General features: G+C 54.5%; 55 protein-coding genes, 1 pseudogene and 1 riboswitch (1 of these 57 running past the window's edge). Of the genes and pseudogenes, 22 read left to right on the top strand and 34 right to left on the bottom strand.

All coding sequences use genetic code 11. The annotated features are described in order from the left end of the window. Positions 1-108 (top strand): IS3-like element ISSen1 family transposase gene (locus NA197_RS17060; protein ID WP_139379252.1) (it extends 1,148 nt beyond the left edge of the window). Within the gene, positions 1-108 belong to an annotated coding region that runs on past the window's edge; the region does not span the whole gene. Here the strand turns inward: NA197_RS17060 and ybiB are convergent. The 3 genes from ybiB to rhlE form a co-directional block, all read right to left on the bottom strand. Then, positions 109-1,080 (bottom strand): DNA-binding protein YbiB, encoded by a 972-nt coding sequence (ybiB, locus tag NA197_RS17055; protein ID WP_001523009.1) that lies wholly within the window; start codon positions 1,078-1,080, stop codon positions 109-111. It abuts the gene before it with no gap. A 29-nt stretch (positions 1,081-1,109) separates the two neighbouring features. After that, positions 1,110-3,254 carry an ATP-dependent DNA helicase DinG gene (dinG, locus tag NA197_RS17050; protein WP_001218630.1) on the bottom strand — a complete coding sequence of 715 codons (2,145 nt, stop codon included), beginning with the start codon at positions 3,252-3,254 and terminating at the stop codon, positions 1,110-1,112. A gap of 207 nt (positions 3,255-3,461) precedes the next feature. Then, complete coding sequence (gene rhlE / locus NA197_RS17045) at positions 3,462-4,823, bottom strand: ATP-dependent RNA helicase RhlE (RefSeq protein ID WP_000007065.1); 1,362 nt, start codon at positions 4,821-4,823, stop codon at positions 3,462-3,464. A 229-nt stretch (positions 4,824-5,052) separates the two neighbouring features. Here rhlE and cecR point away from each other — a divergent pair, with 229 nt between their 5' ends. The 5 genes from cecR (at position 5,053) to NA197_RS17020 (ending at position 10,796) form a co-directional block, all read left to right on the top strand. Next, positions 5,053-5,727, top strand: a complete 675-nt coding sequence (gene cecR / locus NA197_RS17040) for a transcriptional regulator CecR (RefSeq protein ID WP_001025254.1) — start codon at positions 5,053-5,055, stop codon at positions 5,725-5,727. Continuing rightward, positions 5,727-6,722, top strand: a complete 996-nt coding sequence (hlyD, locus tag NA197_RS17035; RefSeq protein WP_000743436.1) for a secretion protein HlyD — start codon at positions 5,727-5,729, stop codon at positions 6,720-6,722. Before cecR ends, hlyD begins: the two co-directional genes overlap by 1 nt. After that, positions 6,715-8,451, top strand: a complete 1,737-nt coding sequence (locus tag NA197_RS17030) for an ATP-binding cassette domain-containing protein (protein WP_001287623.1) — start codon at positions 6,715-6,717, stop codon at positions 8,449-8,451. The genes hlyD and NA197_RS17030 overlap by 8 nt, the downstream gene beginning before the upstream one ends. After that, positions 8,444-9,574 (top strand): ABC transporter permease, encoded by a 1,131-nt coding sequence (locus NA197_RS17025; protein ID WP_000045765.1) that lies wholly within the window; start codon positions 8,444-8,446, stop codon positions 9,572-9,574. The genes NA197_RS17030 and NA197_RS17025 overlap by 8 nt, the downstream gene beginning before the upstream one ends. A 115-nt stretch (positions 9,575-9,689) precedes the next feature. Beyond that, on the top strand, positions 9,690-10,796 hold the full coding sequence (locus tag NA197_RS17020) for an ABC transporter permease (protein ID WP_000469048.1): 1,107 nt from the start codon (positions 9,690-9,692) through the stop codon (positions 10,794-10,796). Here NA197_RS17020 and NA197_RS17015 read toward each other — a convergent pair. Beyond that, positions 10,758-11,168, bottom strand: a complete 411-nt coding sequence (locus NA197_RS17015; protein WP_000871970.1) for a YbhQ family protein — start codon at positions 11,166-11,168, stop codon at positions 10,758-10,760. The genes NA197_RS17020 and NA197_RS17015 overlap by 39 nt on opposite strands. 132 nt (positions 11,169-11,300) lie before the next feature. Here NA197_RS17015 and NA197_RS17010 point away from each other — a divergent pair, with 132 nt between their 5' ends. Genes NA197_RS17010 through NA197_RS17000 form a run of 3 tightly spaced genes read left to right on the top strand, consistent with a single transcriptional unit; the run spans position 11,301 to position 14,259 of the window. Next, on the top strand, positions 11,301-12,059 hold the full coding sequence (locus tag NA197_RS17010) for an endonuclease/exonuclease/phosphatase family protein (protein WP_000192039.1): 759 nt from the start codon (positions 11,301-11,303) through the stop codon (positions 12,057-12,059). Beyond that, the gene (gene clsB / locus NA197_RS17005) at positions 12,056-13,297 is read left to right on the top strand and encodes a cardiolipin synthase ClsB (protein WP_064043099.1); all 1,242 of its coding nucleotides are present in this window, start codon (positions 12,056-12,058) and stop codon (positions 13,295-13,297) included. Before NA197_RS17010 ends, clsB begins: the two co-directional genes overlap by 4 nt. Next, positions 13,297-14,259 carry a lysylphosphatidylglycerol synthase transmembrane domain-containing protein gene (locus NA197_RS17000; protein ID WP_001129824.1) on the top strand — a complete coding sequence of 321 codons (963 nt, stop codon included), beginning with the start codon at positions 13,297-13,299 and terminating at the stop codon, positions 14,257-14,259. The genes clsB and NA197_RS17000 overlap by 1 nt, the downstream gene beginning before the upstream one ends. A 2-nt stretch (positions 14,260-14,261) precedes the next feature. Here the strand turns inward: NA197_RS17000 and NA197_RS16995 are convergent, their stop codons facing one another. The 9 genes from NA197_RS16995 to moaA all read right to left on the bottom strand — a co-directional run bounded on the left by NA197_RS16995 (position 14,262) and on the right by moaA (position 19,771). Then, positions 14,262-14,822, bottom strand: coding sequence for a hypothetical protein (locus NA197_RS16995; protein WP_001052196.1), 561 nt, complete (start codon positions 14,820-14,822; stop codon positions 14,262-14,264). A gap of 7 nt (positions 14,823-14,829) precedes the next feature. Further along, positions 14,830-15,438: a hypothetical protein gene (locus tag NA197_RS16990; protein ID WP_077950662.1), complete on the bottom strand. Its 609-nt coding sequence runs from the start codon at positions 15,436-15,438 to the stop codon at positions 14,830-14,832. 23 nt (positions 15,439-15,461) lie between these two features. Next, positions 15,462-16,169: a Bax inhibitor-1 family protein gene (locus NA197_RS16985; protein ID WP_064043097.1), complete on the bottom strand. Its 708-nt coding sequence runs from the start codon at positions 16,167-16,169 to the stop codon at positions 15,462-15,464. Positions 16,170-16,315: 146 nt separating this feature from the next. Next, positions 16,316-17,020 carry a Bax inhibitor-1/YccA family protein gene (locus tag NA197_RS16980; protein ID WP_000373611.1) on the bottom strand — a complete coding sequence of 235 codons (705 nt, stop codon included), beginning with the start codon at positions 17,018-17,020 and terminating at the stop codon, positions 16,316-16,318. 47 nt (positions 17,021-17,067) lie between these two features. Next, a complete protein-coding gene (gene moaE / locus NA197_RS16975) occupies positions 17,068-17,520 on the bottom strand; it encodes a molybdopterin synthase catalytic subunit MoaE (protein ID WP_023195573.1) in 453 nt (150 codons plus the stop codon). A gap of 1 nt (position 17,521) precedes the next feature. Beyond that, positions 17,522-17,767 carry a molybdopterin synthase sulfur carrier subunit gene (gene moaD, locus NA197_RS16970; RefSeq protein WP_000598596.1) on the bottom strand — a complete coding sequence of 82 codons (246 nt, stop codon included), beginning with the start codon at positions 17,765-17,767 and terminating at the stop codon, positions 17,522-17,524. Further along, entirely contained in the window at positions 17,760-18,245 is a 486-nt protein-coding gene (moaC, locus tag NA197_RS16965; protein ID WP_000080894.1) for a cyclic pyranopterin monophosphate synthase MoaC, read from the bottom strand. Before moaC ends, moaD begins: the two co-directional genes overlap by 8 nt. Positions 18,246-18,247: 2 nt before the next feature. After that, positions 18,248-18,760 carry a molybdenum cofactor biosynthesis protein B gene (gene moaB / locus NA197_RS16960; RefSeq protein WP_000084604.1) on the bottom strand — a complete coding sequence of 171 codons (513 nt, stop codon included), beginning with the start codon at positions 18,758-18,760 and terminating at the stop codon, positions 18,248-18,250. Positions 18,761-18,781: 21 nt separating this feature from the next. Beyond that, on the bottom strand, positions 18,782-19,771 hold the full coding sequence (moaA, locus tag NA197_RS16955) for a GTP 3',8-cyclase MoaA (protein WP_000168181.1): 990 nt from the start codon (positions 19,769-19,771) through the stop codon (positions 18,782-18,784). Continuing rightward, positions 19,759-19,903, bottom strand: a riboswitch (molybdenum cofactor riboswitch). Its footprint overlaps the gene before it by 13 nt. Positions 19,904-20,167: 264 nt before the next feature. Here moaA and yvcK point away from each other — a divergent pair. Beyond that, on the top strand, positions 20,168-21,076 hold the full coding sequence (yvcK, locus tag NA197_RS16950; RefSeq protein ID WP_001246037.1) for a uridine diphosphate-N-acetylglucosamine-binding protein YvcK: 909 nt from the start codon (positions 20,168-20,170) through the stop codon (positions 21,074-21,076). A 92-nt stretch (positions 21,077-21,168) separates the two neighbouring features. On the opposite strand, the gene slrP is transcribed toward yvcK, so the two are convergent. The 7 genes and pseudogenes from slrP to bioB all read right to left on the bottom strand — a co-directional run bounded on the left by slrP (position 21,169) and on the right by bioB (position 30,241). Beyond that, on the bottom strand, positions 21,169-23,466 hold the full coding sequence (slrP, locus tag NA197_RS16945; RefSeq protein WP_064043096.1) for an SPI-1 type III secretion system effector E3 ubiquitin transferase SlrP: 2,298 nt from the start codon (positions 23,464-23,466) through the stop codon (positions 21,169-21,171). 7 nt (positions 23,467-23,473) lie between these two features. Then, positions 23,474-23,648: pseudogene (locus tag NA197_RS16940) on the bottom strand (hypothetical protein). A 308-nt stretch (positions 23,649-23,956) separates the two neighbouring features. Then, entirely contained in the window at positions 23,957-25,978 is a 2,022-nt protein-coding gene (gene uvrB / locus NA197_RS16935) for an excinuclease ABC subunit UvrB (RefSeq protein ID WP_000042502.1), read from the bottom strand. A 650-nt stretch (positions 25,979-26,628) separates the two neighbouring features. Further along, on the bottom strand, positions 26,629-27,315 hold the full coding sequence (gene bioD / locus NA197_RS16930; protein WP_000167223.1) for a dethiobiotin synthase: 687 nt from the start codon (positions 27,313-27,315) through the stop codon (positions 26,629-26,631). Then, positions 27,308-28,063 carry a malonyl-ACP O-methyltransferase BioC gene (gene bioC / locus NA197_RS16925; RefSeq protein WP_064043095.1) on the bottom strand — a complete coding sequence of 252 codons (756 nt, stop codon included), beginning with the start codon at positions 28,061-28,063 and terminating at the stop codon, positions 27,308-27,310. Before bioC ends, bioD begins: the two co-directional genes overlap by 8 nt. Continuing rightward, the gene (gene bioF / locus NA197_RS16920; protein ID WP_064043094.1) at positions 28,047-29,204 is read right to left on the bottom strand and encodes an 8-amino-7-oxononanoate synthase; all 1,158 of its coding nucleotides are present in this window, start codon (positions 29,202-29,204) and stop codon (positions 28,047-28,049) included. Before bioF ends, bioC begins: the two co-directional genes overlap by 17 nt. Next, positions 29,201-30,241, bottom strand: coding sequence for a biotin synthase BioB (gene bioB / locus NA197_RS16915; protein WP_000090724.1), 1,041 nt, complete (start codon positions 30,239-30,241; stop codon positions 29,201-29,203). Before bioB ends, bioF begins: the two co-directional genes overlap by 4 nt. An 86-nt stretch (positions 30,242-30,327) precedes the next feature. Here bioB and bioA point away from each other — a divergent pair, with 86 nt between their 5' ends. Both bioA and NA197_RS16905 read left to right on the top strand, forming a co-directional pair. Next, positions 30,328-31,617 carry an adenosylmethionine--8-amino-7-oxononanoate transaminase gene (bioA, locus tag NA197_RS16910; protein ID WP_064043093.1) on the top strand — a complete coding sequence of 430 codons (1,290 nt, stop codon included), beginning with the start codon at positions 30,328-30,330 and terminating at the stop codon, positions 31,615-31,617. Positions 31,618-31,674: 57 nt separating this feature from the next. Further along, a complete protein-coding gene (locus NA197_RS16905; RefSeq protein ID WP_000767403.1) occupies positions 31,675-32,151 on the top strand; it encodes a kinase inhibitor in 477 nt (158 codons plus the stop codon). An 84-nt stretch (positions 32,152-32,235) separates the two neighbouring features. Here the strand turns inward: NA197_RS16905 and hutH are convergent, their stop codons facing one another. From hutH to hutI, 5 genes are all read right to left on the bottom strand, one after another. Next, positions 32,236-33,756 (bottom strand): histidine ammonia-lyase, encoded by a 1,521-nt coding sequence (gene hutH / locus NA197_RS16900; RefSeq protein ID WP_064043092.1) that lies wholly within the window; start codon positions 33,754-33,756, stop codon positions 32,236-32,238. A 1-nt stretch (position 33,757) separates the two neighbouring features. Further along, positions 33,758-35,443: a urocanate hydratase gene (hutU, locus tag NA197_RS16895; protein ID WP_001115209.1), complete on the bottom strand. Its 1,686-nt coding sequence runs from the start codon at positions 35,441-35,443 to the stop codon at positions 33,758-33,760. A gap of 195 nt (positions 35,444-35,638) precedes the next feature. Then, positions 35,639-36,364 (bottom strand): histidine utilization repressor, encoded by a 726-nt coding sequence (locus NA197_RS16890; protein WP_064043091.1) that lies wholly within the window; start codon positions 36,362-36,364, stop codon positions 35,639-35,641. A 44-nt stretch (positions 36,365-36,408) separates the two neighbouring features. Further along, positions 36,409-37,350 carry a formimidoylglutamase gene (hutG, locus tag NA197_RS16885; RefSeq protein WP_000195683.1) on the bottom strand — a complete coding sequence of 314 codons (942 nt, stop codon included), beginning with the start codon at positions 37,348-37,350 and terminating at the stop codon, positions 36,409-36,411. Further along, a complete protein-coding gene (gene hutI / locus NA197_RS16880) occupies positions 37,347-38,570 on the bottom strand; it encodes an imidazolonepropionase (RefSeq protein ID WP_001616912.1) in 1,224 nt (407 codons plus the stop codon). Before hutI ends, hutG begins: the two co-directional genes overlap by 4 nt. A 237-nt stretch (positions 38,571-38,807) precedes the next feature. On the opposite strand from hutI, the gene NA197_RS16875 reads away from it, so the two are divergent. Continuing rightward, the gene (locus NA197_RS16875; RefSeq protein ID WP_064043090.1) at positions 38,808-40,091 is read left to right on the top strand and encodes a putative acyl-CoA thioester hydrolase; all 1,284 of its coding nucleotides are present in this window, start codon (positions 38,808-38,810) and stop codon (positions 40,089-40,091) included. Between the two features lie 144 nt (positions 40,092-40,235). Here the strand turns inward: NA197_RS16875 and pgl are convergent, their stop codons facing one another. After that, positions 40,236-41,231, bottom strand: coding sequence for a 6-phosphogluconolactonase (gene pgl, locus NA197_RS16870; protein ID WP_020839469.1), 996 nt, complete (start codon positions 41,229-41,231; stop codon positions 40,236-40,238). Between the two features lie 163 nt (positions 41,232-41,394). Between pgl and NA197_RS16865 the strand changes: the two genes are divergently transcribed. Beyond that, a complete protein-coding gene (locus tag NA197_RS16865; protein WP_023203951.1) occupies positions 41,395-42,213 on the top strand; it encodes a pyridoxal phosphatase in 819 nt (272 codons plus the stop codon). Here NA197_RS16865 and modC read toward each other — a convergent pair whose 3' ends face one another. From modC to NA197_RS16845, 4 genes are all read right to left on the bottom strand, one after another. After that, the gene (modC, locus tag NA197_RS16860; protein ID WP_023243517.1) at positions 42,214-43,272 is read right to left on the bottom strand and encodes a molybdenum ABC transporter ATP-binding protein ModC; all 1,059 of its coding nucleotides are present in this window, start codon (positions 43,270-43,272) and stop codon (positions 42,214-42,216) included. A 2-nt stretch (positions 43,273-43,274) separates the two neighbouring features. Then, a complete protein-coding gene (modB, locus tag NA197_RS16855) occupies positions 43,275-43,964 on the bottom strand; it encodes a molybdate ABC transporter permease subunit (protein WP_000604026.1) in 690 nt (229 codons plus the stop codon). Beyond that, positions 43,964-44,737 carry a molybdate ABC transporter substrate-binding protein gene (gene modA, locus NA197_RS16850; protein ID WP_000951416.1) on the bottom strand — a complete coding sequence of 258 codons (774 nt, stop codon included), beginning with the start codon at positions 44,735-44,737 and terminating at the stop codon, positions 43,964-43,966. The genes modB and modA overlap by 1 nt, the downstream gene beginning before the upstream one ends. Before the next feature lie 166 nt (positions 44,738-44,903). Beyond that, positions 44,904-45,053 carry an AcrZ family multidrug efflux pump-associated protein gene (locus tag NA197_RS16845; RefSeq protein WP_000891513.1) on the bottom strand — a complete coding sequence of 50 codons (150 nt, stop codon included), beginning with the start codon at positions 45,051-45,053 and terminating at the stop codon, positions 44,904-44,906. A gap of 128 nt (positions 45,054-45,181) precedes the next feature. Between NA197_RS16845 and modE the strand changes: the two genes are divergently transcribed. The 8 genes from modE (at position 45,182) to gpmA (ending at position 54,049) form a co-directional block, all read left to right on the top strand. Next, positions 45,182-45,970, top strand: coding sequence for a molybdenum-dependent transcriptional regulator (gene modE, locus NA197_RS16840; protein WP_001147416.1), 789 nt, complete (start codon positions 45,182-45,184; stop codon positions 45,968-45,970). A 67-nt stretch (positions 45,971-46,037) separates the two neighbouring features. Further along, a complete protein-coding gene (gene modF / locus NA197_RS16835; protein WP_064043089.1) occupies positions 46,038-47,513 on the top strand; it encodes a molybdate ABC transporter ATP-binding protein ModF in 1,476 nt (491 codons plus the stop codon). A 170-nt stretch (positions 47,514-47,683) separates the two neighbouring features. Next, positions 47,684-48,592 carry a DUF2167 domain-containing protein gene (locus NA197_RS16830; protein WP_061372152.1) on the top strand — a complete coding sequence of 303 codons (909 nt, stop codon included), beginning with the start codon at positions 47,684-47,686 and terminating at the stop codon, positions 48,590-48,592. A gap of 222 nt (positions 48,593-48,814) precedes the next feature. Next, entirely contained in the window at positions 48,815-49,831 is a 1,017-nt protein-coding gene (galE, locus tag NA197_RS16825) for a UDP-glucose 4-epimerase GalE (RefSeq protein WP_001265465.1), read from the top strand. Positions 49,832-49,841: 10 nt separating this feature from the next. Further along, positions 49,842-50,888, top strand: a complete 1,047-nt coding sequence (gene galT / locus NA197_RS16820; protein ID WP_000187473.1) for a galactose-1-phosphate uridylyltransferase — start codon at positions 49,842-49,844, stop codon at positions 50,886-50,888. A gap of 2 nt (positions 50,889-50,890) precedes the next feature. Continuing rightward, positions 50,891-52,039 carry a galactokinase gene (gene galK / locus NA197_RS16815; RefSeq protein WP_001049364.1) on the top strand — a complete coding sequence of 383 codons (1,149 nt, stop codon included), beginning with the start codon at positions 50,891-50,893 and terminating at the stop codon, positions 52,037-52,039. Continuing rightward, entirely contained in the window at positions 52,033-53,073 is a 1,041-nt protein-coding gene (gene galM, locus NA197_RS16810; RefSeq protein ID WP_000931428.1) for a galactose-1-epimerase, read from the top strand. Before galK ends, galM begins: the two co-directional genes overlap by 7 nt. Before the next feature lie 223 nt (positions 53,074-53,296). After that, positions 53,297-54,049 (top strand): 2,3-diphosphoglycerate-dependent phosphoglycerate mutase, encoded by a 753-nt coding sequence (gene gpmA / locus NA197_RS16805; protein WP_000301554.1) that lies wholly within the window; start codon positions 53,297-53,299, stop codon positions 54,047-54,049. Between the two features lie 90 nt (positions 54,050-54,139). Here gpmA and NA197_RS16800 read toward each other — a convergent pair whose 3' ends face one another. From NA197_RS16800 to NA197_RS16785, 4 genes are all read right to left on the bottom strand, one after another. Then, the gene (locus NA197_RS16800) at positions 54,140-54,916 is read right to left on the bottom strand and encodes an ABC transporter ATP-binding protein (protein WP_001214710.1); all 777 of its coding nucleotides are present in this window, start codon (positions 54,914-54,916) and stop codon (positions 54,140-54,142) included. Next, complete coding sequence (locus NA197_RS16795) at positions 54,916-55,995, bottom strand: FecCD family ABC transporter permease (protein WP_023181153.1); 1,080 nt, start codon at positions 55,993-55,995, stop codon at positions 54,916-54,918. Before NA197_RS16795 ends, NA197_RS16800 begins: the two co-directional genes overlap by 1 nt. 379 nt (positions 55,996-56,374) lie before the next feature. Then, positions 56,375-57,073 carry a triphosphoribosyl-dephospho-CoA synthase gene (locus NA197_RS16790; protein WP_001005991.1) on the bottom strand — a complete coding sequence of 233 codons (699 nt, stop codon included), beginning with the start codon at positions 57,071-57,073 and terminating at the stop codon, positions 56,375-56,377. A gap of 118 nt (positions 57,074-57,191) precedes the next feature. Next, positions 57,192-57,671 (bottom strand): sodium ion-translocating decarboxylase subunit beta (locus NA197_RS16785; RefSeq protein WP_139375035.1); only part of this gene is annotated, 480 nt, incomplete at its 5' end.

Raw genomic sequence — 57,671 nt, 5'->3', positions numbered from 1 at the left:
GCAATTTATAACCATGAACGGCCACACCTGGCCCTGAAATACAAAACGCCCGATGATGTTCATCAGGCGTTTTACAGACAAAAAACTGTCAACCTATATCAGGACTAGTCAGCTAAAAGCCTGTTCGACGCGCGCAAGCCCGTCTTCTAACGTCGCCGCCTCTCCCGTCGCAACCAGACAACAGGCCATTTGCGTTTTTAATGATTGCGGCACCGGCTCGTGGCCGGCAAGGCAGCGCTCAATCCAGCGCGCGGTGATTTCAGGATCTTTAGTCGCAGGCAGTGAAAGCGGCTCGTCGTGCGTGTCGCTCTGACGCTCATGCAGTACCTGCACGCCACGGCTATCAATCAGGCTGATTTGCGGACAGCGTTGCGGGTTGGCATAGACTTCGCCTTCGGTACCATGCATCAGCAAAGCCCGCCCGCCAATGCGGCTAAAAAAGGTCGCCACACGCGGAACATATTCAGGATGAGAAACGCTTGATAAACGCAGCGCGGCATCCTCAGCAAATGGCGTCGCCAGCTTGGCCAGTGAATGCGCGCTGTTACGCACGCCCATCCGCCAGCGCATCGCCAGCTGTTTTTCCAGCGGCGGGCAGAGCGCGCTCACCGGGATAAACACCGGCTGGCGCCCGTCCAGTTTGGCCTGCGCTTGTCCACCGTGTAGGGTGGGGATAATCCCCATCAGCTCAAATATAGTTTCCGTCAGTACGCGGGTCGGATCTTCACTGACGCCGTGTACTACGACTGGGAAGCCCAATTTATGCAGCAGGATAGCCAGCAGCGGCGTTAAATTCGCCTGTTTACGCGCGCCGTTATAGCTAGGAATAACGACCGGCAACGGCCTATCTGCGGGCGGTGTCAGTTTGATGGTATGATTCTGCATGGCTTCATAAAAGCCCAGCATTTCGGCTTCGCCTTCGCCTTTAATACGCAGCGCCATCAATATACTGCCCATTTCCAGGTCGGGGATGTCGCCATTCAGCATTCGGGTATACAAACCGCGCGCGGTATCCAGATCCAGATCGCGGGCGTGATTTTTACCTCGCCCGATCTCTTTGATGATCTTGCGATAATCCATTGAAAGCTCCTTGAAGTGTGCTCACAGCATTAACGCCGTCGGCGGCGTGCAGGTTTTGCTTTTGGTTTTACTATAACGTCTGGCACGGCAGGCTGCTCTATCGGAAAAACAGGTAAGGCATTCAGTAAACGCTGTCCGTAGTTTTTGGTCAACAACCGCTTATCATAAATGACCACTTCTCCCCGACAGGCATGGCTACGGATCAATCGCCCTACCTGCTGAATTAAATTAAAAGACGCGCTTGGTAAACTTTGTACCTCAAACGGATAACGATTCAGGCTTTTTAGCCATTCGCCTTCGGTGATCACGACCGGGCTGTCGATCGGCGGAAAGGCAATTTTATGGATATGGACTTGCGTCAGCAGCTCGCCTTTAAGATCCAGCCCTTCGGCAAAAGACTGAAGCCCAACCAGCACGCTACGTTCGCCGCTCTCCACCCGTTTACGGTGCAGCTCTACCAGCCGGTAACGCGGCTGGTCGCCCTGGACCAGGAGGAGTAAGCGCACATCAGCGACATGCTCCAGAAAACGCTGCATCGCCCGCCCGCTGGCGAACAGTACCAGCATACCATGATGTTTTTTGCTCTCCAGTTGCTCACGAAAATAGGCCGCCATTTCGGCAATATGCTGCTCTTCGTTATCAATGGTGGGTTCGTAGCGCATCTGAGGAATCACCAGTTTCCCCTGTTCCACATGATTAAACGGCGAATCCAGCGCCACAAAGCGGTCGCCGGCTTTTTCTTTTAAGCCGCTCATTTCCTGCAGACGCGAAAAGCTATTGAGCGAGCGCAGTGTCGCCGAGGTGACAATAATGTGCGGTACGCTGCGCCATAACAATCTTTCCAGCTGATCGCTGACGCGGATACCGACACAATGGAACCAGACGTGGAGTTGCCCTTCGCGTATTTCACGCGTCGCCCATTTGGACACCGGCGCGCCTGAAGACTGCGCCATCGAAGCCAGCCGCCATAATTTACTTTGCGCCTCGAACATTCCCAGCGCCCGGTTCATCTGTAAAATCACCCGATGCAAACGCACAATATCGTGCGACCCGGTTTTTTCGCTGAGATCGTTGAGAAAGGATTCCGCCAGCCCACGCAGCGTCTCGGTCAGCTTCGCCAGTCGCTGGCAGATTTCCATGACCTCATCAGGCAACTCACCCATTGCAAAACGGTGCTCCGCCTCCTGCGCTGCGGGCATATACAGATTAAGAATGGCATTGAGCGAGGCGATCAGTTCGTACACCTCCTCGCAATGGGCGTTAAGTCGCTCAGGATTCGCTAACGGCGGCGTGGTTTTAGGGCGAAATTGCTCCATGCAGGTCGCCACCAGTTTGCTGAACAGGTCCAGTTGCAAGCGATACCAGGAGGCGGTAATTTCCGCGCTCATCTCCAGCGCATCGCGCGCGACATCGGGCAGATGATGACCTTCATCCAGTACCAACAGCAGATGCTTTGGTTCCGGCAGTACGGCTTCACTTTCCATCGCCGCCATTACCAGCGCGTGATTCGCCACCACGACTTCCGCTTCCTGTATTTCACGTCGAGCGACAAAGAATGGACATTCGCGGTAATAGTGACAGTTGCGGTTCAGACAACTGGCTTTATCGGTACTTAATCGCCGCCACAGATCGTCGTCAATAGCAATGTCGGTATGATCCCGCAGACCATCCCATTTGTAACCGTCAAGATCCCCTTTCAGCCTGGCGCAACGCTTTTGCTCTTCCTGGTTGTTAGGCGTCAGTTCGTCATCAAGAAAGGCGAGCAGATCCTGCTGCGTAGGCTCGCTACTGGCGAGCGCCGCCAGGTTTCGCGGACACACGTAACGCCCGCGGCCAAAGGCGGCGGTAAAGCGCAGATCGGGGATGATTTTTCGTAGCAGCGGCAAATCTTTGCTAAAGATCTGATCCTGTAACGCCACGTTAGCGGTACTGACCACCAGTGTTTTTTGCTCTTCCCGGGCAATGGCGATACCGGGAATAAGATAGGAGAGGGTTTTCCCGACGCCGGTCGGCGCTTCAATAGCCAGATGTCTCCCTTCTTCCCCGGCCAGCGTTCTGGCGACGTCGGCAATCATCTGCCGCTGCGGCGCACGGGGAATAAAGTCGGGAATCTGGTCCTGAAGCGCCTTATACCAGGCGGCGATTTGCGCTTTCAGCGCAGCGGTCAATGCCATGAGAAAACCTGAAGTACTGTATAAACAGCCACTATTGTGGCACATTTCAGGGGCGGGAAGTACCTTTTTTGCCGGTTCTGGAAGGCGGCTCGCAACGCGATGTGTATTTTGCCGGATGACGGTGCAAGCACCTTACCCGGCCTACGTATTTGCATAGTTCGTAGGCCCGGTAAGCGTCGCACTACCGGGCATGTTGCCGGATAAAATTTACTGGGCAGGCGTGATTCTGCGCGGGCGACGCGGCGGACGTGCTTTGTCGCCAGCGGGTTTCCCCTCGCCTGTGCGCGGTTTTGGTTTCGCCTTCGCCGCCCCGCTATCCTGACGTCGCGGCTGCTGACTGCGCCCCGCTCCCCCCTGATTTTGTCCGCGTCCACGACCGCCGCCGCCGCGCTGCTGACGACCGTTCTGAATCGGCTCCGCTTTAATCGACGGGTCCGGCTCATAGCCCGGCGTCGTAATGCGTGGGATCTCTTTTTTCAGCAATTTTTCGATATCACGCAACAGTTTATGCTCGTCAACACAGACCAGCGACAGCGCCTCGCCAGTTGCCGCCGCGCGACCGGTACGGCCAATACGGTGTACATAATCTTCCGGCACGTTCGGCAGTTCATAGTTGACCACGTGCGGCAGCTCTTCAATATCCAGACCACGCGCCGCAATATCCGTCGCCACCAGCACGCGAATATCGCCGGATTTAAAATCGGCCAGCGCGCGGGTACGTGCGCCCTGCGATTTATTACCGTGGATCGCCGCGCTGCGAATACCGTCTTTATTAAGCTGTTCCGCCAGATGGTTCGCGCCATGCTTGGTGCGGGTGAAGACCAACACCTGCTGCCAGTTGCCCTGGCCAATCATCTGCGACAACAGTTCACGTTTGCGTTTTTTATCGACAAAGTGCACGTGCTGCGTCACCTGCTCTGAGGCCGTGTTGCGGCGCGCCACTTCGATTTCCAGCGGGTTGCGTAACAGCTTTTCGGCAAGCGCTTTGATGTCGTCGGAGAACGTGGCGGAGAACAGCAGATTCTGACGCTTCGCCGGCAGTTTCGCCAGCACGCGACGAATGTCGTGAATGAAGCCCATATCCAGCATACGGTCGGCTTCATCCAGTACCAGAATCTCAATCTGATCCAGCTTCACGGCATTTTGATGTTCCAGGTCGAGCAGACGTCCCGGCGTCGCCACCAGCACATCCACGCCGCCGCGCAGTTTCATCATCTGCGGATTGATGCTTACGCCGCCAAATACCACCAGCGAGCGAATATTGAGATATTTACTGTAATCTCTGACGTTTTCGCCAATTTGCGCCGCCAGCTCGCGGGTTGGCGTGAGGATCAACGCACGCACCGGGCGACGACCTTTAGCGTGCGGCTGATGGGTAATCAGGTGCTGCAACAATGGCAGGGTAAAACCCGCCGTTTTACCGGTTCCGGTCTGGGCGCTGGCCATCAGATCGCGGCCTTCCAGCACGGCGGGAATCGCCTGTTGCTGAATAGGGGTAGGTTCACGGTAACCCTGCTCGGCAATGGCGCGCAGGATATCAGGGTTTAATCCCAGGGAATCAAAAGACATAACTACTCCGGACCGCCCCGACCGTTGCCGGTGTAGTTTTCAGGGAGATGCTCAAATTTGGAATGACAAAAACCACAATGTCATGAAGGGGCGGAGTGTAGCAGTTTTTGTGATGCGGCGCATAAATTATCCTGGAAGGTAGCAAAGACAAATTAATCGACCACACTGGACAAGTGCCATTATGAGTCATAGTCTTAATCAATCGATTGATTAAAAATTAGGGCGTGTGATGAATATTCCCACCACGACCACCAAGGGCGAGCAGGCGAAAAGTCAGCTCATTGCCGCCGCACTGGCGCAGTTTGGCGAGTATGGCCTCCATGCCACCACGCGCGATATCGCTGCGCTGGCGGGGCAAAATATTGCCGCCATTACTTACTATTTCGGCTCAAAAGAGGATTTATACCTCGCCTGCGCCCAGTGGATTGCCGATTTTCTTGGCGAAAAATTTCGCCCCCATGCTGAAAAAGCGGAACGTCTGTTTAGCCAGCCTGCCCCTGACCGGGACGCCATACGCGAGCTCATTCTGCTCGCCTGCAAGAACATGATTATGCTGCTGACGCAGGAAGACACCGTTAACCTGAGCAAATTTATTTCACGCGAGCAGCTCTCTCCCACGTCGGCCTATCAATTGGTCCATGAACAGGTTATCGATCCGTTGCACACCCATCTGACAAGATTGGTTGCCGCTTATACCGGCTGCGACGCCAATGATACGCGCATGATTTTGCATACCCATGCCTTACTGGGAGAAGTACTGGCGTTTCGTCTCGGCAAAGAAACTATCCTGTTACGTACCGGCTGGCCGCAGTTTGATGAAGAAAAAGCGGAGCTGATTTACCAGACGGTAACCTGCCACATCGATCTTATTCTGCACGGTTTAACGCAAAGGAGTCTGGACTGATGAAAAAACCTGTCGTTATCGGACTGGCAATCGCAGCGATCGTCGCTGTGATTGCCGGTGGAACCTGGTGGTATCAAAGTCGGCAGGACGATGGGCTGACGCTATACGGTAATGTCGATATCCGTACCGTCAATATCAGCTTTCGTGTCGGCGGCAGGCTGGCGTCGCTGAATGTTGATGAAGGCGATACTATCAAAGCCGGACAGGTGCTCGGCGAACTGGATCACGCGCCATACGAAAACGCGCTAATGCAGGCGAAAGCTGGCGTGTCGGTCGCGCAGGCGCAATATGATTTGATGCTGGCAGGCTATCGCGATGAAGAGATAGCCCAGGCCGCCGCCGCCGTCAGACAGGCGCAAGCCGCCTATGACTACGCGCAAAACTTTTATAACCGTCAGCAAGGATTGTGGAAAAGCCGCACCATTTCCGCTAACGATCTGGAAAATGCCCGCTCATCGCGCGATCAGGCGCAGGCGACGCTGAAGTCCGCGCAGGATAAACTGAGCCAGTACCGTACCGGTAATCGTGAACAGGATATCGCCCAGGCGAAAGCCAGTCTGGAACAGGCAAAGGCCCAACTGGCGCAGGCGCAGCTTGATTTGCAGGACACCACACTTATCGCGCCTGCCAACGGAACCTTGCTCACCCGCGCGGTCGAGCCTGGCAGTATGCTGAACGCCGGCAGCACGGTATTAACACTCTCGCTGACCCGCCCCGTCTGGGTGCGCGCCTATGTCGATGAACGCAACCTCAGTCAGACGCAACCGGGGCGCGACATTCTGTTGTATACCGATGGACGTCCTGACAAACCTTACCACGGCAAGATTGGTTTCGTTTCCCCCACCGCGGAATTTACGCCGAAAACCGTCGAAACGCCGGATCTGCGTACCGATCTCGTCTATCGCCTGCGCATTATCGTCACCGATGCAGACGATGCGTTACGCCAGGGGATGCCAGTCACGGTGAAATTTAATGACGAGGCACGGCATGAGTGAGGCCGTTATTACGCTGAACGGTCTGACGAAGCGCTTTGCGGGAATGGATAAACCCGCCGTCGCGCCGCTCGACTGTACCATTCATTCCGGTTATGTCACCGGGCTGGTAGGGCCGGACGGCGCAGGAAAAACCACGCTGATGCGTATGCTGGCGGGCCTGCTCAAAGCCGATGGCGGCAGCGCGTCCGTATTGGGCTTCGACCCGATACAAAACGACAGCGAGCTGCACGCGGTTCTGGGCTATATGCCGCAGAAATTCGGTCTGTATGAAGATCTTACCGTCATGGAGAACCTTAATCTCTATGCCGATTTACGCAGCGTTACCGGCGAGATACGGGAAAAGACCTTTGCCCGTTTGTTGGAGTTTACCGCCCTCGGCCCTTTCACTGGCCGCCTGGCAGGAAAATTGTCCGGCGGGATGAAGCAAAAACTGGGGCTGGCCTGTACGCTGGTCGGCGAACCGAAAGTGCTGCTGTTGGATGAACCGGGCGTTGGCGTTGACCCGATTTCACGGCGCGAGTTGTGGCAGATGGTCCACGAGCTGGCGGGCGACGGGATGCTAATCCTCTGGAGCACCTCCTACCTCGACGAAGCCGAACAGTGCCGCGATGTGCTGCTGATGAATGAAGGCGAGCTGCTCTATCAGGGCGAACCTAAAGCGCTGACGCAAACGATGGCCGGTCGTAGCTTTCTGATGAGCAGTCCACAGGAAAACAACCGTAAGTTGCTACAGAGAGCGCTCAGACTGCCGCAGGTGAGCGACGGCATGATTCAGGGACGTTCGGTACGCCTGATCCTGAAAAAAGAGGCGACCGCAGCAGATATTCGTCAGGCCGAAGGAATGCCGGAAATCACCCTCAATGAGACCGCGCCGCGCTTCGAAGATGCGTTTATCGATCTGCTTGGCGGGGCGGGAACCTCGGAGTCTCCGCTGGGTTCAATCCTGCATACGGTTGAAGGCACTGCCGGCGAAACGGTGATTGAAGCGCAGGAACTGACGAAAAAATTTGGCGATTTCGCGGCCACGGACCATGTTAATTTCGTCGTACAGCGCGGCGAGATTTTTGGCCTGCTCGGCCCGAACGGCGCGGGTAAATCAACCACCTTTAAAATGATGTGCGGCCTGCTGGTGCCGACGTCCGGCAAGGCGCTGGTGCTGGATATGGACCTGAAAGTCAGCTCCGGCAAAGCCCGTCAGCATCTGGGCTATATGGCGCAAAAATTTTCGCTTTACGGCAACCTGACGGTTGAGCAGAACCTGCGTTTTTTCTCCGGCGTCTACGGTTTGCGGGGCCGCGCGCAAAATGAAAAAATTCAGCGCATGAGTGAAGCGTTTGGTCTGAAAAGCATCGCGTCGCATCCCACCGATGCGCTGCCGCTGGGCTTTAAACAGCGACTGGCGCTGGCCTGCTCGCTGATGCACGAACCGGATATTTTATTCCTTGATGAACCAACGTCCGGGGTTGATCCCCTCACCCGCCGTGAATTTTGGCTGCACATTAATAGCATGGTGGAAAAAGGGGTCACGGTAATGGTGACGACCCACTTTATGGATGAGGCGGAATATTGCGATCGCATCGGACTGGTTTATCGCGGGAAGCTTATCGCCAGCGGTACGCCGGACGATCTCAAAGCGCAGGCCGCCGATGAGCAACAGGCCGATCCGACGATGGAGCAGGCCTTTATCACTCTCATCAATGACTGGGATAAGGAGCATACGCATGAGTAAGTCTCTCTCCTGGCGCCGCGTGCGTGCGTTGTGCGTCAAAGAGACGCGCCAGATCGTGCGCGATCCCAGTAGCTGGCTGATTGCGGTGGTGATCCCGCTGCTGTTGCTGTTTATTTTTGGTTACGGCATTAACCTCGACTCCAGCAAGCTGCGGGTGGGAATTCTGCTTGAACAGCAAAGCCAGGAGGCGCTAGATTTCACTCATGCGATGACCGGTTCACCCTATATCGACGCGACCATTAGCGATAATCGTCATGAATTAATTGAAAAAATGCAGGCCGGACGCATTCGCGGACTGGTGGTGATTCCGGTGGATTTCGCGCAGCAAATGGCGCGCGACGGTGACAGCGCGCCGATTCAGGTGATTACCGACGGCAGCGAGCCAAATACCGCCAACTTCGTTCAGGGCTATGTTGAAGGCATCTGGCAAATCTGGCAACAGCAGCGCGCGGAAGATCGCGGCGATACCTTTGAACCGCTTATCGACGTCCAGACGCGCTACTGGTTTAACCCGGCGGCGATCAGTCAGCATTTTATCATTCCCGGGGCGGTGACCATTATCATGACGGTAATTGGCGCCATCCTCACCTCGCTGGTCGTTGCCCGCGAATGGGAGCGCGGCACGATGGAGGCGCTGCTCTCAACCGAAGTGACGCGTGTTGAACTGCTGCTGTGTAAGCTTATTCCCTATTACTTTCTCGGTATGCTGGCGATGCTGCTCTGTATGCTGGTATCGGTGTTTATTCTCGGCGTGCCGTATCGCGGTTCGCTGGTGATTCTGTTTATCATCACCAGTCTGTTTTTACTGAGTACGCTGGGGATGGGGCTGTTGATTTCCACCATCACTCGCAACCAGTTTAACGCCGCGCAGGTGGCGCTGAACGCCGCCTTTTTGCCCTCGATTATGCTGTCCGGATTTATCTTCCAGATAGACAGTATGCCTGCGGTGATCCGCGCGGTGACCTATATTATTCCGGCGCGCTATTTTGTCAGCACCCTGCAAAGTCTGTTTCTGGCCGGCAATATTCCGGTCGTGTTAGGCGTTAACGTACTGTTTTTAATCGCCTCGGCGGTGATGTTTATTGGCCTGACGTGGCTAAAAACCAAACGACGACTGGATTAAATATGTGTATGGATAATTGTCGTCGTAGGCCGGATAAGGCGTTCACGCCGCCATCCGGCATTATGCCTGATGCGCTTTGCTTATCAGGCCTACAAACTGGACTGAGAGGACGGACATGTTTCATCGCTTATGGACGTTAATTCGCAAAGAACTGCAATCGCTTTTACGCGAACCGCAAACGCGCGCGATCCTGATTCTGCCGGTGCTGATTCAGGTCATCCTGTTTCCGTTCGCCGCGACGCTTGAAGTCACTAACGCGACTATCGCCATCTATAACGAAGATAACGGCAAACATTCGGTAGAACTTACCCAGCGTTTTGCCCGCGCGAAAGCGTTTACCCATGTGCTGTTACTGAACAGTCCGCAGGAGATCCAGCCGACTATCGATACGCAAAAAGCGCTGCTGCTGGTACGCTTCCCGGCGGATTTCTCGCGGAATCTGGATACCTTCCAGCCTGCGCCGATGCAACTCATTCTTGATGGACGTAACTCCAACAGCGCGCAAATTGCCGCCAATTATCTGCAACAGATCGTCAAGGAGTATCAGCAGACATTGATGGACGGCAAGCCAAAGCCCAACAATAGCGAACTGGTGGTACGCAACTGGTATAACCCGAATCTGGACTACAAGTGGTTTGTGGTGCCCTCGCTGATCGCCATGATCACCACTATCGGCGTGATGATCGTCACTTCGCTGTCCGTCGCCCGCGAGCGTGAACAAGGCACTCTGGATCAGCTGCTGGTCTCTCCGCTCACCACCTGGCAGATTTTCGTCGGCAAAGCGGTGCCGGCGCTGATTGTCGCGACCTTCCAGGCCACGATCGTGCTGGCTATCGGCATTTGGGCATACCAAATTCCCTTCGCCGGTTCGTTAGCGCTGTTTTATTTCACGATGGTGATTTACGGGCTGTCGCTGGTAGGCTTTGGCTTGCTGATATCAGCACTTTGCGCCACGCAACAGCAGGCGTTTATCGGCGTCTTTGTCTTTATGATGCCGGCGATTTTGCTCTCGGGTTATGTCTCGCCGGTGGAAAATATGCCGGTCTGGCTGCAAAACCTGACGTGGATAAATCCTATCCGCCACTTTACTGATATTACTAAGCAAATTTATCTTAAGGACGCGAGTCTGGGGATTGTCTGGGGAAGTTTGTGGCCGCTACTGGTGATAGCGGCCACCACGGGTTCAGCGGCGTATGCGATGTTTAGACGCAAAGTGATGTAGCTTTTTATCTTTCGCCAGTAGCGAGACCACGGCGGGCCCGGCCAGGATAGCCAGCCCCGCCAGCGCCAGTAAAACATTGTTTTGCAAGACGCGGGATAGCAGCCAGAGGACAATCAGCGCGGTGCCGAAGTACCAGGTGGTAGTCAGCTCTTCCAGCACATCCGCCACATCGCGCCAGCGCTGCTCATGATGGCGCTGCAACGCCAGCATCAGCAGTACCGTCACGCCATAAAGCACGCATAATCCCAGGCCGACGCGCACTAATGTGCCGCTCATCCAGCCTATTACCAGCATCGCCACTACCAGTAAATGCAACATAATCTGCCAACAACCGAGGCCGGTTGCGACACGAACGCGTTGTTGCCACTTCATGGCTTTTCTCCTGAAGCATTTTTCTCTCATTATTCAGAGTACCGAACTTTACGGAAAATTCCGTAAGACCGCATCTTTTTGTGACGACGACTACACTATTTCAATCAGGATAGTGACGCGGACAGGAAGAAAATGACTCAACACACGCGAAATTTTTCATTCAAAGTGCTCACAATTAATACGCACAAAGGTTTTACCGCCTTTAATAAACGCTTCATCCTGCCGGAGCTGCGCGACGCTGTCAGAACGGTCGGCGCCGATATCGTCTGTCTGCAAGAAGTGATGGGCGCGCATGAAGTACATCCGCTGCATATCGAAAACTGGCCGGACACTACCCACTATGAATTTTTGGCCGACACCATGTGGAGCGATTTCGCCTATGGCCGCAATGCGGTCTATCCGGAAGGCCACCACGGTAACGCGGTTCTTTCTCGCTATCCCATTGAACATTATGAAAATCGCGACGTCTCGGTCGGCGGTAGCGAAAAACGCGGCGTGCTCTATTGCCGCATTACGCCGCCCATGCTCAACCGCCCTATCCACGTCATGTGCGTACATCTCGGCCTGCGGGAGAGCCACCGCCAGGCGCAGTTAACCATGCTGGCGGGATGGGTGAATGCCTTGCCGGAATCAGAACCGGTGCTGGTGGCCGGAGACTTTAATGACTGGCGGCAAAAGGCCGGCCCGCCGTTAAACGCGGCCGGGCTGGAGGAGATATTCACCCGTGCCCATGGCCGACCGGCGCGCACATTCCCGGTGAGTATGCCGCTGCTGCGACTCGATCGTATTTACGTCAAGAATGCGAACGCTAGTTCTCCTACGGCGCTACCGCTGCGGAACTGGCGACATTTATCAGACCATGCCCCCCTTAGCGCGGAGATCCATCTATGAAATGCGGCTGGCGTGAAGGTAATCAAATTCAGCTACTGGAAAACGGCGACCAGTTCTATCCTGCCGTGTTTGAGGCTATCGCTCAGGCACAGCAAAAAATCATTCTGGAAACCTTTATCTTGTTTGAAGATGAGGTGGGTAAAAAACTCCATGCCGCTCTGCTAAAAGCCGCACAGCGCGGCGTAAAAGCCGAAGTATTACTCGACGGCTACGGCTCTCCCGATCTCAGCGACGCGTTTGTCGGCGAATTAACCTCGGCGGGCGTGATTTTTCGCTATTACGACCCCCGCCCGCGTCTACTGGGGTTGCGAACCAATATCTTCCGCCGAATGCACCGCAAAATTATGGTGATTGATGATCGTATTGCCTTTGTCGGCGGCATTAACTACTCCGCCGAACATATGTCGGATTACGGCCCGCAGGCGAAACAAGACTACGCGGTACGGGTCGAAGGGCCTGTTGTGGCCGATATCCTGCAATTCGAAGTCGAGAATCTGCCGGGGCAAAGCCCCGCGCGCCGCTGGTGGAAGCGCCATCATCAGGCCGAAGAAAACCGCCACCCCGGAGAAGCGCAGGCGCTGTTTGTCTGGCGAGATAACGAAGAGCACCGCGACGATATCGAACGTCATTATCTGAAAATGCTGACCCAGGCAAAGCGTGAGGTGATTATCGCTAACGCCTATTTTTTCCCCGGCTATCGCTTGCTCCACGCAATGCGTAAAGCCGCCCGCCGTGGCGTGAGCGTAAAACTGATTGTCCAGGGGGAACCAGACATGCCGATAGTCAAAGTCGGCGCGCGGTTGCTCTATAACTATCTGGTGAAGGGCGGTGTGCAGGTTTATGAATACCGACGCCGTCCGCTGCATGGCAAAGTGGCGCTGATGGACGATCACTGGGCCACGGTAGGGTCGAGTAATCTCGATCCGCTCAGCCTGTCGCTTAACCTTGAAGCTAACCTGATCATTCACGATCGTACCTTTAACCAGACCCTGCGCGATAATTTACAAGGCATCATCGTGAACGATTGTAAGCAGGTCGATGAGTCTATGCTGCCGAAACGCACCTGGTGGAACCTGACCAAAAGCGTGCTGGCGTTCCACTTTTTACGTCATTTCCCGGCGCTGGTCGGCTGGCTACCTGCGCATACCCCGCATCTGGCGCAGGTTCCCCCGCCTGCCCAGCCGGAAATGGAAACCCAGGATCGCGTTGATCCAGAAAATACAGGAGTGAAGCCCTAATGGCTAAATCGCATCCGCGCTGGCGGCTGGCTAAAAAAGTGCTGACCTGGCTGTTTTTTATTGCGGTCGTCGTTCTGCTGGTGGTTTATGCTAAAAAGGTCGACTGGGGCGATGTCTGGACCGTCATCCGCGACTATAACCGCACGGCGCTTTTAAGCGCTGTAGGACTGGTGATCGTTAGCTATCTTCTGTACGGCTGCTACGACCTGCTTGGACGGCTTTATTGCGGCCATAAACTGGCGAAGCGACAGGTGATGTTGGTATCGTTCGTCTGCTATGCCTTTAACCTGACGCTCAGCACCTGGGTCGGCGGGATCGGGATGCGTTACCGACTGTACTCTCGCCTCGGGTTGCCCGGCAGTACTATCACGCGCATTTTCTCACTCAGCATTACCACTAACTGGCTGGGCTATATTCTGCTTGGCGGCATCATTTTTACCTTCGGTGTTGTCCAGCTTCCCGACCACTGGTATATCGATGAAGGCACGCTACGAATTCTCGGTATCGTTTTATTGTTGATTATCGCGGTCTATCTGTGGTTTTGCGCCTTTGCGAAGCGGCGGCATATGACGATTAAAGGACAGAAACTGGTGCTGCCGTCATGGAAATTCGCGCTGGCGCAGATGGCGATCTCCAGCGCGAACTGGATGGCGATGGGCGCCATTATCTGGCTGCTGATGGGTCAGGATGTGAACTATTTCTTTGTGCTGGGCGTACTGCTGGTGAGCAGTATCGCGGGCGTCATCGTGCATATTCCGGCAGGCATCGGCGTGCTGGAGGCCGTATTCCTTGCGTTGCTGGCGGGCGAACATACGTCGCAAGGCACGATTATCGCCGCCCTGCTCGCGTACCGCGTGCTTTACTATTTTATTCCCCTGTTGCTGGCGCTGGTGTGCTACCTGATCCTGGAGAGCCGGGCGAAGAAGCTGCGGGCGAAAAACGAGCGGGCGATGGCGAAATAAATTTAAGCAGACGCGTTTTCGCTTTCCAGCACAACGCGTTTTATCCGGTAAAAATAAACATATGCTGAGAAAAAAGACGTATTCATCTGTAAGCGGGAAAAAAGCAGCAATGACCAGCTAAACAGCAGCAGGAGCACTTCGTGAAACTCGCCCATGAATACTGATGACAGGGTACAGAACGTTGCCAACGTAACGGAAATAATGGCCAGCAATAACGCATAGCGGTAAATAATGACTCCGCTCATTCTTCCTTTAAGCAGGAGCTGATTTGACGGGGTAAGAAAAGCGATATAGCCCACGGCCAGGAAGAAGACCAGCTCCAGATGCTTTTTATTGTGCAGCTCAAACTGCGCAATAACCATGTTTATACTGACGATCCATGTCATGGTCATCATAATCGCCGTAAGCCCAATAACGCCTCCGTGAGGAATACCTTGTTCATACCAGTTTTTTTTGTAGTGGCTGGCCGGATACACAGGTAACTTAATTTCTGGCGGGATCAACTGCCCTTTTTTCACCAGCTCCGCCAGTGTTTTTCCTGTTAGCCACGTCATCAGGTTCATGGGCTTATCATTTCCTTGTCTGTGAGGTGAGATATTTTTGTAATGCGACTCGCACTAATCGACGCCCCAGGCAGAAACGAATCATCATCGTAAACGTTTCGCCATTCATCACCCAGCGGCAAAGCACAACCATAATAATCGCGATAACAAGATCACTCTTTAGTTCGCTATTTTGATGGCACAACACGTCAAATAATCCAGTACCGCAGAGTATAATATTTAACAAAAACAGTAAAACGCAGAGGCGCAACCCCAGAATAAAACCTTTGGCAATAAGCCATACCTCAGCCATAACACATAGCATCATACCTATAGCACTGCCAAAATAAATGATTATATTTAGTGGCCAATATAGAATAAACTTATCGAAAGCAAAATGCGCACTGCACACACCTCCCACAAGAAGCATAAAACTAAACGCGCAAACAGGCGCAGGATTGGGTAATGAATGTTCCCATGACAATCCGGTAATGAAATGAGAAATCAGCGCTGGTGGGCATTTCTTATTAAAATCCTCGCCGCCATTTTTAATGGCGCGAGTGACGTCTTTAGCTTCACAAAACGCTAACCAAAATTGTTTGCCACATAATTTACTCATTATACCCATCATCACCAACCTGAATAAAAAACCTGCAACGCCTACGGCCTGAAAGATAATAGTATTTCCAGAATCATCAAAATGATATAACGACACAGCGTAACCACAGCATTAATAATGCCAAGGTAAAGCGTCAGCGCGCCAAGTAGAGCACAACGAGGCAGCGATGAAAATTCGCTGTGATATAACATGCGGGCATAACCATGAAGTGTGGATTTTTCCAGCGCTGTAATCAATGTCCACACCAATACTACCAGCATACTGACTACCCAGACCATGATGCTGCTGGCCACCAGGCTATTGACAACTATCGCAGCGATGATCCCGCTTACCGCCATAAGAATTAACGGCCTGAATAGACCAGAACTGATATTCAGGTAGAAAATAAATAAGGCGTTAAGACTAAACATGATTCCAACAATCACGAAAATGGTCGCGCCACCTGAGAAAAGGTAAGCTAATGACACGCCGGTAAGCGTAATGATGGCAATATATATCAACGTTGCGACAACAGTGCCAAAGCGGGAAAGGCAGGTAATGGCCCCATACCCCAGACCAAGCAAAAGTGCTGATATCCACAAAACAACAACAGGTTGAACGTGGGTTATCAAAAAATGAGTATACAACGTTAACCATATAATGCCGGCGGTACACCATAGTCCCAACGCAGTATACCAATAGGTAAGGGATAACATTGTCGCGGGAATAAATGCTATTTGCCGTATACGTATTGCAGCCAGAGGTCCCACCTGTCATTTATCACTCTTCACATGATCACGGTGATAAGAATGGCAAGCGCAGGAAAATATTTCTAAGATGTTTATGCTGTTTCGCCCTAAATATAGTCCTAAAAAAAATCCTGGCGCAGGGCCAGGATTTTAAGAGATCGCTATAATTAGCGGCGATTGCCAAAAATACGCAGTAGCATCAGAAACAGGTTGATAAAGTCCAGGTACAGCGTTAACGCGCCGAGAATCGAATATTTACGTAGATTAGCGCTATCGCGGGTATCTATTTGCTCGCCGATATTTTTCAGTTTCTGCGTGTCATAGGCCGTCAGACCGACAAACACCACCACCCCGATATAGGTTACCGCCCACATCAGCGCTTCACTCTTCAGCCAGAAATTGACCAGCGACGCCAGAACGATACCAATAAGCGCCATAAACAGCATATTGCCGAAACCGCTAAGATCGCGTTTAGTGGTGTACCCGTACAGGCTCATGGCGCCAAACATTCCCCCCGTCACCACAAACGTGCTGGCGATAGAGGAGTAGGTGTAAACGATAAAAATACTGGATAACGTCAATCCAGTTAGCGCCGAATAGAGCATAAACAGCGTCGTCGCCATTCCGGCGCTAAGTTTATGCACCAGTCCCGACAGAACAAACACCAGCGCAAGCTGGGCAATAATTAAGCCAAAGAAGGTGATCTTACTGGAAAAGACAAACATCATGACGGCTGGCGTATTAGCCGCATACCACGCGATAAACGCGGTCAGTAACAGTCCGACCGTCATCCAGCCATACACTTGCGCCATATAGGTCTGCAGGCCGGACCGCGCCTGCACTATTGAATCAGATCGTGGAAATCTGTCCATGATGAACTCCTGTGTGGAAATGATACCCTAAAGCGTATCACATTCTGCTACCAACGTTTCGCCGACTGCTGGTCGCTGTCGCGCGCTTCGACCCAGCGATCGCCTTCCGGCGTGGCTTCACGCTTCCAGAACGGCGCACGGGTTTTCAGATAATCCATAATGAACTGGCCGGCGTCGAACGCGCTACTGCGGTGCGCGCTGGTGACGCCGACAAACACAATCTCATCGCCCGGCCATAATTCGCCAACGCGATGAATCACCGTGACCCGACCCAGCGGCCAGCGGGAACGTGCCTCAACGACGATCTCCGCCAGAGCTTTCTCAGTCATGCCGGGATAATGCTCCAGCGTCAGCGCCTTAACGCTATCGCCCAGGTTATGATTGCGCACTTTTCCGGTAAAGGTGACGACCGCGCCGTCTTCGTCGCGCGCCGCCAGCCAGGAATATTCCTCCCCGACGCTAAACGGCGCGGGGCCGACTACAATTCGCGTTTCGTGCATGTTAGCCCCCCGTGACTGGCGGGAAAAACGCCACTTCATCGCCCGCCGTCAGCGGATGGTCAAAACTTACCAGCGTCTGGTTGACCGCCGCCAACAGCTTGCCGTCTTCCAGCGCCAGCGCCCAACGATCGCTCTTTGTCGCCAGATGCTGTCGCAGCGACTCAACGGTGGAAAAATCTGCTGGAAGATCCAGCGCGTCAGTTCCTGTAAGCTCGCGAACCTGGGCGAAGAAAAGCACCTTAATCATGCGCATCCACCTTAAAATCCCCCGATTTGCCGCCGCTTTTCGCCAGCAGGCGCACCGGACCAATTACCATATCTTTTTGTACCGCTTTACACATGTCGTAGATGGTTAACGCCGCGACGGACGCCGCAGTTAACGCTTCCATTTCGACGCCGGTTTTACCGGTCAGACGGCACAGAGACTCAATACGTACGCGGTTATGCTCCGGCTCGGCCTGAAGCTGAATCTCCACTTTACTTAGCAGTAGCGGGTGGCACAGCGGGATCAGCTCCCAGGTGCGTTTGGCGGCCTGAATACCGGCAATTCGGGCGGTCGCGAAAACATCGCCCTTGTGGTGTTTGCCATCAACAATCATCGCCAGCGTTTCACTACGCATGGTAACGAATGCTTCCGCCCGCGCTTCACGAACGGTTTCCGCTTTCGCGGAAACGTCCACCATGTGCGCTTCGCCTGCGGCGTTTATATGGGTTAATTGCGACATCGTTATTTCTTTAAATGAGGGTGAAAATTACATGGGCGTGTACGGGCATCCAGCTGCGGCGCAATGATATTCTCCCATGCGGTTCTGCACGCTTTTGTTGAGCCCGGCATGGCGAAAATCAAGGTGTTATTCGCCACGCCAGCTACCGCGCGCGACTGCAGAGTTGCGGTGCCGATCTCTTCAAACGAGAGCATGCGAAACACTTCGCCAAATCCTTCCACTTCACGATCGAACAGCGGCAACAGCGCTTCCGGCGCCTGATCGCCTTCGGTCAAACCGGTCCCGCCAGTTATCAATACGACCTGCACCTCATCACTGGCGATCCAGGCGGAAACCTGGGCGCGAATCGCGTAACGGTTCTCTTTAACGATGGCTTTCGCCACCACTTCATGCCCGGCCTCCTGCGCCGAATCACGCAGATAATGACCGGAGGTATCGTCTTCTTCGCCGCGTCGGCTGGAAACAGTAAGAATAGCGATGCGGGTCGGGATAAATTCAGCGCTGACCTGACTCATCTGAAATCTCCTTATTAAGGATTAACCACCAATGTAAGATAAATTTTGCGTAATACCAGTATTGCTCTGATGAAGGAAGTGGGTCTGCTTTTTCTCCCGCAACGCGTCAGAAATACGTTTCTCAAGCGCGTATTGCTGCGCATCATCCTGTAACAGGTCGCGTAAACTCACGCCGCCGTCGCCAAACAGACATAAATGCAGCTTCCCGACGGACGAAACACGCAGGCGGTTACAGGTGGCGCAGAAATCTTTTTCGTACGGCATAATGAGACCGATCTCACCGGCGTAATCGGGGTGACAAAAAACCTGCGCCGGACCATCGCTACGCTGGCGGAGCTGGTGGATCCAGCCGCGCTTAATCAGCTCGTCGCGTAATACCTGACCCGAAATATGATGTTTGCGGAAGAGATCGCTCCCCTCGCCCGTCTCCATAAGTTCAATGAAGCGTAACTGAATGGGGCGAGGCTGAATCCAGGCAAGGAAGGTATCCAACTGATGGTGATTCACGTCGCGCATCAGCACGGTGTTGACTTTCACCTTTTCGAAACCGGCATCAAAGGCGGCATCGATGCCCGCCATCACCTGGCGGAATTTGTCCTGACCGGTAATCGCATGGAACTGACGCGCATCCAGGCTATCCACGCTAACATTGACGCCCGTCAGCCCCGCTTCGCGCCAGTTCGCGGCATCGCGCGCCAGTCGATAACCGTTAGTGGTCACCGCGATCTGGCGAATAGCATCATTTTCACCCACGGCGGCAATGATGTCGGTAAAATCACGGCGTAATGAAGGCTCGCCGCCGGTAAGACGCACCTTTTCCGTGCCAAGACTGGCAAAAGCACGCGTAACGCGACGAATTTCATCGACGGTAAGGAAACCGTTGTTAGTGACGCCGCCAGGTTTGTAGCCATCCGGCAGACAGTAGGTGCAACGAAAGTTGCACACATCGGTAATCGACAAACGTAAGTAGTAAAACTTACGCGCGAAAGCATCGGTAAGTTGTGAAGCCATGTACACCTTTCCAAATACGGGAGGCGGAGTCATTTCTTCCTGCGCCCTGGTGGCAAACGTTAAACGTTGTCACGGCCAAAGCACCATATCAAAAATGACCCAGGTGCAGAGGCTAGAGTGTTTACTGTGGTTACGCCGATACTAGCGTGTAAATGACAATTTCGCCATCACGCTTTCGCTATATAAACATATACATAGCGATATGATCGTGCTATTTAGCGACAGAATACGTGAAAATCACACTTTTACATTGATATATATCATTTAGCCGTGGTAACGCCCTCGCTATAAAGGGGTAGTCGGGAATAATTAATTGTCTTTTAGCCGGTCGGCTAATTGCTGAAAACCCGCGACTTGCGCTACTGTAGCGCTGCTTATTTGACTTCAGGAATTTTTATGCGCAATCGTACGCTGGCTGACCTTGATCGTGTCGTTGCCCTCGGCGGAGGGCATGGATTAGGACGCGTCCTCTCCTCGCTTTCTTCTTTAGGTTCGCGCCTGACCGGCATTGTGACTACCACAGATAACGGAGGGTCAACTGGCCGTATTCGCCGTTCGGAAGGCGGGATCGCCTGGGGCGATATGCGCAACTGTCTGAATCAGTTAATTACCGAACCTAGCGTCGCGTCCGCTATGTTTGAGTATCGTTTTGGCGGTAATGGCGAACTTTCTGGTCATAACCTCGGAAATTTGATGTTAAAGGCGTTAGATCACCTGAGCGTGCGGCCTCTGGAAGCAATTAATTTAATTCGTAATCTGCTTAAAGTGGACGCGCAGCTGATCCCGATGTCGGAGCTACCAGTAGATCTGATGGCGATTGACGAACAGGGGCATGAGATTTACGGCGAGGTGAATATCGATCAGTTAGCGACGCCGCCTCAGGAGATCATGTTAACGCCAAACGTTCCGGCGACGCGGGAAGCGGTACAGGCCATTAATGACGCGGATCTGATTCTGATTGGCCCTGGCAGTTTTTATACCAGCCTGATGCCTTGCCTGCTGCTGGATGAACTGGCGCAGGCGCTGCGGCGCACCCCAGCGCCAATGGTGTATATCGGCAATCTGGGTCGCGAACTGAGTCTGCCCGCCGCCAGTTTAACGCTGGTCGATAAGCTGGCGATGATGGAGCAATATATTGGCAAAAAAGTCATTGACGCAGTAGTGGTTGGGCCGCAAGTTGACGTCAGTGCGGTGAACGATCGGCTGGTGATTCAGGAAGTGCTGGAGGCCAGCGATATCCCCTATCGCCACGATCGTCAGTTATTACACAATGCGCTGGAAAAAGCGCTACAGGCGTTGGGTTAAGCCCGTTTACCGACGACGCTGCGCTTATCAGAAGCCTGTTTACACCGAAGGGTAAACAGGCTCTCTCCCCCCTTCTGATAAACTGCGTTCAGCTATCGCCAGTAGGCGCTCATGAGCGAGCTCAACTCTTTTTTCAGCAATATATTCTCCATGATCTCAGTAAAGAGGGTCTGATTGATCTCTTCCATTATTTTTATCCCAATAGCACGCTCTGCATCCATCTGTACCTCAGTAGTACGCTCTGCGTCAGAGTCGTCTGCTATTCTTAAAGCTTCCAGTTCAGCATTGACCCGGCTCTGATACTCATCCGTTTCAATACACTCAGCCCTTTTAGCCATCCTTTCACGCCACTCTTCTGGCGCTATGCGCTCCAGCACTTTATGCCACGGCCCCCACAGCGCAAACCATTTGTGAAAATCCCTATTTTCAGCAATTTTTATCCTTATTTCCGCCTCGTCCAGGTCAGACTCAGTGATACCCGAAACGTTATAAAATCGCATATCCCGGGTCATTGTTGTCAGCGACAGCGACTCTCGTAACTGATTCTGAAACCCCAGAAATACTTCGACTTCGTCAATAAAAAACAGCCGTTTTACCTTTTCTCTGGCGAGCGATTCTATTTGCTCCAGCCGAAAAATTTCACGCCCCGCCATAATCAGTTCCGCTAAGTGGCTATCAAAGGCGCCTCTTTCAGCATCATGAACCAACGTCGCTTCCTGCATTTGGTGGTATGCCAGTGTGACCCGATCTTCACAGCTTATCGTTGCATCCATCGCTATAATAAATGCGGTTTCTCTTAGTGCGCTATCTTCAGCCAGGCGCATTAGCCAGGCGGAGACTTGTTCCTTAAAATCCGGGTGTCGGGTGTTCTGCGTATCGCTAAGACGATCCAGAAACATGCTGAAGGCTGCCGCGTTTACTTCCGTCTCAAACGCCCGCCATTGGTTGACGTCTTCCTCCTCGAGATTGGTTAGCCACCCCTGGACAGCTTGATGCAGTGGTCGAGTTACCCGAACAATTGAAAAGTCGCCCATGGCAAAAAATACCTGGGGTCCCTGATAACCCGCAGAGGACATTAGCCGCTGCATATTCTGTATTGTTCGTTCTGAAAAAGGATTATGTTCTACGATTATTCTTGTAGGTTGAGGTTCTTCACCACGAAAACGGGGTAACGACTCCGGGAGACGGACCAGGCGATTGCGAGAGGCCTGCATTATTTGTAATGCCGCCGGGAGGTTTTCCGGTAGATTACTCAATGCGTTACGGGAAACGTCCAGCGTTGTTATCGTGGGAGGTAGTGTTTCAGGCAGAACAGTAATCTGATTTTTACTTACATCCAGGAACTGTAATTCTGGTGGTAACGATGCGGGCAGACTGGTTAAGGCATTTTCGCCGGCCTCCAGATTCTTCAGGCCCGGTGGCAATGTTTCAGGCAGAGCGGTTAACGAATTACTCTGCACATTCAAATGGGTAATCCCTGACGGAAGATGTTCTGGCAGTGTCCTTATGCGGTTATCATAAACGCTCAGGTACCGAAGTTCCTCAGGTAGATTTTCAGGTAAGGAACTAATTTTATTATGAAAAAGATCCAGCGATTGAAGCGCTGAAGGCAAACGTTCCGGCAATTCAGTAATACGGTTAATGCTCAGCTCCATTTTCTGTATAGTATCCGGTAACGTGGCAGGGATACTGGTTAGCTGATTACTGCTGGCATACAGGGTCTTTATATTTCCCTGTAAATTTTCCGGCAAACTTTTCAGTTCATTGTTATCGAGTATCAGAGTAGTTATCTGCTCAGGAATACAGGCGGGTATAGTGGTAAGTCCTAATATTTTCAGACGGAGTTCCGTCTTATTATTTTTCAGGCAGTCACGCATCCGTTGTACGGCTTCTTCACGATTTGCTGCCTCTTCCGCTGGCGCCGCTTTTACCCACTCAGACCAGATTAACTCATAATTCACAGTATCTTTGGAGCCGGAAGCGCTACTCGCCTGCTCGCTTTCTGTCACACGGGTATAGGTGACTGACTTTCCCCCTCCCTCAACGGTATAGCCCTCTGTATTAAAAACTATAGACAGAATTTCCTGACTATTTTCATTCAAAATACAGTATTGGTCTGTCCCCCCTCTACTACACTGAATATTATCCGCATATGCCGGGAAAGCTAACATCCTTAAACATTCAAACTTGCTTTTGATCTCTTCTGGTGAGGCGGTTTCAGGTGGATGACAAAGATAAGCGATGCAGTTTTGTGCTTCAACCTGATGTTCTGAAGAGAAAAAGGCACTTATTTTATTCCATATCTCTTCTTTTAAAGGCACCTCTGTTGAGGCCTCATTGCTAATACTTTGATGCCTTGCCGTAGAGTGTATATTAGTAATATTAAACATATTTTCCCTACCTGATCTGAACGTAACCTAAAGTAACAGATAAGGATATTCTCAACTTTAAATAAGAGGTCACAGTCGTCATTATTTCGGACAAATCATTCAGTATTTGCAGCGCTTGACTTATAAATGCTCACGCTTCTATCACCTCTTTTTTTACGTAGGATGATGTTATCTGTTGCCATGACACGATTTCAACGAACTCACATAAGATTAAAATGACGATCATAAGGATAGCTATACCGATAATACGGGGCGTTTTTTTTCATAGCCGAGGAGAGAGGGAAAATTAGCGTTGGGTTCAGCCTCAACGCTAATTTTCTTCAGTTGTGATTAAACTAGCTACCCCATTGATGTTTTGACTTTTTCGACAATCTCGTTAGTCAAAGCCTGTCACTGTTTTTCATTCCTGACTGACTTAGCCCTTACTATTGAACTGAAATTCTCAAAAGCGAGCCATGGTAACGATGACTCGCTGGCGATCGACACATTGTCAGGACGCCGCGATAAACAACTCGCGTAACTGGTGCAACTGGTCGCGAATTTGCGCGGCTTCTTCAAACTCCAGATTTTGCGCGTGCTGCATCATTTGCCCTTCCAGTTCATGAATTTTCTGCTGCAACGCTTTCGGCGTCATATCCAGTTCGACAATTCCGGCTTTTGCCGTAGAACGGCCCTTGCCTTTCCCCTTCGCTTTGGTTTTCGCAATGTTCTGCCCCAGCGCCAAGATGTCGACCACTTTTTTGTTCAGCCCCTGCGGAGTGATACCGTGCTCTTCGTTGTACTTCTGCTGCTTCTCGCGACGTCGCTCGGTTTCGCCAATCGCCTTCGCCATCGACGGCGTGATTTTATCGCCATACAGAATCGCTTTACCGTTAACGTTACGCGCCGCGCGCCCTATGGTCTGAATCAGGGAGCGCTCGGAGCGCAGGAAGCCCTCTTTATCGGCGTCCAGAATCGCCACCAGCGAGACTTCCGGCATATCCAGCCCTTCGCGCAGCAGGTTAATCCCCACCAGAACGTCAAACTCGCCCAGACGCAAATCGCGGATGATTTCCATGCGCTCCACGGTATCAATATCTGAGTGCAGGTAACGCACGCGCTCGCCGTGCTCTTCCAGATATTCGGTCAAATCTTCCGCCATCCGTTTGGTGAGCGTAGTGACAAGGACACGCTCATTAATGGCCGCACGCTGACGAATTTCGGACAGCAGATCGTCCACCTGGGTCGCCACCGGACGCACTTCAATAATCGGGTCCAGCAGCCCGGTCGGTCGCACAACCTGATCCACCACCTCATCACCAGATTTTTCCAGCTCATAGTTGCCGGGCGTGGCGGAAACATAGATAGTTTGCGGCGCTAAGGCTTCAAACTCCTCAAACTTCAGCGGACGGTTATCCAGCGCCGAAGGCAGACGGAAGCCATACTCGACCAGCGTCTCTTTGCGCGCCCGGTCGCCGCGGTACATGCCGCCTATCTGCGGGATGGTGACATGAGACTCATCCACCACCAGCAGTCCGTCGGCGGGCAGATAATCGAACAAGGTTGGCGGCGGTTCGCCCGGCCCGCGGCCCGACAGAAAGCGGGAATAGTTTTCAATGCCTGAGCAGTAGCCCAGCTCGTTCATCATCTCTAAATCGAACTGCGTGCGCTGGCTTAATCGCTGCTCTTCAAGCAGCTTATTATTTGCCAGCAAGACCTTACGCCTGTCCGCCAGCTCATCTTTTATCTCTTCCATCGCCTGCAGAATACGCTCGCGCGGCGTCACGTAGTGCGTTTTGGGATAGATAGTATAACGTGGCACCGTTGACTCTACCTGCCCGGTTAACGGGTCGAACAGCGACAGGCGTTCCACTTCTTCATCAAACAGCTCAACGCGTAGCGCGATGTCGTCAGATTCAGCCGGGAAGATGTCGATCACTTCGCCGCGCACGCGAAAGGTACCACGCTGAAAAGCTTGATCGTTACGGGTGTATTGCAATTCCGCCAGCCGACGCAAAATCGCGCGCTGGTCAATCAGCATTCCCACCGTCAGATGCAGCATCATTTTCAGGTAGAGATCCGGATCGCCCAGACCGTAAATCGCGGACACGGAAGCCACCACCACGACATCGCGTCGCTCAAGCAACGCTTTCGTTGCCGACAACCGCATTTGCTCAATATGTTCGTTTACCGAAGCGTCTTTTTCGATAAACGTATCCGAACTTGGCACATACGCTTCCGGCTGATAGTAGTCATAGTAGGAGACGAAATACTCCACCGCGTTTTCCGGGAAAAACTCTTTCATTTCACCGTAGAGCTGCGCCGCCAGGGTTTTATTGGGCGCAAGCACCATCGTTGGCCGCTGCAAGTCCGCAATGACGTTGGCAATGGTGAATGTCTTCCCGGAGCCGGTCACGCCCAATAACGTCTGATGCGCCAGCCCGTCCTCCAGCCCCTCTTCCAGACGACGTATAGCGTCCGGCTGATCGCCAGAAGGTTTAAAAGCGGAATTCAGTTTGAACGGTTTACTCATGAGCGGCTACCTGAAGGAGTGAGCGGGCAGGGGTGTAATTTTACTCTCGACGGTGAATATTGCCAATAAAAAATACTGGATGAAAAAACAGTAACACTCCAGTGTATAATGGCTATCGGCAGATACCCCACGCTATTTAGAGGTAAAACATAGACAGTCGCGGGGTAAAATTCCAGCAGTGTGCTGGTTATCCCCAGACCAGAGTCTTTTTTAACATTTGTCAAGTCGGATGATGAAAGTTTTATGTCAACGTATCCCCCTTCCTTTACAACCATTGATTTTATATAACTTGCTGTCTGAAAAGGGATATTTTCTCAAGCCGTCTTTCGCGCCAATTTAGTCGCAGGCCGCGTCGCCTCTCGCTTACGTTGTGTTTTCTAACTCTAATACACAAGGTTATCCACAGGAATAGTGGATAACTGCTTCCAGCCCGTATCCCCTGCCGCCTGGCAAAATCAGCCCCTGACATTTTCGCCGGGCGATAAAAAAAAATTATCGCTATTTTTGGCAGATTATTGGCTAACGAGAAGGCAAAAATTGAGGCGTAGACGCTCACATTTTGCACATTTTTAGCATGGCGACGTCAGGAGGGTCTGGCGAAAGAACAGCAGGATCGTCTGATCCTGCAAGAAGGCGATTTTTAAGCGCGGTCAGGCGCGTTCCAGGGGGCTAAGGTCCAGATACTGTCCTGTCGCCGCCTGCGATGGAGAAACGCCCAGCCACGGGATTTCCCCTAACAGCGGGGCCGGTATGACGCGGCGAAGCGTCGCGAGATATTCACCATGACGCGCGCCTGGCGGCTGCATGTCGTTGGCTATCCATCCGACAAGCGGTAATCCGGCCTGTTCTACCGCCAGCGCCGTCAGCATGGCGTGATTAATACAGCCCAGCTTGACGCCAACAACCAGAATCACCGGCAGCTGCTCCGTCTGTACCCAGTCGGCAAACGTCAGCGTGGCAGAGAGCGGTGTAAACCAGCCGCCCGCCCCTTCTGTCAACACCCAGTCTGCCTGCGCCTCCAGCGTTCGTAATCCGCGTGATAACACCGCCGCGTCTATCGCCCGGCCTTCGTCGGCGCTAACGATGTGGGGAGAGGTAGGCTCGGCAAAAGTATAAGGATTGATAGCGGAATAAGGTTGCGGCAGGCTGCTGTTACGCTGCAAGGCCAGGGCATCGCTATTGCGTAGCCCGTCGGTTGTCATTTCGCTGCCGGAAGCGACGGGCTTATAGCCTACGGTTTGATAACCTAACTGCGTTGCGGCCTGCAATAAGGCGCAACTGGCAACCGTTTTACCGACTTCAGTATCAGTACCGGTCACAAAATAGCGTTTAGTCACGTTCAATCACTCCCATAAAAAGATGGTACGTCAGCGGATATTTCCCCTGCCGCTGCGGCCATGCCAACTGAATCTGTCTGAGCCGGGCGCGGGTTAATACATCCGACTCCCGCCCTTCATGAAGATGGGTGGCGCCAATGCCTTTAAGCGAGCGCATCGCGCTCAGGGCATCCTCAAACCACAATGTCATCGCCTGAGTATGACGAGACGCCCGCCAGCCGCGCAGCGCGTGGTCAATGGCCTCTTCCGGCAAAAAGCTATTCGCGTGAGCGCGATTATCGACGGCCTGCCATGCCTGACGCAGCTCCGGCAACGACCCCTGGCACAAGGTGGTAAACGCCACCACGCCGCCGGGCCGTACAACCCGATACAACTCGCTCAACGCATCACGTAAATCGCCGCACCACTGGACCGCCAGGTTGCTCCAGGCCAGGTCAAAAACTTCGGCGTCATGGGGAACCGCTTCGATATCCGCCAGCAAATAGTGATGCGCCGCCTGACGATCGCGCGCCTGTTGCAGCATCGGCAGCGAAAGATCCAGGGCGGTCACTTCGCTCCCCCGCTCTCGCCAGTAACGACTCATACGTCCGGGGCCGCAGCCTGCGTCCAACACACTGGCAAACTGGCGGCCTGTCAACAGTGTCAGCAGCGCATCCGCGCTGTGTTGCTGTAAAGAGGCGTGCTGTTCATATTGCGATGCGGCCCGGCCAAACGCCGCCGCAATAGCCTGCTTATTCACCTGCGCCATGCAGTACCTCCAGCAGACGGTCGATATCACACGCTTCATGCGCCTGCGTTAACGTTAAGCGCAGGCGCGCCGTGCCGACAGGCACCGTCGGCGGGCGAATCGCCGTCGCCCAGCATCCTTGTTGACGCAGCGCCTCCGCCAGGCGCAATGCACGGCTGTTATCGCCCACGATTAACGGCTGGATGGCGCTATGGGCATTCAGTAGCGTAAACCGGGACGCGTTAACGCCGGCCCGAAAGCGCTGAACCAGAGCGGCGAGTTTTTCGCGCCGTTCACTACCTTCATCGCTACGGATCACCGCCAGCGAGGCGCTTAACGCCTGCGCCTGGGCGGGCGGCATACTGGTGCTGTAAACCAGATGACGGGCGAATTGCAGCAGATAATCCGCGACGCTTTCCGAGCAGAGCACCGCTGCGCCGCTGACGCCAAACCCCTTACCGAAAGTCACCACCAGCAACTCAGGCTTCACCCCCCGCTGCCAGCAGGTGCCCCGCCCCTCATCGCCAGTCACGCCGATGCCGTGCGCATCATCAACCAACAGCCAGGCATGATGCCTGCGGGCAATGTGCTGGATTTCCGCCAGCGGCGCGCTGTCGCCGTCCATGCTGTATACACCTTCTGTCACCACCAGTTGCTGGCCCACGCAGGGCGATTGCAGTAAACGCGACAGATGCTGCGTATCGTTATGGATAAAGCGGCGAAGCTGCGCCGGACTCTGATTGGCGGCCTCCAGCAGGGAAGCATGACTCAACCTGTCGGCCACAATCCGGTCATTTTTTTTCATTAAGGCAGTAATGACCGCCTGATTCGCCGCAAAGCCAGAGATAAACAGCAGCGCGCGTGGATATCCTAACCATTGCGCCAGTTCCTCCTCTAACGCCTGGTGCGCCACGGAATAACCGCTGATATGACCCGACCCGCCGCTGCCGACGCCAAAACGCGTCGCTGCCTGTTGCCAGGCGCGAATAATCTGCGGATGTTGACTTAAGCCGAGGTAATCATTGCTGGAAAAGTTAAGATACTGTCGCCCGTTCGCTACCAGCCAGCGTCCGGCGCCCTGCGATACCACATAGCGGCGGCGCAACGTATCCGTCGCCCGACGCGCCGTCAGCGCATCGTCGACGCGTTGTTGCCAACTCATAAGGCTGCCGCGTTGTAATAATCATCGGTGTCAGGCGTCATCAGCGTCTGCTCCAGACGTTGCTGCTGCTCGTTATCGCCCGCCAGCACCCTGGTCTGCTGCGGATTCAGCCCCAGCTTACGGAATAACTGCAGATCCTTGTCCTCTGCCGGATTTGGCGTAGTTAACAATTTGCAGCCATAGAAAATCGAGTTCGCCCCGGCCATAAAGCACATCGCCTGGGTCTGCTCGTTCATCTGTTCACGCCCTGCGGAAAGACGCACGTATGAGGTCGGCATCATGATGCGCGCTACGGCGATAGTACGAATAAAATCAAACGCATCCACGTCATCGTTATCCGCAAGCGGTGTTCCTTTCACCTTCACCAGCATGTTGATTGGCACGCTTTCCGGCGGCGTCGGTAAGTTCGCTAACTGCAACAACAGTCCGGCGCGATCGGTAACCGTTTCGCCCAGACCCACAATGCCGCCGGAGCACACTTTAATCCCTGCTTCACGGACTTTTTCCAGCGTGTCGAGGCGCTCCTGATAGGTACGGGTAGTGATGATATTGCCGTAAAACTCCGGCGAGGTATCGAGGTTGTGGTTGTAGTAATCCAGCCCGGCGTTAGCCAGACGCTGCGCCTGGCTCTCGTTCAACATGCCGAGCGTCATACAGGTTTCCAGCCCCATCGCTTTGACGCCCTGTACGATCTTCTCCAGATAAGGCATATCGCGTTCATGCGGATTCTTCCAGGCCGCCCCCATACAGAAGCGGGTCGAACCGGCGTTTTTCGCTTTACGGGCGGAGTCCAGTACCTGCTCTACCTCCATTAAACGCTCGGCTTCCAGCCCGGTTTTATAGCGCGAGCTCTGCGGGCAGTATTTACAATCCTCCGGGCAGGCGCCGGTTTTGATCGACAGCAGCGTACTAACCTGTACCTGCTGCGGATCGAAATGCTGGCGATGAATTTGCTGCGCTTCAAACAGCAATTCCAGCAGTGGTTTTTCAAATAATTCGGTTACTTGCGACAGTGTCCAGCGTGGGTGGCGAGCCATCGGGCTTCTCCAAAATATGTTGTTTGTTTTTGATATGGTGTAGACTCGTAAACCTAAATCTTTTTAATTTGGTTTACAAGTCGATTATGACAACGGACGATCTGGCCTTCGATAAACGCCATATTTGGCATCCTTACACTTCCATGACCTCGCCGCTGCCGGTATATCCCGTTGAGCGGGCCGAAGGCTGCGAGCTGGTTCTCGCCTCGGGCGAACGCCTGATTGAGGGGATGTCCTCCTGGTGGGCGGCCATTCATGGTTATAACCACCCGCAATTGAATGCGGCGATGAAAGCGCAAATTGACGCCATGTCGCATGTCATGTTCGGCGGCATAACCCATACACCTGCGGTGAATCTGTGCCGTAAGCTGGTCGCGATAACGCCTGAGCCGCTGGAGTGTGTCTTTCTGGCCGACTCTGGTTCGGTGTCGGTAGAAGTGGCCATGAAGATGGCGCTGCAATACTGGCAGGCGCGGGGCGAATCGCGTCAGCGTTTTCTGACGTTTCGCCACGGTTATCATGGCGACACGTTCGGCGCGATGTCGGTGTGCGATCCGGATAACTCCATGCACAGCTTGTGGAAAGGTTATCTGCCGGAAAATCTGTTCGCGCCGGCGCCGCAAAGCCGGATGGATGGCGAATGGGATGAAAGCGACATCGCGCCATTTGCCCGCCTGATGGCCGCGCATCGCCATGAAATAGCCGCCGTGATTCTGGAACCTATCGTTCAGGGTGCGGGCGGGATGCGCATATATCATCCACAATGGCTCAGGCGTATTCGTAACATGTGCGATCGTGAAGGCATTCTGCTGATTGCCGATGAAATAGCCACCGGGTTTGGCCGTACCGGCAAACTGTTCGCCTGCGAGCACGCCGGGATCGCGCCGGATATTCTGTGTCTCGGCAAAGCCTTAACCGGCGGTACCATGACCCTCTCGGCAACGCTCACGACACGCCAGGTTGCAGAGACTATTAGCAACGGCGAGGCGGGGTGTTTTATGCATGGCCCGACGTTTATGGGGAATCCGCTGGCCTGCGCCGTCGCCTGCGCCAGCCTGACGCTGCTGGAAAGCGGCGAATGGCGTCAGCAGGTGGCGTCTATCGAGTCTCAGTTACGCGCTGAGTTAGCCCCCGCGCAAAGTTCGCCCTGGGTGGCGGATGTGCGGGTGTTGGGCGCGATTGGGGTGGTTGAAACCACGCACACGGTCAATATGGCGGCGCTTCAACGCTTCTTCGTCGGGCAAGGCGTCTGGATCAGGCCGTTCGGCAGGCTAATCTACCTGATGCCGCCCTACATTATTCGTCCGGATCAACTGCGCCGTTTGACCCAGGCGGTCAATGACGCGGTACACAATGAAACATTTTTTAGCCATTAATCAGCGGTAAGCGATGCTGCTTCTGGCTACACTTCTGGTGAGTCAAAAGGAGAGCGCATGAAACTTATCAGCAACGATTTGCGCGATGGAGATAAACTTCCTCATCGCCACGTTTTTAACGGTATGGGCTATGATGGCGATAATATTTCGCCGCATCTGGCCTGGGACGACGTGCCGATGGGCACCAAAAGTTTTGTCGTGACCTGTTACGATCCCGACGCGCCGACCGGCTCCGGCTGGTGGCATTGGGTGGTGGTGAACCTCCCGGCGGATACGCGCGTACTGACCCAGGGGTTCGGCTCAGGCCTGGTGGCCGTACCAGACGGCGTCATTCAGACGCGTACCGATTTCGGTAAAGCGGGCTACGGCGGCGCGGCGCCGCCTAAAGGGGAAACGCACCGCTATATCTTTACGGTTCACGCGCTGGACGTCGAGCGTCTTGACGTTGATGAAGACGCCAGCGGCGCGATGGTCGGCTTTAACGTGCATTTCCATTCGCTCGCCAGCGCCTCGATCACGGCGATGTTCAGTTAAACGCTGTGCCGGATGGCGGCGTAAACGTCTTACCCTGCCAACGGGTTGGGTAAGCCGAATACGCGCCGCGCCATCCGGCAGCATTCACATAAAGTCCGGCAGCAGACGCTGTAACGCGCCTTGCGCCAGCAGCGTCGTCGCACACTCAATATCGGGTGCGAAAAAACGATCCTGCGTATAGTGCGCCACCCGCTCGCGCAGTGTCTGCCGCGCCTGTTCCAGTAACGAGCTAGAGGTTAACCCTTCCCGTAAATCTATCCCCTGACAGGCCGCCAGCCACTCCACGGCAATGATGCCGCGGGTATTCGCCGCCATTTCCCAGAGTCGCCGTCCCGCCGCCGGGGCCATTGAGACATGATCTTCCTGATTCGCCGAGGTCGGCAGGCTATCCACGCTGTGCGGGTGCGCCAGCGCTTTATTCTCGCTGGCAAGCGCCGCGGCGGTGACCTGGGCAATCATAAAACCGGAATTAACGCCGCCATTTTTCACCAGGAACGGCGGTAACTGCGACATATGTTTATCCATCATCAGCGCGATGCGCCGCTCCGATAGCGCGCCGATTTCCGCTATCGCCAGCGCCAGATTATCCGCCGCCATGGCAACCGGTTCAGCATGGAAGTTACCGCCGGAGATCACCTCCCCCGCCTCGGCAAAGACCAGCGGATTATCGGATACCGCGTTGGCCTCAGCCAGCAGTACCTCTTTCGTCTGACGTAACTGGGTCAGACAAGCGCCCATTACCTGCGGCTGGCAGCGAAGGGAATACGGGTCCTGAACTTTATGACAGTGGTGATGTGATTCAGCAATGGCGCTGGTATCGGTCAGCAGATGCCGGAACAACCGCGCGACGTCAATTTGCCCCTGTTGTCCGCGCGCGGCATGAATACGCGCATCAAAAGGACGGCGCGATCCCAGTACGGCTTCGGTGGTCAGCGCGCCGCAGACGACGGCGGAGGCAAATAACTCCTGTGCCTCAAACAAACCGCGCAGCGCGAAGGCCGTCGACGCCTGGGTGCCGTTAAGCAGCGCCAGCCCCTCTTTGGCCGCCAGCGCGACAGGTTCCAGTCCGGCCTTTTTTAGCGCCGCCTGCGCCGGAAGCCATTCGCCCTGCCAGCGCGCTTTTCCTTCGCCAAGCAGCGTCAGCGACAGATGCGCCAGCGGCGCTAAGTCGCCCGACGCGCCAACCGAGCCTTTTGCCGGAATCAGCGGATACACGCCGGCATTTACCAGAGCGATGAGCGCTTCTATCACGCTCAACCGAATCCCGGAAAACCCGCGCGCCAGGCTATTGATTTTCAATACCATAATCAGACGCACCATCGCGTCATCCAGTGGGTCGCCTACACCCGCGGCGTGAGACAGCACCAACGATCGCTGTAGATTTTGCAAGTCATCATCAGCGATGCGTGTCTGCGCCAGCAGGCCGAAACCGGTGTTGATGCCGTAGGCGGTACGCCCTTCGGCAACGATATCATTGACGCACGCAACGCTGGCGTTAATGCCGTCAATGGCGCTGGCGTCCAGCCGAAGCTGTACCGGATGACGCCAGACATCGTACAGTTGAGAGAGACTTAACTGCCCCGGAGTGAGTGTCATGGTGTTCATATCAGCCTTTCCCCTGCGTCGCCGCAACCATCGGTAAATTCAGACCTTGCTCAACAGCGCATTCCACCGCGAGATCATATCCGGCATCGGCATGGCGCATGACGCCCGTCGCCGGATCGTTGTGTAACACGCGGCGAATACGCGCGGCGGCCTCGTCAGTGCCATCACAGACAATCACCATACCGGCGTGTTGCGAAAAACCCATCCCCACTCCGCCGCCATGATGGAGTGATACCCATGTCGCCCCGCTGGCGGTATTCAGCAACGCATTTAACAGCGGCCAGTCGGAAACCGCGTCGGAGCCGTCGCGCATCGCTTCGGTTTCACGGTTAGGGCTGGCGACAGAGCCGGAATCCAGGTGATCGCGGCCAATCACAATGGGCGCGGATACCTCGCCGCAACGCACCATTTCGTTGAACGCCAGCCCCAGTTTTTGCCGCCACTCCAGGCCTACCCAGCAGATACGCGCCGGTAACCCCTGAAAATGAATGCGCTCGCGCGCCATATCCAGCCAGTGATGCAGATGTTTATCCTCAGCCACTATCTCTTTGACTTTGGCATCGGTTTTATAGATATCCTGCGGATCGCCGGACAGCGCCACCCAGCGAAACGGCCCGATGCCACGACAGAACAGCGGACGAATATAGGCTGGCACAAATCCCGGAAAATCAAAGGCGTTTTCCACCCCCATCTCTTTCGCCATCTGGCGAATATTGTTGCCATAGTCAAAGGTCGGCACGCCCATTTTACTGAACGCCAGCATCGCCCGAACATGCGCCGCCATGGAACGTTTCGCTGCCTGCATCGTCCCGTGGGGATCGGATTGCGCGTTTTTCTGATACTCCTCCCAGCGCCAGCCGGAGGGCAAATAACCATGTAGCGGATCGTGGGCGCTGGTCTGATCGGTCACCAGGTCCGGGCGCACGCCGCGATTAACCAGTTCCGGCAGGATATCCGCCGCATTCGCGCACAGGGCGACGGACACGGCTTTCCCCTCGCGGGTGTAGCGAGTAATGCGGGCCAGCGCGTCATCCAGCGTGGCGGCCTGCTCATCCACGTAGCGAGTACGCAGACGAAAATCGATACGGCTTTGCTGGCATTCAATCGTCAGCGAACACGCTCCGGCCAGCGTCGCGGCTAGCGGTTGCGCGCCGCCCATGCCGCCCAGCCCGGCAGTCAGCACCCAGCGTCCCGCCAGCGTGCCGTTATAGTGCTGACGCCCCGCCTCGACAAAGGTTTCGTATGTTCCCTGCACGATTCCCTGGCTGCCGATATAGATCCAGCTTCCGGCCGTCATTTGACCGTACATCGCCAGCCCTTTCGCATCCAGTTCGTTAAAGTGTTCCCATGTCGCCCAGTGGGGAACCAGGTTGGAGTTGGCGATTAATACCCGCGGCGCGTTGTCGTGCGTTTTAAATACGCCGACCGGTTTGCCAGACTGAATAAGCAACGTTTCGTCCGCCTCCAGCCGGGTGAGCGCATCAACAATAGCGTCATAGCATTCCCAGTTGCGCGCGGCGCGACCAATCCCGCCGTAGACCACCAGCTCATGCGGATTTTCCGCCACGTCAGGATCGAGATTATTCATTAACATCCGCAGCGGGGCTTCTGTCAGCCAGCTTTTCGCCGTTAATACCGTGCCTCTGGGCGCGCGGATAGTCTGCTGACGATACTTGCTTTCAGGCATAGCAATGACTCCTCATTATTATCGGTCTGCCATCGCCAAATAACGCTAAAACGCCACTATCAGGCACCGCCGCAGACCCACAGATAAGAATCAGACATATACTTGTCTATACAAGTAAGCACAAGAATAGAATTAACAAAAATGATACAATTTTGTTATATTGTGTCAGCAATCACGTTTTCCGGCAGCAGCCGCTCAGGAGATAAATCGTCCCTGTAGCCGGTAGCGCGACCCGGGGAAAAGTAAGCGGGCGTGAGAAACAATCCGCGACGCGGACCAGGTTGTACGACGAATGAGCAGACAAGGCTCATGCTCTTTGATAGTTAACCACGCGCACTCTTGCGCCGTGGCGCGCACCGCCTCCACAATATGTTCCCCTTCCGTTAGCGGCGCGATCCGCGACAAATAAGCGTGCGGCGTGGTCTGACGGTAATCCTGCGTCAGGTAATCCACGGCAATATCCGCATTCACGCAGCGATCTTCAATTTGTACCGGCAGATCGTTTTCATAATGCACCATGATGGAATGGAAAATGACATCGCTCTCATTGACGTTGAGAGCGCTGGCCTGGATGGCGTTTGCCCGCACACGCTCCAGCGTGAGCACCTCACAACGATGCTGATGATGGCGGGCGGCAATCTCCTCGGCGATACTGCGGACTTCAAACAGCGCGGACTGGCCTTTCGGTTCGGCGACAAACGTCCCCACGCCCTGTAAACGCACCAGCCACCCTTCATCCGTCAGCTCACGCAGCGCCCGGTTGATTGTCATTCGGCTAAAGCCATACTGAGCGACCAGTTCAGCTTCCGACGGAATGCGATCGTGCGGCTGCCAGACGCCGCCGGCTATTTTTTTACAGATGTCCTGTTTCACCGTTTCGTAAAAAGGCGCAGGCACAGAACGGGAGCGGGATGAATACATGCGTGAAGCCTTCCTTATGCGGAGAGTGTTTTCCGGATGACAGATTAACGCCACCAGTGCGCGATTTGCCAGCCAAGCCGCGCCGCCACGCGCGCCGCTGCGCCATCTTCATCAAAGCGTGGATTAAATTCAACCAGATCCGCCGCCTGTAATTTTCCGCTGCGGCAAACCGGCTCAATTAAACGCAGAACCTGTATCAGCGGCACGCCCAGCGCTGCGGGAGCGGAGACGGCCGGCATTTCCCAGACAGGCAATACGTCGAGATCAATAGTCAGATAAATTTTATCCACCTTGTCGATAAACTGCGTCATCTGCGCCAGCGCGTCATGGCAGTCAAGATCCTCCACCACGGTAACATTCCGCCACTGCGCTTCCCGCCACAACGCCTGCGTATTCGCCGCACGGCTCACGCCGAAACAGGCATAATGAAACGCGCGGCTCTGCGCGTCGCATAGCTGCGCCAGTTGACGAAACGGCGTACCGGATGTTGCCCGGTCGGTCTGACGGAGATCCAGATGCGCATCAAGATTAATGATCCCTACGCTTTCCTGCGCAAACGCATCCAGCACCCCCGCGCCGTGTCCAAACGCGGTTTCATGCCCGCCGCCCAGTACCAGCGTGCGCATCCCGGCCCGCAGACAGCGGCTTACCGCATCGCGCAAGGCCTGCTGCGCGCCTTCCAGATCGGGCGTCGGCGCAACCCAATTGCCTAAATCCACCAGCCGTTCATGTCCCTGGTGGCTGGCCATATTCGCCAGCGCTTTACGCAACGCATCCGGGGCTCCTGCCGCGCCGGGACGGCCTGCATTGCGTTTTACCCCCTCGTCGCAGGCAAATCCCATTAACGCGATCTTTTGCTGCCAGTTTTCGGGGGAAAAGGTCTCGCTGCGCGTGACGGTCTGAAACAGACGCCGCGCATCCGGCGCTTCTATACTGTCATCGCGCCCCTGCCAGAGCGCCGGAGAAGCCGGATACCATTGCGTCATGAGATTTGTCCTCTGTATACCCGCTGATATAAAGGGTTACGCCCCGGCTCATACACAATCTCTACCGGCTGTTCAGCATCCCACACCACAAAATCCGCCCGGTAGCCGGCCCTGATCTGCCCATGCGTCGCCTGTCTTCCCAACGCGCGTGCGGCATGGCGCGTAACGCCCGCCCATGCCTCTTCCGGCGTCAGACCAAACTGTACGCAGGCCATATTCATCGCCAGATGCAAACTACAAAACGGGCTGGTGCCGGGATTGAAATCGCTGGCGACGGCGACAGGCACCTGATAGCGGCGCAGCAGTTCCACCGGCGGGCGCTGCGTCTCGCGCAGAAAATAAAACGCGCCGGGCAACAACACGCCGACAGTACCGCCGTCACGCATCGCCGCGACGCCCGCTTCATCAAGATATTCGATATGATCCGCCGATAAACCCTGATAACGGCTCAACAACTGCGCGCCGCCCAACAGCGAAAGCTGCTCAACATGGCCTTTAACGGGAATACCTAACGCCTTCGCCGTCTGCAACACGCGCTCACTCTGCGCCACATTAAAGCCGACGCTCTCGCAAAAGAGGTCTACCGCATCAAATAACCCTTTTTGCCAGAGCTGCGGAATCATCGTCTCGCAGACCAGAGTGATGTAGCCGTCCGGGTCGTCACGATACTCCGCTGGCGTAGCATGAGCGGCCAATAGCGTGGGGCTAATATCAATAGCGTTTTCGGCGGCAAGTTTTGCAGCGACGCGCAACAGCTTTTCTTCTGTCGCCAGCTCCAGACCATAGCCGGATTTAATCTCCAGCAGCGTAACGCCTTCGCTGGCAAGGCGCATCATGCGTTCGCGCGCCAACAGGTAGAGCGTCTCCTCCGCACAGGCGCGGGTTGCTGATACCGTCGCGTTAATGCCGCCGCCCTGAGCGCTAATATGCTGGTATGACGCGCCGTTAAGCCGCTGCTCCCACTCTGCGGCGCGGTTACCGGCAAACACCAGATGCGTGTGGCAATCGATAAGTCCCGGGGTTACCAGTCGTCCCTGCATATCATGGATATTGCCCCCGCTGACAGGAAGCTGCGTCTCTGGCACGATATCGCAAATATGCCCTTCGCGTACAATCAGCGCCTGGTTATCTACCAGCCCGTACGGGGCTTGCCGCTGCGGGTCCATTGTCGCCAGCCTGATGTTTCGCCAGACAGTATCGCCCGGTAAAAGTTGCCGCATTCCTGTCGCTCTCTTGCCTGTCATGAGTTGTATAGACATTTATTTTCTTTCTGCTCCGGATTGTCAACTCAAAGCGCGAAAGTTGTTGCTTAATTGTGATAAAACTATCTGATGCTACAGGTGTTTCCAGCCTGAAAAGGAACTTTTTACCTTTTCGCCTTCCCGTTTCGTTCAACTTAGTATAAAAAAGCAGGCTTCAATGGATGTCATTTAACTTTTTCAAGCCCGGAGCAACCTGTGAATACATTATCGGTTTCCCGTCTGGCGCTGGCACTGGCTTTTGGCGTGACGCTGAGCGCCTGTAGCTCTACGCCACCCGATCAGATCCCTTCCGATCAAACCGCGCCTGGCATCGCCTCGCGCCCAATTCTGTCGGCAAATGAAGCGAAAAACTTCGTTGCGGCGCGCTATTTTGCCTCCCTGACGCCGAATACCGCCCCGTGGTCGCCGTCGCCGATTACCCTGCCCGCACAGCCTGACTTTGTGGTGGGGCCGGCGGGTACGCCAGGCGTTACGCACACCTCAATTCAGGCCGCGGTCGATGCGGCAATGGTTAAACGCACGAACAAACGCCAGTACATTGCTATTATGCCGGGCGACTATCAGGGGACCGTGTATGTTCCCGCCGCGCCGGGAAGTCTGACCCTGTACGGGACCGGTGAAAAACCGATCGATGTGAAAATTGGGATGGCGATTGATGGTGAAATGAGTGTCGCTGACTGGCGCCGCGCGGTGAATCCCGGCGGGAAATATATGCCTGGTAAACCCGCCTGGTATATGTTCGATAACTGCCAAAGCAAACACGCCGCGACGATCGGTGTGATGTGTTCTGCCGCGTTCTGGTCGCAGAATAACGGTCTGCAGCTACAAAATCTGACCATCGAGAACACGCTGGGCGACAGCGTCGATGCCGGAAACCATCCGGCGATAGCGCTGCGTACCGATGGCGACAAAGTCCAGATTAACAAGGTCAATATCCTTGGCCGCCAGAACACCTTCTTTGTGACCAACAGCGGCGTGCAGAACCGTCTGCAAACCGATCGCCAGCCGCGTACGCTGGTGACGAACAGCTATATTGAAGGCGATGTGGATATGGTGTCCGGACGCGGTGCCGTGGTGTTCGATAACACCAACTTCCAGGTCGTCAACTCCCGCACACAGCAGGAAGCCTACGTCTTCGCCCCGGCGACGCTGTCCAATATTTACTATGGCTTTTTGGCGATCAACAGCCGCTTTAACGCCTCCGGCGATGGCGTTGCGCAGCTTGGCCGCTCGCTGGATGTCGACGCCAACACCAACGGTCAGGTCGTGATCCGCGACAGCGTGATTAACGAGGGCTTCAACGTTGCCAAACCGTGGGCCGACGCGGTCATCTCGAAACGTCCGTTTGCTGGAAATACGGGAACCGTGGATGACAAAGACGAGGTGCAGCGTAATCTGAACGACACTAACTACAACCGCATGTGGGAATACAACAACCGCGGTGTAGGCAGTAAAGTGGTAGCGGAACCTAAGCAGTAATCGCCGTTCCGGTTCAGGCTTATAAACGGGCCGCCGCAGCAGATGTGGCGGCCCGTGGTTTTACTGCAAGCGATGTTTATTGAAATTAATCAGGCATCCCGCCTTAATGAGCTCCAGCCCGCCGCCCTCCGGCACACGGCGTCTTTAGTACGCGTTCACCACAACCCACATTGGCCCCTGGCCGACGGCATAACGGCCTTTTTCCGTCAGCAACCCCTGAGTGCCCGTAATTTCATAGACCGCGATATGATGTGATTTTTGACCCGCAGCAATCAGGTATTTTCCGCTATTGTCGATATTAAAGCCGCGCGGTTGGGCTTCCGTCGGCTGGAAGCCTTCAACGCTCAGTACGCTGCCATCTTCGGAGACACTAAAGACGGTAATCAGACTGGCGGTGCGGTCACAGGCATACAGATACCGTCCATCCGGCGTAATATGAATATCCGCCGCCCAACGGGTATCGGAAAAATCGGCGGGCATCATATCCAGGGTTTGTACGCACTCTATCTCGCCATGCGGATTTTTAAGCTGCCAGACATCCACCGAACTGTTCAGTTCATTGACGCAATACGCATATTGTCGATTCGGGTGGAAGACCATATGACGCGGGCCTGCCCCTTCAACTGTATTTACTTCCGCCGGCTCCTGGGCCACCAGATGGCCGTCATCGCTTAGCGTAAACAGACAAATGCGATCCTGTTTTAGCGCAGGCACCCACAGGGTACGGTTATCCGGCGTAATATTTGCCGAGTGGCAGCCGTCCAGCCCCTCCACCACATCCACCAGCTCAACCGGCAGGCCATCCTGTAAGCGCGTCACGCTGACATTACCGGCGTTATACGATCCGACAAAGACAAAACGACCATGATGATCGGTAGAAATATGGGTCGGGCTACCCGGCAGGGCGGATTCGGCGGCAAACGTCAGCGCGCCATCATCCGGCGCAATACGATACGCCAGGACACGAAACTCCGGGCGCACGCCGACATAGAGGTAGCGTTTATCCGGACTGACCACCATCGGCTGAACCTGACCGGGCACATCCACGACCTGCACCAGCGTCAGCGTCCCTTCGTGGTTCAGGCTCCAGACGTGAATTTGCTGACTCTCAGGGCTGGCGGTATAGACTGTTTGTTTCATGAATACTCCTTTGCATATGGCATGTAGCTGCAATAACAGGACACAGCTTAACGTAGTCGCTTTTGACGGCGAATGCTGAATTCAGACGCAGAATTTTGTCTGCTTACCGTCCCGGTGTACCATGCCGACAGACGGAATTATTACTCTTAATCTGGAAAAAATTATGACTGCACGCGTGATTGCCCTCGATTTAGACGGAACGTTATTAACCCCGCATAAAACCTTACTCCCCTCCTCGCTTGACGCGCTATCACGCGCCAAAGAGGCGGGCTTTCAACTTATCATTGTCACTGGTCGCCATCACGTTGCTATTCATCCTTTTTATCAGGCGCTGGCGCTGGAAACACCTGCTATTTGCTGCAACGGCACCTATTTGTATGATTATCAAGCTAAAACTGTCCTGGATGCCGATCCTATGCCCGTGGATAAAGCGTTGCAGTTGATTGATTTACTGGATGAGCATCAGATTCACGGCCTGATGTATGTTGATGACGCTATGCTTTACGAACACCCAACCGGTCACGTCGTGCGTACCTCCCGGTGGGCGCAGACCTTGCCACCGGAGCAACGTCCGACCTTTACACAGGTCTCTTCGTTGGCGCAGGCGGCGCGCGACGTGAATGCCGTGTGGAAGTTTGCGCTTACCGATGAAGATATTCCCAGACTACAGCGGTTCGGTCAGCATGTTGAACAGGCGCTTGGCCTGGAGTGCGAATGGTCATGGCACGATCAGGTGGATATCGCGCGCAAAGGCAACAGTAAAGGCAAGCGCCTTACCCAGTGGATAGAAGCGCAGGGAGGGTCAATGAAAAATGTGATCGCTTTCGGCGATAACTACAACGACATCAGTATGCTGGAGGCGGCAGGCACCGGCGTTGCGATGGGCAACGCCGATGATGCGGTGAAAGCGCGCGCTGACGTTGTGATCGGCGATAACACTACCGATAGCATCGCCAAATTTATTTACACCCACCTGCTATAGTCAGGCGGTGATAGAAACGCTTTTCACCTGCGCGTAAAGCCACAGGCCAGGCTTGATATTCAGCTCATCCCTGGCCCACGGGCTTATTCGCGCCCACAGCGTTCTGCCGCCTATCTCAAGCTGGACTTCCACCTGTCCGTTATCGTCATAACAACTCGCCACTTTTGCCCGCAATACGTTGCGGATACTGGTCTGCTGCGGCGGCTGTAGTACCAGCGAGACATCCGACGCCTGTATGCGAATACGCAGTGTGGATTGCAGCGGCTGATTGAGTTTATTTACCCACAGGTGCTGGTCGCCAAGCGCCAGAGCGGTCATGGCATAATGCGGGTGATGCTCCAGCACGCTGACTTTCAGAATACTGCTCTGTTGCTCTTTCGGCAGCCACGGGTGCATAACGCTGCTTCCCCAGACCTCCTCCAGCGGGCCAAACGCTTTAACCTGTCCATCCTCCAGCACCATGACTTTATCCGCCAGGTGGAGAATTTCATCGAGAGAATGGCTGACATACAGCATGGGAATATTGATTTCTCGCGCCAGCCGTTGCAGGTACGGCAGTAATTCGCGTTTTCGCGGGATATCCAGCGAGGCCAACGGTTCGTCCAACAGCAGCAACTCCGGGGCGGTGAGCAATGCCCGGCCTATCGCTACGCGCTGTTTTTCTCCGCCAGACAAGCTCCCCGGCAGGCGATCAAGCAACGCTTCAATTCCCAGCAGCGACACCAGCTTATCAAACTGGCCGGTCATGCTTTTCGCCATGCCGTAGCGCAAATTGCCGCGTACTTTGTAATGGGGGAACAGGCGCGCATCCTGGAAAACATAACCGATGCGGCGCTTTTCCGGCGTTAAACAGATACCGTTTTCCGCGTCATGCAACACCCGGCCATTCAGCGCGATGCGTCCTTTTTGCGGGCGAGTCAAACCGCTGATGGCATTAATCAGCGAGGTTTTTCCCGCGCCGGAGACGCCAAAGATAGCCGTGATCCCACTGGCTGGCAGCGTTTCGTTGAGGGTTAAACAGTGCGTTCCCAGCGTCTGGGAAAAATTAAGCTCCAGCATGGTTAGCGCCCCGTCCGTTCACGGCTAATCCGCGCCAGCCATTCAGAAATCAACAGCGAAATCAGCGCTAATACAATCGAAATCACGCACAGCCTCGCCGCCGCGCTCTCCCCGCCAGGCGTCTGAATCAAGGTATACATGGCGGAAGGTATGGTGCGGGTTTCGCCCGGAATATTAGAAACAAAGGTAATGGTCGCGCCAAATTCGCCAAGCGAACGGGCAAACGCCAGCACCGTACCGACAATAATGCCCGGCAGGGTAAGCGGTAAGGTGATAGTCAGAAAAACGCGCCAGCGCCCGGCGCCCAGCGTTCTGGCGGCCTGTTCAAGCTTGATATCCACCCCCTCCAGCGCCAGCCGAATGGCCCGCACCATCAGCGGGAAGGACATCACCGCCGCCGCCAGCACGGCGCCGCGCCAGCTAAAGGCAAACGTGAGACCGAACCAGTCATACAGCCACTGGCCAATAAACCCGCGTCGCCCCATCGACACCAGCAGCAGATAGCCGACCACCACCGGCGGCAGCACCAGCGGCAGATGCAGGACGCTATCAAGTAAGGCTTTGCCCGGAAACCGGCATCGTACCAGTAACCAGGCAAAAAAGATCCCAAACGGCAGGCTAAACAGCACGGCCAGGGAAGACACTTTCAGGCTAAGAAGGACAGCCTGCCATTCTGGATCGGTCAGTATCATTACTTCGTCGTAAATCCATAACGTTTAAAGATTGCCGAGGCCTGCGGTCCTTTCAGGTAATCATAGAACGCGCTGACGGTCGCATTTTTATGCCCCTCCACGATAGCGATGGGGTATTCCACTTTTTTATGTGAATCTTCCGGGAACGTCGCCACCACGTTGACCCCCTTGCTGGCGACCGCATCAGAACCGTATACAATGCCCAAAGGCGCTTCGTTACGTTCGACCAGCGCCAACGCGCCGCGCACATCCTCGCCCGGCGCCAGTTTCGGTTCAAGCGTTTGCCATGCGCCCAACTTTTGCAGCGCTTCTTTGGCATAAATTCCCGCCGGTACGTGTTGCGGATCGCCCACTGCCAGACGTCCGCCGTTCAGCAGACGAATCCAGTCCGTTTTGTTGTCGATGGTAAACGGTTTCTGCTCGCTGGCTTTCGGCGCCACCACCACCAGGCTATTGCCAAGCAATGTTTCGCGCGTCGTGGTATCCACCGCTTTTTTATCGGCTGCGTAATCCATCCATTTCTGGTCAGCAGAGATGAACAGATCCGCCGGCGCGCCCGCTTCTATCTGCCGCGCCAGCGTTGAAGAGGAGGCGAATGAGGAGACCACATCCACATTTTTCTCTTTTTTATATTCTGCCGCAATGTCTTGCATCGCGTTCGTTAGCGACGCGGCGGCAAATACGGTGATCTTGCCTTCATCCGCCAGCGCATGACCGGCGATGACGAAAGATAATGTTGCCCCTGCGACCAGGCGTAACCAGGAATGCGCCATCTGTAACTCCTTGTGCGTTTCGTTATGTAAACAACAATATAACGATAATCTCAGGGGTTTCCCAGCGGTTATTCATACTCATTAACGATTAAACACAGAAAATATCGGCAGGAAAAGCAGGATCTTGAGTAACAAAAACGCCCGACTGAGCGGGCGTTTGGGGAAATCAGCGGTTCTGTCTGGACTGGTCTTTCTGACCGATACCGGAAAAAATGTTGAACACCTCACCCAGACCGTAAATCAGACCGAGGATGATGGCCATCACTACCGGTACCATGATGACGGCGAATACCAGACTTTTTAATAACTCTAACATGGGCAACTCCAGATATAGTCCTTTTTGTATTTTAACCGCATCACACAGAAAAGCACTCCCCTTTTGTGCGGTCGGCTTTGCGCTGACGCGCTTTTCAGTCACAATAGTCTTTTTACCAGGAGCTGGTTATGCAGGCCGAAATCCTTCTTACCCTGAAACTTCAGCAAAAGCTTTTTGCCGATCCCCGACGTATCTCTCTGCTGAAACACATTGCGCTTTCCGGCTCTATTAGTCAGGGCGCGAAAGACGCGGGAATCAGCTATAAGAGCGCCTGGGATGCGATAAACGACATGAACCAGCTTAGCGAACATATGCTGGTTGAGCGCGCAACGGGCGGCAAAGGCGGCGGCGGCGCGGTATTAACCCGCTATGGTCAGCGTCTGATCCAGCTTTACGATTTGCTGGGCCAAATTCAGCAAAAAGCGTTCGATGTGTTAAGCGACGATGACGCCCTGCCGCTTGACAGTCTGCTGGCCGCTATTTCCCGCTTTTCACTGCAAACCAGCGCCCGAAATCAGTGGTTCGGCACCATTACCGCCCGCGATCGCGATCAGGTGCAACAGCATGTCGATGTGCTGCTGGCCGACGGCAAAACGCGGCTTAAAGTCGCGCTGACGGCGCAAAGCGGCGAGCGTCTCGGCCTGGAGGAAGGTAAAGAAGTGCTGATCCTGCTAAAAGCGCCGTGGGTTGGCATTACCCGGGATGCAGCCGTTGCGCGCGCCGCTGACAATCAGTTGTCGGGAACGATCAGCCATATCGAGCGCGGCGCGGAACAGTGTGAAGTGTTGATGGCGCTGCCGGACGGCCAGACGCTGTGCGCCACGATACCGACTGCGGATGCCGCCACGTTAAAGGAAGGCGATGACGTGATTGCCTGGTTTAATGCGGACAGAGTGATTATTGCAACGTTGTGCTAAGCACATTGACATCCGTTGCCGAAAGACGTATCCCTGTCATTCATCGCTGCAAAAAATGGGATGCAAAATGTCATCGTTGCAAATTTCGCAAGGCACGTTTCGTCTGAGCGATACAAAAACACTTCATCTGGATTCGCTGACGCTCAATGCGGGCGATAGCTGGGCATTCGTTGGGGCTAACGGGAGCGGGAAGTCGGCGCTCGCCCGCGCGCTGGCGGGTGAACTGCCGTTATTAACAGGCGAGCGCCAGTGTCGGTTTACCCGCATTACTCGTCTGTCCTTTGAACAATTGCAAAAGCTGGTCAGCGATGAGTGGCAACGTAATAACACCGATATGCTCAGTCCTGGCGAAGACGATACCGGGCGCACTACCGCGGAAATTATTCAGGATGAAGTTCACCATCCTGCCCGCTGTGCGATGCTGGCGCAGCAGTTCGGCATTTCCGCTTTACTCAACAGGCGTTTTAAATACCTTTCTACCGGCGAGACGCGAAAAGCGCTGCTGTGTCAGGCGCTGATGTCTGAGCCGGAGTTATTGATCCTTGATGAACCGTTCGACGGGCTTGACGTGGCCGCCCGTCACCAACTGGCGCAACGCCTGACGGCGTTGAACCAGGCGGGTATGACCCTGGCGCTGGTACTCAACCGTTTTGATGAAATCCCGGACTTCGTGCAGTTTGCCGGCGTGCTTGCCGACTGTACGCTGGCGGAGACCGGAACGACGACAGAGTTGCTGCAACGGGCGTTGGTCGCTCAACTCGCGCACAGCGAGCGTCTGACCGACGTACAATTACCCGAACCGGACGAACCTTCCGCCCGCCATGCGTTACCCGATGGCGAACCACGGATCGTACTTAACGATGGCGTAGTCTCGTATAACGATCGCCCTATCCTCCACCACCTAAGCTGGCGAGTAAATCCAGGCGAACACTGGCAGATCGTCGGTCCTAACGGAGCGGGTAAGTCTACGTTGCTTAGCCTTATTACTGGCGATCATCCGCAAGGCTACAGCAACGATCTTACGCTGTTCGGGCGGCGGCGAGGAAGCGGCGAAACAATCTGGGATATCAAAAAACATATCGGCTACGTCAGCAGCAGTTTACATCTGGATTACCGCGTCAGTACCACGGTACGCAATGTCATTCTCTCCGGCTATTTCGATTCTATCGGCATTTACCAGGCCGTTTCAGACAGGCAACGAAAACTGGCGCAACAGTGGCTGGATATTCTGGGAATCGATAAGCGTACGGCGGATGCCCCCTTCCACAGTCTCTCCTGGGGACAGCAGCGGCTGGCGCTGATCGTGCGCGCGCTGGTTAAGCATCCGACAGTGTTGATTCTGGATGAGCCGCTGCAAGGGTTGGACCCGCTGAACCGCCAACTGGTACGCCGTTTTGTAGATGTATTAATTCGCCAGGGAGAGACCCAACTGCTGTTCGTTTCCCATCATGCAGAGGATGCGCCTGCCTGTATTACCCACCGGCTGGAATTTGTACCAGAGGGCGAATGTTATAAGTACGTTTCCGGACGATGCAATAATTAAATGTATTATCAGAATGGCGCCGCGCGCCATTCTGGAACCACTCTCCTTTTATTAAGAATAATAATAACTGTCGATAAGCTTACTATCTCTTGAATCGCTGACCGCCTCATTGTCATAATAATCCTGAAATTTTCGACAATGATGTCGTATGTGAATATAAGGGATTCATTATGGCTTTTCGTTTTCCACAAATAATACTATTTTTACTGGCAGCCATGTTATTTTGCCCCGGCAGTTATGCTGAGCAAAAGCCGACCGCTGCGCAGGAAGCGCGTAAAACCGCCGTTGAGGTCGCTGTTGAAGGCATGAGTCGCGCCGCCGTTGCGGGTCCGACAAAAATTAGTTTAGGTGATAAAGCCACGCTTAATCTGCCGGAAGGATTTACCTGGATACCCGCAAAAGAAGCGGCGGTATTTATGCGTGAAATTGGTAACTATGTTGACGATGAATATTTTTACGGTCTCGTATTTAAAAAGGAAATGAATGGATTTATTTCTATCGAATATGATGATTCTGGTTATGTAAAAGATGACGATGCAAAAAACTGGGATGCCGATGAATTAATGGATAACCTGCGCAAAGGCACAAAAGAAGCGAATAAAGATCGTATTGCAAAAGGCATTGAGCCGATAGAAATTATTGGCTGGATCGAGAAGCCTACCTACGATGCAACCAATCATCGTCTGATCTGGTCCGCCGCCATCCATGATATCGGCACCAACGAACCACTGAATGAACAAGGCGTGAACTACAACACCTATCTGCTGGGACGTGAAGGTTATTTTTCTTTAAATCTGGTGACCGACAGAGGTTCTGTTGACCACGAAATCCCTCTGGCGAAAAGAATTCTCAGTTCCGTCAAGTTCAACTCTGGACAACGCTACGCTGACTTCAACGAATCAACGGACAAAATAGCGGAGTATGGGCTCGCCGCGCTGATTGGCGGTATCGCGGCCAAGAAAGTAGGGCTGCTTGCTATGCTCGGTATCGCGTTACTTAAATTCTGGAAAGTGACCGCCATCGGCGTCGTCGCTGTCGGGGCGCTCGCCAGGAAGTTACTCTCGCGTAAAAAAGACTGACAGCTCCTGCCCCGTCCGTTTCATTCCCAGGCGCGTAACGCGCCTTTTTTTCGGATAAAAAGCAGAAGCATTCTCAAGCCAGATGATTTGTAATCATTTAATTGATATAAATGCGTAAAATCACCAGCGTGTAAACGATTCCACTAATTTATTACATGTCACACTTTTCGCATCTTTGTTATGCTATGGTTATTCCATACCATAGGCTTAACGGAGCGAATTATGAGAGTATTGGTTACAGGTGGTAGCGGTTACATTGGAAGTCATACCTGCGTACAGTTGCTGCAAAATGGTCATGACGTCGTCATCCTCGATAACCTCTGCAACAGCAAGCGCAGCGTGCTGCCCGTGATTGAACGTCTGGGCGGTAAGCACCCGACCTTTGTCGAAGGCGATATTCGCAACGAAGCGCTTATAACCGAAATTCTGCACGATCACGCGATTGATACCGTGATTCACTTTGCCGGCCTGAAAGCCGTCGGCGAATCGGTCGCCAGGCCGCTGGAGTACTATGACAACAACGTCAACGGTACGCTGCGGTTGGTCAGCGCCATGCGTGCGGCCAACGTTAAAAACCTTATTTTTAGCTCCTCTGCCACCGTTTATGGCGATCAGCCCAAAATTCCTTACGTCGAAAGTTTTCCTACCGGCACGCCGCAAAGCCCCTACGGCAAAAGTAAATTGATGGTAGAACAGATCCTCACCGATCTGCAAAAAGCCCAGCCGGAGTGGAGTATTGCGCTGCTGCGTTATTTCAACCCGGTCGGCGCGCACCCGTCGGGCGACATGGGAGAAGATCCGCAAGGTATTCCGAATAACCTGATGCCCTATATCGCCCAGGTCGCCGTGGGTCGTCGCGAATCGCTCGCCGTTTTCGGCAACGATTACCCGACCGAGGATGGCACCGGCGTACGCGATTACATTCACGTTATGGACTTAGCCGACGGGCACGTCGTGGCGATGGAAAAACTGGCGGACAAATCCGGCGTACATATTTATAACCTCGGCGCGGGTGTCGGCAGTAGCGTCCTGGATGTGGTCAACGCCTTTAGTAAAGCCTGCGGTAAACCCATTAATTACCACTTCGCGCCGCGTCGCGACGGCGATCTCCCGGCGTATTGGGCGGATGCCAGCAAAGCCGATCGCGAGCTGAACTGGCGCGTCACCCGCACGCTTGACGAAATGGCGCAGGACACCTGGCACTGGCAGTCACGCCATCCGCAGGGATACCCAGATTAAGGACGTTGTTATGACCCCATTTAATCCCATCGATCATCCGCATCGCCGTTATAACCCGCTTACCGGCCAGTGGGTTCTGGTTTCACCGCATCGCGCAAAACGCCCCTGGCAGGGGGCGCAGGAAACGCCGTCTCAGCAAATGCTGCCGGCCCACGATCCGGACTGCTTCCTGTGTGCGGGCAATACGCGTGTCACCGGCGATAAAAATCCCGATTACAAAGGGACTTACGTCTTTACTAACGATTTCGCGGCGCTGATGGCCGATACGCCGGATGCGCCGGACAGCCACGATCCGCTGATGCGCTGTCAGAGCGCGCGCGGCACCAGCCGCGTGATCTGCTTTTCTCCCGATCACAGTAAAACGCTGCCGGAGTTGAGCCTGCCCGCGCTGACGGAAATCGTCAGAACCTGGCAGACGCAGACCGCCGAGTTAGGCAAAACCTATCCGTGGGTGCAGGTCTTTGAAAATAAAGGCGCGGCGATGGGCTGTTCGAACCCGCATCCGCATGGACAGGTCTGGGCCAACAGCTTCCTGCCGAATGAGGCCGAACGCGAAGATCGTTTACAAAAAGCCTACTTCGCCGAGCAGCGCTCGCCAATGCTGGTGGATTATGTCCAGCGAGAACTGGCGGACGGCAGCCGCACCGTGGTCGAAACCGAACACTGGCTGGCGGTGGTGCCTTACTGGGCGGCGTGGCCGTTCGAAACGCTACTGTTACCCAAAACGCATGTCCTGCGCATTACCGATTTAAGCGACGAGCAGCGCGACTCTCTGGCGCTGGCGTTGAAAAAGCTGACCAGTCGTTATGACAACCTGTTTCAGTGTTCCTTCCCCTACTCAATGGGCTGGCACGGCGCGCCGTTTAACGGTGAAGAAAACGCACACTGGCAGTTGCACGCACACTTTTATCCGCCGCTGCTGCGCTCTGCGACCGTCCGTAAATTTATGGTCGGCTATGAAATGCTGGCGGAAACCCAGCGTGATTTAACCGCAGAACAAGCGGCTGAACGCCTGCGCGCGGTCAGCGACATCCATTTTCGCGAATCCGGAGTATAAAAATGAATCTGAAAGAGAAAACGCGCGCGCTGTTTGCTGAAATTTTCGGCTACCCTGCCACCCACACGATTCAGGCGCCAGGCCGCGTCAATCTGATCGGCGAGCACACTGATTACAATGATGGTTTTGTTCTGCCCTGCGCTATCGATTACCAGACCGTAATTAGCTGTGCGCCGCGCGACGATCGTACCGTACGGGTGATTGCCGCCGATTACGACAATCAGGTGGACGAATTTTCACTGGATGCGCCGATCGTGACCCACGATAGCCAGCAGTGGTCTAACTATGTGCGCGGCGTAGTGAAACACCTGCAACAGCGTAATAACGCGTTTGGCGGCGTGGATATGGTCATCAGCGGCAATGTGCCGCAGGGCGCCGGGTTAAGCTCCTCCGCCTCGCTGGAAGTGGCGGTGGGCACCGTCTTCCAGCAGCTTTATCACCTGCCGCTGGACGGCGCGCAAATTGCGCTCAACGGACAAGAGGCCGAGAACCAGTTTGTTGGCTGTAACTGCGGCATTATGGATCAGCTCATCTCTGCGCTCGGCAAAAAAGATCATGCGTTGCTGATTGATTGCCGTACGCTCGGCGCCAAAGCGGTTTCCATGCCGAAAGGCGTCGCCGTGGTGATCATCAACAGTAACTTTAAGCGCACGCTGGTGGGCAGCGAGTATAATACCCGCCGTGAACAGTGCGAAACCGGCGCCCGTTTCTTCCAGCAGCCGGCCCTGCGCGATGTCAGCCTTGAGGCGTTCAATGCCGTTGCCAGCGAACTGGACCCGGTAGTCGCAAAACGCGTTCGCCATGTATTGAGCGAAAATGCGCGCACCGTTGAAGCGGCAAGCGCGCTGGAGAAAGGTGATTTGCAACGTATGGGCCAACTGATGGCGGAGTCCCATGCCTCAATGCGCGATGATTTCGAAATTACCGTCCCGCAGATAGACACGCTGGTAGACATCGTCAAAGCGACCATCGGCGATCAAGGCGGCGTGCGCATGACCGGCGGCGGCTTCGGCGGCTGTGTTGTCGCGCTGATCCCGGAAGATCTGGTTCCCGCTGTGCAGCAGGCCGTTGCGCAACAGTACGAAGCGAAAACCGGAATCAAAGAAACCTTTTATGTATGCAAACCGTCACAAGGAGCAGGACAGTGCTAAATGAAACGCCCGCACTGGCCCCCGATGGTCAACCGTACCGCCTGCTAACCCTGCGCAACAGCGCAGGGATGGTGGTAACGCTGATGGACTGGGGAGCCACTCTTCTTTCCGCCCGTATTCCGCTGTCTGACGGCAGCGTTCGGGAAGCATTGCTGGGCTGCGCCAGCCCGGAACACTACCCTGAACAGACGTCATTCCTCGGCGCCTCTATTGGCCGTTACGCGAACCGTATCGCCAATAGCCGCTATACGTTTGCCGGCGAAACCGTACAGTTAAGCCCAAGCCAGGGCGAGAACCAGCTACACGGCGGACCGGAAGGCTTTGACAAGCGCCGCTGGCAAATTGTGAACCAAAACGATCGCCAGGTATTATTCGCGCTTACCTCTGATGACGGCGACCAGGGCTTTCCCGGCCATCTTTGCGCCACGGCGCAATATCGTCTGACCGATGACAATAGAATCTCCATCACCTACCGGGCAACGGTCGATAAACCCTGTCCGGTGAATTTGACCAACCACGTCTATTTTAATCTGGACGGCGATCGGACCGACGTGCGCCAACATAAGCTGCAAATTCTGGCGGATGAGTATCTGCCGGTAGATGAATCCGGTATTCCACGCCAGGGGCTAAAATCGGTGGCCAATACCTCGTTTGACTTCCGGATGCCAAAAGTCATTGCCAGCGAGTTTCTCGCCGATGACGATCAGCGCAAGGTTAAAGGCTACGATCATGCTTTCCTGCTACAGACGCAGGGTGATGGCAAAAAGCCGGCGGCCCGTCTGTGGTCACAGGATGGAAAGCTACAAATGATGGTTTACACCACCGCCCCGGCGCTACAGTTTTATTCCGGCAATTATCTGGCGGGTACGCCTTCCCGCGGGCCGGAACCTTATGCCGACTGGCAAGGGCTGGCGCTGGAAAGCGAACTGCTGCCGGACAGCCCGAATCATCCTGAATGGCCGCAGCCTGACTGTATACTTCGCCCTGGCGAGGAGTACGCCAGCCTGACCGAGTATCAGTTTATTCCGTTCTAACGATATGCCGCTACATGCCCGATGACGCAAGCTTATCGGGCCTACGCGCCATTGCCCTGCTCAAACCTCCACCACTTAAAGACAAAATCGCAACTCTGAGTTCACAAGAACCTTACACTGCGCCACTATTTTCGCTATGGTTATGCGTAAGCATTGCCGCCAACACCTCGCGGCAATATAATGAGAATTATTATCATTACATATGATTTATAGGAGTGAGAGTATGGCTGTAACTAAGCTGGTTCTGGTACGTCACGGTGAAAGTCAATGGAACAAAGAGAATCGTTTCACCGGCTGGTATGATGTTGACCTGTCTGAAAAAGGCGTAAGCGAAGCAAAAGCAGCGGGTAAACTGCTAAAAGAAGAAGGTTTCAGCTTTGATTTTGCCTACACTTCCGTACTGAAACGCGCTATCCATACGCTGTGGAACGTACTGGATGAACTGGATCAGGCGTGGCTGCCGGTGGAAAAATCCTGGAAACTCAATGAACGTCACTATGGCGCGTTGCAGGGGCTGAATAAAGCGGAAACGGCCGAAAAATATGGTGACGAGCAGGTTAAGCAGTGGCGCCGCGGTTTTGCCGTGACGCCGCCGGAACTGACCAAAGATGATGAGCGTTATCCGGGTCACGATCCACGTTATGCCAAACTGAGCGAGAAAGAGCTGCCGTTGACCGAAAGTCTGGCGCTGACCATCGACCGCGTTATTCCTTACTGGAACGACACCATCCTGCCGCGTATGAAGAGCGGTGAGCGCGTGATCATCGCCGCTCACGGTAACTCATTGCGTGCGCTGGTGAAATACCTGGATAACATGAGTGAAGATGAGATCCTTGAGTTAAACATCCCGACCGGCGTGCCGCTGGTGTATGAGTTCGACGAAAACTTCAAGCCGATCAAACATTACTATCTGGGCAACGCTGACGAGATCGCTGCGAAAGCGGCTGCCGTGGCGAATCAGGGTAAAGCGAAGTAATCACCTTTGCCGGATGGCGGTATAACTGCCGTATCCGGCCTACGAGCAATGGGTAGGCCGGATAAGCGCAGCGCCATCAGGCAATATGTCTTAAACAGCGATCACGCCGTCCAGCACCACCTGCAATTTCCCCTGCGAACAGCGCTCCACGCGTCCTCGTACCCGGTACACTTCAGCCAGACGCTCCGCAGTAATCACCGTCTCCGGCGCGCCGCTGGCGACCAGCCTGCCGTCTTTTAGCATCAGGACATGGTCACCATGACGCAGTGCAATATTAATGTCATGCGCCACGACTATCGTCACCCTATTTTGCGCCTGGGTATCCCGACGCACGAGATCCATTACGTGAAACTGATAGTTTAAATCCAGCGCGCTGAGCGGCTCATCCAGCAACAGAAGTTCAGGGCGACGAATCAGCGATTGCGCCAGACCCACTAACTGCCGCTGACCGCCGGAAAGCTGGTCGAGATACTGCAACGCCAGATGCGTTATGCCCAATTGCTCAAGGATAGCCAGTATCTGCGCTCTGCCCTGCGCATTGTCTCTGCCGCCTGATGCCCGCAGTACCACGATAATCGACTCCAGTACATGCAGATGTACGCCCTGCGGTAATGACTGCGGCAAAAATACAACTTTCTGCGCCCGCTCGGCAAACGATAACGACATGAGATCTTCGCCATCAAGCAGCGCCTCGCCGTCGGCGTTATTCAGCCCGGCCAGCGAACGTAGTAACGTCGATTTACCACAGCCGTTCGGCCCCAGCAAAATGGTAATTTTCCCGCGCGGCAGTAAGGGAACGTTGAGATCTGCAATAACCGGCTGAGTGGAATAGCCGGCGCTAAATGAGCGGAGCATTAACCCGCGCATCAGAGACTCCCCCGATGTCGCAATACAATGCTTAAAAAGAACGGAACCCCGACCAGCGAGGTGACAATCCCCACCGGCACCATGACGCCCGGAATACTATTTTTCGCCGCAATAGAGGCCAGCGATAACACCAGCCCGCCTATCAGCACGCTGCCCGGAAGGTAGAAACGGTGATCTTCCCCCAAAAGTATTCGCGCAATGTGCGGTGCAACGAGACCAATAAAACCAATCGGCCCGACGAAAGCTACCGCCAGCGCTGATAACAAGCTGATACGCAACAATGACAGCAGGCGTAAACGGCGGACATGAACCCCAAAGCTCATCGCCCTCTCTTCGCCCAGACGTAATGCCGTGAGTTGCCAGGCGCTTCGTAACGCGCAAAAAAGCACAGCAATAAACACCACGGCCAGTACGCCCAATTTTTCCCACGACGCGCGGACCAGGCTCCCCATCGTCCAGAATACCAGCCCCTGCAGCGTATCTTCATCAGCCACAAACTGCATAATGGCGACCAACGCGTTAAAGGTGAATACCAGCGCAATACCGAACAATACCACTCCGGATGCGGCGACGCCTGTCCAACGGGTAATACCGTCCAGGAGTAACGCGGATAAAAGCGCAAAGATGAACGCATTGGCCGGGATAAACCAGGCAGCAGGAATACCGGGAATACCGATCCCCAACACAATCGCCAGCGCAGCGCCAAAAGCCGCCGCGGACGATACGCCGAGGGTAAACGGCGTCGCCAGCGGATTATTTAAAATGGTTTGCATTTCGGCGCCCGCTAACCCTAACGCCATGCCTACCAGCAGCGCCATCAGGGCATAGGGTAAACGAATATCCCAGACAATAACGTGTATGCCCGCATTCACCTTTTCCGGCTGGAAAAGCGCCTGCCACAGCGCACTGAGCGGTAAACCAGAAGACCCACAGGTTACATCCACCATCAGTGAAGCCATCATCGCCAGCGCAATAGCTAACATGAGCACAGCCCGTTTGCGTATGATCTGGCGATAGCGCGGAATGACGGGCGTGGAAGCGAGACCGGGGGCTAAAAGTGATTTGTCCTGACAGGTCATGGTTCGGGCTACGTTATTAATCAGAGGAGAATTATAGCGCCGAATTATTTCGTTATATATTTATTTATATTTCGATTGGTGACACGGTGGGCTATCTCATCGGTTTCCAATAAATATCCTCCGGCATAGCCCTGTCTCTTGATCAGACCTCCTGATCAAGAGACAGGGCCTGGCTGGGGGTTTTCCATAGACAAAAAAAGCGTGGAACCATCCACGCTTGAGGCTGCTGACAACGTGTAACCAGGTGGCAATGTTCCAACTACGGACCTACAAAAAGTACGTAATCTGTTGATATTCTCATTTCGTAAATCAGTCAAAGCGCTAGCTGCCTCTCGCAGAAATGCCAACACAACAGATAATTGTCAGCAGTCCTCATTTTTCAGTCAGCAAATATCGGCCCGGCAGGGAATTTCGCCAGAAACCCGGTGACGGCCAGCAGCGACCACAGCCCGGGCCACTCAATCTGGCGCTCCCGCAGTTCATCATCCAGCGTCATAAGCGCAAACTCACCTTTATCGCCCAGCACGCCGCCCTGCCAGAGCAGCCGCTGCGCCTGCTGCCGCGCCCAGGGAGAATCGCTCTTCCAGGCCAGCAGGTGCAGCAGAGCCTGCTGCAGGCAGACACCGTGAGAATGTTGATCCCGCAACAGCCGCCGGTAAACCGGCAGCGATATGCTGCGCACGGTATAAAAACCGCTGCGGGTTTCGCTGTCAACATCTGCCATGCCAGCACAGAACTGACTGGCCAGGTCACATAAACGATTGTGCGTCAGCGGCTGGCGCAGGGCATCCAGACGACCTGCTGCGGCACACAGCAACCCGCTCCTTTGACGTTCTTGTGGCAGCGAATCAGGCAAAACCGCTACCGTTTCAGCCGCCCCGGCCTGCGCATGCTGTATGCCCGCGTCATAACAACGGACAAAGAAATCATGGCTGCCACGGACGATTGACGGGTGCGCCAGCAGATTCAGCGCCGGGTGCAGTTGTTCAAGCTCGTCCAGTGACGCCAGCGTGTAATTGACAACCACATCTTTTGTCGATGCCCGGCCTTCCGGACGAAATGCTATGGTTTCATTCATCAAAGTCTCCTTATGGGACATTCCCGGAGGCGATGCTGCGCATCTGTCCGGGCTACAGATCCATGCAATCCGGTAGCCCGGACAGGCGCAACGCGCCGCCTCCGGGAAAGGAACAGATTTACATTGCCAGCACGTATTTCAGCATCACGCCCGCGGCAATGGCCGAGCCAATTACCCCCGCCACGTTCGGGCCCATCGCGTGCATCAGCAGGAAGTTCTGCGGGTCTGATTCCAGCCCCACTTTGTTCGATACGCGGGCCGCCATCGGCACCGCCGAGACCCCCGCCGAACCGATAAGCGGGTTGATTTTGTTCTTACTGCACAGGTTCATCAGCTTCGCCATCAGCACCCCGGCGGCAGTCCCGATACCAAAGGCAATCACCCCCAGCAGCAGAATGCCCAGCGTCTGCGGTTGCAGGAACTTGTCCGCCACCAGCTTCGCGCCAACGGAAAGCCCGAGGAAGATGGTCACGATATTAATCAGCCCGTTCTGCACCGTGTCGCTCAGGCGCTCCACCACCCCGCTTTCGCGCATCAGATTGCCAAAGCAGAACATCCCCAGCAGCGGCGCGGCGTCCGGCAGCAGCAGCGCCACCAG

Origin of the sequence: Salmonella sp. NW884 (assembly GCF_051700745.1) — a bacterium.
GTDB lineage: Bacteria > Pseudomonadota > Gammaproteobacteria > Enterobacterales > Enterobacteriaceae > Salmonella > Salmonella enterica.
This window is presented reverse-complemented; position numbering and strand designations above follow the sequence as displayed.

Excerpts from the sequence above, each read along its gene's own strand:
- yvcK (WP_001246037.1), top strand. The coding sequence starts at position 20,168 with ATGCGCAATCGTACGCTGGCTGACCTTGATCGTGTCGTTGCCCTCGGC.
- NA197_RS17030 (WP_001287623.1), top strand. The coding sequence starts at position 6,715 with ATGAGTGAGGCCGTTATTACGCTGAACGGTCTGACGAAGCGCTTTGCG.
- modC (WP_023243517.1), bottom strand. The coding sequence starts at position 43,272 with ATGCTGGAGCTTAATTTTTCCCAGACGCTGGGAACGCACTGTTTAACC.
- NA197_RS17015 (WP_000871970.1), bottom strand. The coding sequence starts at position 11,168 with ATGAAGTGGCAACAACGCGTTCGTGTCGCAACCGGCCTCGGTTGTTGG.
- modA (WP_000951416.1), bottom strand. The coding sequence starts at position 44,737 with ATGGCGCATTCCTGGTTACGCCTGGTCGCAGGGGCAACATTATCTTTC.
- galK (WP_001049364.1), top strand. The coding sequence starts at position 50,891 with ATGAATCTGAAAGAGAAAACGCGCGCGCTGTTTGCTGAAATTTTCGGC.
- NA197_RS16790 (WP_001005991.1), bottom strand. The coding sequence starts at position 57,073 with ATGAATGAAACCATAGCATTTCGTCCGGAAGGCCGGGCATCGACAAAA.
- NA197_RS16980 (WP_000373611.1), bottom strand. The coding sequence starts at position 17,020 with ATGGACAGATTTCCACGATCTGATTCAATAGTGCAGGCGCGGTCCGGC.
- moaE (WP_023195573.1), bottom strand. The coding sequence starts at position 17,520 with ATGCACGAAACGCGAATTGTAGTCGGCCCCGCGCCGTTTAGCGTCGGG.
- modF (WP_064043089.1), top strand. The coding sequence starts at position 46,038 with ATGTCATCGTTGCAAATTTCGCAAGGCACGTTTCGTCTGAGCGATACA.
- NA197_RS16795 (WP_023181153.1), bottom strand. The coding sequence starts at position 55,995 with ATGACCTGTCAGGACAAATCACTTTTAGCCCCCGGTCTCGCTTCCACG.
- NA197_RS16845 (WP_000891513.1), bottom strand. The coding sequence starts at position 45,053 with ATGTTAGAGTTATTAAAAAGTCTGGTATTCGCCGTCATCATGGTACCG.
- cecR (WP_001025254.1), top strand. The coding sequence starts at position 5,053 with ATGAATATTCCCACCACGACCACCAAGGGCGAGCAGGCGAAAAGTCAG.
- hutG (WP_000195683.1), bottom strand. The coding sequence starts at position 37,350 with ATGACGCAATGGTATCCGGCTTCTCCGGCGCTCTGGCAGGGGCGCGAT.
- rhlE (WP_000007065.1), bottom strand. The coding sequence starts at position 4,823 with ATGTCTTTTGATTCCCTGGGATTAAACCCTGATATCCTGCGCGCCATT.
- bioC (WP_064043095.1), bottom strand. The coding sequence starts at position 28,063 with ATGGCGCAGGTGAATAAGCAGGCTATTGCGGCGGCGTTTGGCCGGGCC.
- NA197_RS16905 (WP_000767403.1), top strand. The coding sequence starts at position 31,675 with ATGAAACTTATCAGCAACGATTTGCGCGATGGAGATAAACTTCCTCAT.
- NA197_RS16865 (WP_023203951.1), top strand. The coding sequence starts at position 41,395 with ATGACTGCACGCGTGATTGCCCTCGATTTAGACGGAACGTTATTAACC.
- moaD (WP_000598596.1), bottom strand. The coding sequence starts at position 17,767 with ATGATTAAGGTGCTTTTCTTCGCCCAGGTTCGCGAGCTTACAGGAACT.
- bioB (WP_000090724.1), bottom strand. The coding sequence starts at position 30,241 with ATGGCTCGCCACCCACGCTGGACACTGTCGCAAGTAACCGAATTATTT.
- NA197_RS16830 (WP_061372152.1), top strand. The coding sequence starts at position 47,684 with ATGGCTTTTCGTTTTCCACAAATAATACTATTTTTACTGGCAGCCATG.
- hutH (WP_064043092.1), bottom strand. The coding sequence starts at position 33,756 with ATGAACACCATGACACTCACTCCGGGGCAGTTAAGTCTCTCTCAACTG.
- moaC (WP_000080894.1), bottom strand. The coding sequence starts at position 18,245 with ATGTCGCAATTAACCCATATAAACGCCGCAGGCGAAGCGCACATGGTG.
- NA197_RS17025 (WP_000045765.1), top strand. The coding sequence starts at position 8,444 with ATGAGTAAGTCTCTCTCCTGGCGCCGCGTGCGTGCGTTGTGCGTCAAA.
- ybiB (WP_001523009.1), bottom strand. The coding sequence starts at position 1,080 with ATGGATTATCGCAAGATCATCAAAGAGATCGGGCGAGGTAAAAATCAC.
- dinG (WP_001218630.1), bottom strand. The coding sequence starts at position 3,254 with ATGGCATTGACCGCTGCGCTGAAAGCGCAAATCGCCGCCTGGTATAAG.
- galE (WP_001265465.1), top strand. The coding sequence starts at position 48,815 with ATGAGAGTATTGGTTACAGGTGGTAGCGGTTACATTGGAAGTCATACC.
- uvrB (WP_000042502.1), bottom strand. The coding sequence starts at position 25,978 with ATGAGTAAACCGTTCAAACTGAATTCCGCTTTTAAACCTTCTGGCGAT.
- clsB (WP_064043099.1), top strand. The coding sequence starts at position 12,056 with ATGAAATGCGGCTGGCGTGAAGGTAATCAAATTCAGCTACTGGAAAAC.
- NA197_RS16800 (WP_001214710.1), bottom strand. The coding sequence starts at position 54,916 with ATGCGCGGGTTAATGCTCCGCTCATTTAGCGCCGGCTATTCCACTCAG.
- gpmA (WP_000301554.1), top strand. The coding sequence starts at position 53,297 with ATGGCTGTAACTAAGCTGGTTCTGGTACGTCACGGTGAAAGTCAATGG.
- bioA (WP_064043093.1), top strand. The coding sequence starts at position 30,328 with ATGACAACGGACGATCTGGCCTTCGATAAACGCCATATTTGGCATCCT.
- NA197_RS16890 (WP_064043091.1), bottom strand. The coding sequence starts at position 36,364 with ATGTATTCATCCCGCTCCCGTTCTGTGCCTGCGCCTTTTTACGAAACG.
- moaA (WP_000168181.1), bottom strand. The coding sequence starts at position 19,771 with ATGGCTTCACAACTTACCGATGCTTTCGCGCGTAAGTTTTACTACTTA.
- NA197_RS17000 (WP_001129824.1), top strand. The coding sequence starts at position 13,297 with ATGGCTAAATCGCATCCGCGCTGGCGGCTGGCTAAAAAAGTGCTGACC.
- NA197_RS17010 (WP_000192039.1), top strand. The coding sequence starts at position 11,301 with ATGACTCAACACACGCGAAATTTTTCATTCAAAGTGCTCACAATTAAT.
- hutI (WP_001616912.1), bottom strand. The coding sequence starts at position 38,570 with ATGCGGCAACTTTTACCGGGCGATACTGTCTGGCGAAACATCAGGCTG.
- NA197_RS16995 (WP_001052196.1), bottom strand. The coding sequence starts at position 14,822 with ATGAACCTGATGACGTGGCTAACAGGAAAAACACTGGCGGAGCTGGTG.
- galT (WP_000187473.1), top strand. The coding sequence starts at position 49,842 with ATGACCCCATTTAATCCCATCGATCATCCGCATCGCCGTTATAACCCG.
- hutU (WP_001115209.1), bottom strand. The coding sequence starts at position 35,443 with ATGCCTGAAAGCAAGTATCGTCAGCAGACTATCCGCGCGCCCAGAGGC.
- NA197_RS17020 (WP_000469048.1), top strand. The coding sequence starts at position 9,690 with ATGTTTCATCGCTTATGGACGTTAATTCGCAAAGAACTGCAATCGCTT.
- bioF (WP_064043094.1), bottom strand. The coding sequence starts at position 29,204 with ATGAGTTGGCAACAACGCGTCGACGATGCGCTGACGGCGCGTCGGGCG.
- slrP (WP_064043096.1), bottom strand. The coding sequence starts at position 23,466 with ATGTTTAATATTACTAATATACACTCTACGGCAAGGCATCAAAGTATT.
- hlyD (WP_000743436.1), top strand. The coding sequence starts at position 5,727 with ATGAAAAAACCTGTCGTTATCGGACTGGCAATCGCAGCGATCGTCGCT.
- pgl (WP_020839469.1), bottom strand. The coding sequence starts at position 41,231 with ATGAAACAAACAGTCTATACCGCCAGCCCTGAGAGTCAGCAAATTCAC.
- moaB (WP_000084604.1), bottom strand. The coding sequence starts at position 18,760 with ATGAGTCAGGTCAGCGCTGAATTTATCCCGACCCGCATCGCTATTCTT.
- modB (WP_000604026.1), bottom strand. The coding sequence starts at position 43,964 with ATGATACTGACCGATCCAGAATGGCAGGCTGTCCTTCTTAGCCTGAAA.
- modE (WP_001147416.1), top strand. The coding sequence starts at position 45,182 with ATGCAGGCCGAAATCCTTCTTACCCTGAAACTTCAGCAAAAGCTTTTT.